Raw genomic sequence first — 49,567 nt, 5'->3', positions numbered from 1 at the left:
TGCTGGAGCCGGGGCATCCGGACGAGGGCTACCGGCTGGACGTCGGCGCGGACCGGGTCGAGCTGCCGCCACCCGGCCGGCCGGGCTGTTCGCCGGGGTGCAGACGCTGCGTCAACTGCTGCCGCCGGCCGGCTCGCGGTGGGTCCTTCCCGGCGGCACGATCAGGGACTTCCCTCGGTACGCCTACCGGGGCGCGATGCTCGACCTGGCCCGGCACTTCCACGATCCGGCCGACGTGCGCGCCTACGTCGACCAGATCAGCCGCTTCAAGATCAATCACCTGCATCTGCACCTCAGCGACGACCAGGGCTGGCGTATCCGGATCGACTCGTGGCCCCGGCTGACCGAGATCGGTGGCGCGCCCGGTACCGGGGTGGGCGGCGCCGGTGGCGGCTTCCTGTCCAAGGACGACTACCGCGCCCTGGTGCGGTACGCCGCCGACCGGTTCGTCACGATCGTGCCGGAGATCGACATGCCCGGTCACGTGAACGCCGCCCAGGTCGCCTATCCCGAGTTGACCTGCGACGGGATCGCGCCACGACCGCGGACCGACATGCGGGTCGGCTACAGCTCGCTCTGTGCGGACAACGACGTCACGTACCGGTTCGCCGACGACGTGATCCGGGAGCTGGCCGAGATGACACCCGGGCCGTACCTGCACATCGGCGGCGACGAGGCGATGTCGACACCGCACGGGGCGTACCTGCGGTTCCAGCGCCGGATGCTGCCGCTGGTCCGGAAACACGGCAAGATCCCGTTCGGCTGGCACGAGATCGCCCAGTCCCCGGCGGCGGCCGAGAACGGCGCGGTGATCCAGTTCTGGGGCCGGGAGCGCAGCAGCCCGGCGGTGGCGGTCTCGGGCGCGGACGTGATCCTCTCCCCGGCGAACCGCACCTATCTGGACATGGAGTACGACCCGATGACCCCGGGCGGGCTGGACTGGGCCGGGGCCATCGAGGTGCGGGACGCGTACGACTGGGATCCGGCACGGCTGCTGACCGGCGTACCGGCGGAACGGGTCCTAGGGGTCGAGGCACCGCTCTGGTCGGAGACCCTGCGCGATCGCGCCGACCTGGAGTTCCTGGCCTTTCCGCGCCTGGTGGCGATCGCCGAGCTGGGCTGGTCACCGCGGGTGACGCACGACTGGGAGTCGTTCCGGGAGCGCCTCGGCGGCTACGGCCCGCGCTGGTCCGCCGAGGGGGTCCGGTTCTATCGATCACCCCAGATCCGGTGGTACTGAAAAGTCTGTACGACAGGACGACACCGCCACGTTGCGCCGTCCACCTAGGATCTCCAACGTCTGATGAACATCATCTATACGGGGGTTGATGCTGTGATTTCGGGAACGTGGCTGACCAGAGCGGGCATCGCTCTGGTCGGCACCACCGCGGCGGTCGGCATGTTCGCCGCACCGGCACAGGCCGCGGGCCGCAACACCGTCTCGGTCCTCGGCGACAGCCTCATCTACTGGGCGAACAAGGGCCAGGTCAACCGGGTCTGGATCGGGCAGTCCGGCGGCAAGGTCGTCCTGGACGACCGGGTCGCGCTGACCGCCGGCGAGGGCTGCACGCTGGTCGAGGGCGACCGGACCAGGGTCGTCTGCACGGGCGTCACCCAGGTGCACATCAACCTGCGGGACAGGGACGACGTCTTCGTCAACCGCACCGGGCTGACCACGAATGTCGCCGGGGCGAACGGCAACGACACCCTGATCGGCGGCACCGGGCGCGACTATCTGTCCGGCGGCCGGGGCGACGACGTGCTCAAGGGTGGTGCCGGGGACGACCTGCTGACCGGTGGCGCGGGCCGAGACCTGATCCACGGCAACTCCGGCAGCGATTCCCTCTACGACGGCGCCGGGGTCGACCGGGCCTACGGCGGGACCGGGGACGACCTGTTCTGGGACGGCCGCGGTGCCGACCGTCTCCACGGCGGCGCCGGCAACGACCGCATCCTGACCGGGAAATACGTCGACGCCGACCGCTACTACGGCGGCGTCGGCATCGACCGGGTCGACTACCGGCAGCGCACCGGGCCGGTCACCGCCGACGCCGACGGCCGGGCCGACGACGGCCAGACCGGCGAGAAGGACCGGATCGCCCCCGACGTCGAGAACCTCACCGGCGGCAAGGGCGACGACACGCTCATCGGCAACCGCTACGCCAACGTCCTGGACGGCCGCGAGCACGTCAAGGGCGACACCTGCGTGGCCGGTGGCGGCGACACCACGCGGAACTGCGAGATCGTCAAGTGAACATCTACCTCGGGGGTAACTGATGACGTCGAAGACCTGGCTGACCAGAGTCGGTGTGGCGCTGCTCGGCGGCACCGCGGCGATCGGCGTCCTGGCCGCGCCCGCGCAGGCCGCGTCGGCCGGCACCGCTTCGGTGATCAACGGCAAGCTGACCTTCACGGCCACGAGCGGCAAGACCAACAAGGTCTGGATCGGCCAGGCGTCCAACGGCTCGGTCGAGCTGAACGACCGGGTCGCGGTCAAGGCCGGTAAGGGCTGCACGCCGCTCAAGGGTGTGCGGACGCACGTCAACTGCGTCGGCGTGACCTCGGTGAAGATCAGCCTGGGCAGCGGCAACGACACGTTCCGCAACGAGTCCCGGCTGACCACTGTGGTCTACGGCGGCGCCGGGAACGACACGCTGAACGGCGGCGACGGCCGCGACTACCTGCACGGTGGCGCCGGCAACGACAAGATCAACGGCTACGGCGGCCACGACTACCTGTACGGCGACAGCGGCAACGACACCCTGATCGGCAACGCCGGCAACGACCGGATCTACGACGGCTCCGGCAACGACGTGGTCTACGGCAGCGGCGGGGACGACATCATCCACGACGGCGCCGGGAAGGACCGCTTCCACGGCAACGCCGGCAACGACATCTTCTTCGCCGGCACCACCACCCAGGCCGACCGGTTCTCCGGGGGCGCGGGTGTCGACCTGGTCAGCTACCAGGGCCGGAAGAAGGCGGTCACCGCCGACGCCGACGGGAAGGCCGACGACGGCGCCAAGGGCGAGAAGGACAACATCGCCACCGACGTCGAGAACCTCGAGGGCGGTTCCGGCAACGACCGGCTCACCGGCACCAACGGCGCCAACGTCCTGACCGGCGGCGCGGGCAACGACGTCCTCAACGGTCTCGGCGGCAACGACACGCTGACCGGCGAGTGGGGTAAGGACCAGCTCAACGGCGGCGCGGGCAACGACCTGCTGATCGGCGACCGTGGCGTGGGCCCGGACACCGACGTCCTCCACGCCGACGTGCTGCTCGGCGGTTCGGGCATCGACACCGTCGACTACCACGGCTACTCGGTGCCGGTCACCGTCGACCTCAACGGTTCGAAGGGCAACGACGGCGCCAAGGGCGAGAAGGACACCGTCGGCGCCGACGTGGAGAACGTCCGCGGCGGCCGGAGCGACGACGTCATCACCGGCAACAACGCGAACAACGTCCTGGACGGCGGCGACGAGGGCGCCGACGTGCTGCGCGGTCTCGGCGGCGACGACACCCTGATCAGCAACACCCTGGGCAACGGCATCTCCGACGAGCAGGTCGACATCCTCGACGGCGGCGCCCACATCAAGGGCGACAGGTACTCCGCCGACCGCGAGGACAGCGTGGTCAACTGCGAGATCGCCCTGTGAGCCGGATCGCGTTCCGGACCCGGGCCGGGATCGCCCTGCTCGGTGGCATCGCCGTCATCGGCGGCCTCGCCACCCCCGCCCAGGCCGCGTCCGGCGGGCGAGCGTCGGTCGACTTCGGCATCGAGGGCCCGCGGGTCCTCCTCGTCGCCGGATCCGGCCTGATCAACAACGTGGTGGTCACCAGGTCCGGCAACACGATCACCCTCGACGACCGGGTGACCATCACGGCCGGGCCCGGCTGCACGGCGGTCCCCGGCGACGTCACCAAGGTCACCTGCACCGACGTCAAGCCGATCGGACTGATCCAGCTCGAACTCGGCTCCGGCAACGACTCCGCCACCAACCGGACCTCGGTGCAGTCGCTGATGGACGGCGGCACCGGCGACGACACGCTCCGGGGCGGTTCGGGTCACGACACCCTCTACGGCGGCAGCGGTGCCGACCGGCTCTGGGGCAACGGCGGTCCCGACGGCCTGGTCGGCGAGAGCGGCAACGACACGCTGTACGGCGGCGCCGGATCCGACTTCCTGGAAGGCGGCAAGGGCAACGACAAGGAGTACGGCGGCTCCGGCAAGGACCGCTTCTCCCAGTTCGATCAGGGGAAGGCCGCCGACGCCGACCTGATGTCCGGTGGCTCCGGCTTCGACACCGTCAGCTACTACGGCACCCGGGCCATCACGGCCGGCTCCGACCGTGGCAAGCGCAACGACGGCCGCAAGGGCGAGCACGACACCCTGCTCGGCATCGAGGGCATCAACGGCGCGGGCGGTGACGACAAGATCTACGGCACCGGCAAGGCCGACGTGCTGCGCGGCTTCGGTGGCAACGATCTGCTGGTCGGCAACGGTGGCAACGACCGGCTCGAAGGCGGCGCGGGCAAGGACCGGCTGATCGGTGGCCCGGGCAAGGACGTCCTGATTCAGTGATTGAAGAACGAGAGGCCGCTTTCCGCGTACGGGGAAAGCGGCCTCTCGTTCTTTTGATCGTCAGATCCCCGGACCGCCGGGCGTCTCCAGAGCCGTCTCCAGGGCGCCGTGTGCGTCCTTGGAGCCGGCGCCGTCCGCGATGACCTCGGCCTTCACCGTGTGCGGCCGGATCTCCCCGGACTCGATCTGCTCGACGAAGTGGCAGGCCACCCGATGTGCGCCGGTCCCGACGACGCGCAGTTCGGGCCGCTCGGTGCCGCAGCGGGTCGGCTGCGCCCACGGGCACCGGGTGTGGAACCGGCAGCCGGACGGCGGGTTCGCCGGCGACGGCAGGTCACCGGCGAGCAGGATGCGCTCGCGCCGGTCCTCGACCTCCGGGTCCGGCACCGGCACCGCGGACATCAGCGCCCGGGTGTACGGGTGCAGCGGAGTCCGGTAGATGTCGTCGCTGGGCGCCTCCTCGACGAGCGCGCCCAGGTACATCACGCCGACCGTGTCGGAGATGTGCCGGACCACCGCGAGGTCGTGCGCGATCACCAGATAGGTGAGCCCCAGTTCCTCCTGCAGCTCCTCCAGCAGGTTGATCACCTGCGCCTGGATGGAGACGTCCAGGGCGGAGACCGGCTCGTCGGCGACGATCAGGTCCGGGTTGAGCACCACGGCCCGGGCGATGCCGATGCGCTGCCGCTGACCGCCGGAGAACTCGTGCGGGTAGCGGGACAGTGCCCACTGCGGCAGGCCGACCGCGTCCAGGGCCTTCGCGATGATCTTCCGGCGTTCGGTCCGGTCGCCGCCCAGCCCGTGCGCCTGCAGGCCCTCGGTCAGGATCGACTCGACGTTCTGCCGCGGGTCCAGACTGGACATCGGGTCCTGGAAGATCATCTGCATGCGCCGGCGCATCGACCGCAGCTGCTTGGCGGGCAGTGTGGTCAGCTCGGTGCCGTCGAAGTTCACCCTGCCACCGGTCGGCGGGGTGAGCTGCAACAACGCCCGGCCCAGCGTGGACTTGCCACAACCCGATTCACCGACCAGGCCGTACGTCTGGCCCTTCGCGATCCGGAGATCGACTCCGTCGACCGCCTTGACGTGCCCGACCACCCGGTCCAGGAACACACCACGCTTGATCGGGAAATGCACTTTGAGGTCGTCGACCTCGACCAGCGTTTCGGTCACGACGGCACCTCCGCGGTCCGCGACTCGGGATTGACACAGCGGTAGGCGTGCCGGTGGATGTCCTCGACCAGCGCCGGGGGCTCCCCGACACAGGCCTCGACCCGCTGGTCGCACCGCGGGGCGAAGGCGCACCCGTCCGGCCAGGGCAGGACGTCCCGCACCGAACCACGGATCGCGTGCAGCCGCTCGCCCTTGCCGGAGTCCAGACGGGGCACCGAACCGAGCAGCCCGTTGGTGTACGGGTGCCGGGGGTCGGCGAACAGCGGCTTGCGGCGGGCCGACTCGATGACCCGGCCGGCGTACAGCACGTTGACCTTGTCGCACATGCCGGCGACCACACCCAGGTCGTGCGTGATCATGATGAGCGCGGTCCCCGACTCGCGGACCAGCTCACGCAGCAACTCCAGGATCTGCGCCTGGATCGTCACGTCCAGCGCGGTGGTCGGCTCGTCGGCGATCAGCAGCTTCGGGGCACAGGCGACCGCCATCGCGATCAGCGCCCGCTGCCGCATACCGCCGGAGAGCTGGTGCGGGTACTCCTTGAGCCGCCGCGACGGGTCCGGGATACCGACCCGGTTCAGCAGCTCGACGGCCTCCTTGCGGGCCGCCTCCCCGGTCAGCCCGCGGTGCCGGGTGAGCACCTCGGTCACCTGGATACCGATCGGGACGACCGGGTTCAGCGAGGACAGCGGATCCTGGAAGATCATCGCGACGTCCCGGCCGCGGATGTCCCGCATCGACCGCTCGTCGGTCTGGAGCAGGTCGGTGTCGCCGAACATCGCCGAACCGCCGATGGTCACGCCCTTCTGCTTCGGCAGCAGCCCCATCAGGGCCAGCGACGTGACGCTCTTGCCGCAGCCGGACTCGCCGACCAGGCCGACGACCTCACCGGCCTCGACCGCGAACGACACCCCGTCGACCGCCCGCACGGTGCGCTGACCGCGCCGGGAGAAGGTGACGGACAGATCCTTGACGTCTAGCAGTGGCATCGCGGCCTCACTTCCGCAGTTTCGGGTCGAGGGCCTCACGCATCGCCTCACCGAGCAGGGTGAAACCGAGCGCGGTGATGATGATGCCCAGTGCCGGGAAGATCGCCAGGCCGGGCCGGACGTCCAGGTACTGCTGCGCGTCGGCGAGCATCAGACCCCACTCCGGGGTCGCCGAGTCCGGGTTGCCCAGGCCGAGGAACGACAGGGCCGCCGCCTCGATGATCGCGGTGGCCAGCGTCAGGGTCGCCTGCACGATCACCGGGGCCAACGAGTTCGGCAGAATGTGCGAGACCGCGATCTTCGTACGCTTGACCCCCAGCGAGGTCGAGGCCAGCACGTAGTCGCTGCCGGCCTGCACCACCATGGCGCCGCGCAGCAGCCGCGCGAAGACCGGCACCGAGACCACGCCGACCGCGATCATCACGGTGGTCAGGCTCGCGCCGAGCAGAGCCGCGATGCTGACCGCCAGCAGCAGGCTGGGCAGGGCCAGCAGCATGTCGACGATGCGCATCAGCACCGAGTCGACGGCCCGGCCGATCCGCCCGCCGAGACCGGCGGCGGCACCGGCGATGCCACCGACCAGCGCGCCGAGGGTGAGACCGATCAGCGTGGAGACGATGCCGACCAGCAGGGTCTGACGGGCGCCGACGATCAGGCGGCTGAACTGGTCCCGGCCGTTGTGGTCGTAGCCGAGCCAGTGTTCGGCCGACGGGCCCGGGATCACGCCGGGGCGGACCTCGTTGATGCCCATCAACTCGGACGGCGAGTACGGGACCAGCCACGGCCCGACGATCGCCACCAGGACGAAGATCACCAGGATCCCGACGCCGACGAGGGCGCTCGGGGTCCGGCGCACCCGCCGGAGCGCCTCGGTCCACAGGCTGACGCCGTGCTCGTCCTCTTTCGCCGCGGAGAGCTCGCTCAAGCGGTCGATCTTGTCGGTCTTCGTGCTCATCGGACCCTCACTCTCGGGTCGATCAAGCTGTACGAGAAGTCGACCAGCAGATTCACCAGGACGTAGAAGATCGCAATGATCATGATGAAGCCCATCAGAACCGGATAGTCCCGATTACTGATTGCTTCGTAGAGGAACGCCCCGATGCCGCTGAACGCGAACACCGTCTCGGTCAGCACCGCCCCCGAGAGCAGACCACCGGTGAGCAGGCCGATCACCGTGACGATCGGCAGCATCGCGTTCCGCAGGATGTGCCGGCTACGGATCGTCCGCTCGGTCAGGCCCTTCGACTGGGCGGTCCGCACGTAGTCCTCGCTGAGCACCTCCAGCACGCTGGCCCGGGTGATCCGGACGATGATCGCCAGCGGGATGCTGGCCAGCGCGATACCCGGCAGGATCAGGTGCCAGAGCGCATCGAGCGCGGCATCCCACTCCCGGGTCATCAGCCCGTCCAGCACGAAGAAGTTCGTGATCCGGGTGGCGCCGATCGTCGGATCCTGCCGTCCACTCGACGGGAACAGGTGCAGGTTCTCCGAGAAGACCGCCTTCAGCACGTACGCCAGGAAGAACACCGGCACACAGATGCCGATCAGCGAGCCACCCACCGACAGGCTGTCCAGCAGACTGCCGCGCTTGCGGGCCGCCAGATAACCCAGCGGGATGCCGACACCGATCGCGATGATCATCGCGGTGACGGTGAGTTCGACGGTGCCCGGGAAACGCTCCAGGAACTCCGTCGTGACCTCGCGCTTCGTCGAGATCGAGGTGCCCAGGTCGAGCTTGAGCATGCGCTGCATGAACCGGCCGTACTGCACCAGGATCGGCTCGTCCAGGCCCAGGTTCGCCCGGATCTGTGCACGCATCTCCGCGGTACCGCGCTCGCCGAGGATCGCGGTCTCAGGGCCGCCGGGCAGGCGGCGCAACCAGATGAAAAGAAGGATCGACAGACCGAACAGCGTCGGGATCAGCTGCAGCAGTCGTCGCACGATGAACCGAATCAAGGCCGCCTCGTGAGGTGAGAGGTCGACAGCGGGCGGGCGTCAGGATAAGACGCCCGCCCGCTGGTGAAGCAATAGGAGAGAGGTGCCGGATTGCGGCTACTGGAAGGTGGCCCCGACGAACCTCTCGTCAGTCAGCGGGCTCGGCGTGATGCCGGTCAGGCCCTTGCCGAACACGATCGCCGGCGGCGAGTGCGAGATCGGCACACCCGGAGCGAACTCCGCGATGGTGGCGTTCAGAGCCTTGTACTTCTCCACCCGGGCCGCCTGGTCGGCGGTGCTGTCGGCGTCCTTGAACTGGGCGAACAGCTCCGGGTTGTTGAAGCCCCACTCGTCCTTCTGGCGGTCGAACATGGTGCCGATGAAGTTGTACGCGTCGCCGTAGTCACCGGTCCAGCCGAGGAAGTGCAGGTCGTGCGCGCTACCCGAGGTGGTGGCGTTCAGGTAGTCCGGGCTCCACTTCAGCGGAATGGCCTCGATCTCGATGCCCACCGCCTTCAGGTCGGCCGAGATCAGCTCGAACAGGTCCTTCGGGTTCGGCATGTACGGCCGGGTGACCTCGGTCGGGTAGTGGAAGCGCAACTTCAGGTTGCTGGCGCCGGCCGAGGCCAGCAGCTTCTTGGCTTCCTCGACGTTGTACGTGTACTTCTTGACGTCCGGGTTGTAACCCTCGACGGTGTCCGGCAGGAACTCGATCGCGGCCTTGGCGCCCGGCGGCAGCTTCGAGCTGACCAGGGCGTCCTTGTTGATCGCCATGTTGATCGCCTGACGCACCTCGGGCTTGGCCAGCGCCGGGTTGCCCTTCTGGTTGATCGCCAGGTAGAGGATGTTGAACGCCGGACGGGTCAGGACGTTGAAGCCCTCACCCTTCAGCGGCTCTACGTCGGCCGGGCCGACCAGGTCGTAACCCTGGATGTCGCCGGAGCGCAGCGCCTGCTTACGGGCGTTCTCGTCGGAGATCGTCCGGAAGATGACCGTCTTCAGCTTGGCCTTGTCGGCGTAGTAGTCGTCGTTGCGCTCCAGCGTCAGCGACTTGTTCGGCAGGTCCCAGGCCTTGAACTTGAACGGGCCGGTGCCGACCGGGTGCGCCGTCGCGTACTCCGGGTACTTGATGTCGTCCGCGGAACCGGTCACGTTCGACGCGTCGTACTGCTTGAGGGCAGCCGGGCTGTGGATCGCGAACGACGGCAGCATCAGCGCCGACGGGATCTTGCTGGAGACCCGGGTGAACGCCAGATCGACAGTGGCGGCGTCCTTCGCGGTGCAGGACTTGAACAGGCTCTCCGGCAGCTCCGCGCTCTCGTTCTTCGCGAAACCACCCATGACGTCCTGCCAGTACGGCGTGACGTCCGGGCTCTGCATCAGGCCCTTGGCGTTGTACCAGCGGTTGAAGTTCTCGCAGACGGCCTCGGCGTTGAAGTCGGTGCCGTCGTGGAACTTCACCCCCGTCTTCAGCTTGAACGTCCAGGTAGTACCGGCCGCGTCCGGAGTCCAGCTCTCGGCCAGACCGGGCGACGCCTTGGTGCCACCCTCCTCCGGGCGCACCAGGGTCTCGAAGATCTGCCGCGCGACCCGCAGCGACTCGCCGTCACTGGCGAAGCTCGGGTCGAGCACCTTCGGGTCACCGGCGACACCGAACACCAGGGTGTCCTTGACGGCCTTGTCACCGGAACCGTCCCGGCTGCTCTCGGCACAGCCGGCGGCTGCCAGGACCGCGACCGCGGTAACCGCGATCGCGGCTCTCCGCCTCGATGGACGCATGCTTCACCTCTGCCTTGTGGGGTGGTCAACGCGGTGGAGTGTGCCACCGATGCGACGGACATTAACGGCCGTAGAACTTTCCGGGCAGCCGTTGAAATCCAATCGTGTTGTTACGAGGTTGCTTCGCAGCGCAACCACCCCAGGCTTTTGGTTCAGACCGCCCGTCTTCCTTCGAAAGCGCGACCCAGAGTGATCTCGTCCGCGTACTCCAGATCGCCGCCCACCGGCAGGCCACTGGCCAGACGGGTCACCGTCAGCCCCATCGGCTTGATCAACAAGGCTAGATAGGTAGCGGTCGCCTCACCCTCGGTGTTCGGATCGGTCGCCAGGATCAGCTCCTTGACCTCACCCGTTCCCACCCGGTGCAACAACTCACGAATCTTCAAGTTGTCCGGGCCGATGCCCTCCAACGGATTGATCGCGCCGCCGAGCACGTGATAGCGCCCCCGGAACTCGCCGGTGCGCTCGATCGCCACGATGTCCTTCGGCTCCTCCACCACACACAACACCTCGTTGGTGCGGCGGGTGTCCCGGCAGACCCGGCACTGATCCGACTCGGCCACGTTGAAACACGTCTGACAGAACCGCACCAGGTCCTTGACCTTGCGCAGCGCCCCCGCCAGCCGGTTCACGTCCGCCGGGTCCGCCGACAGCACGTGAAACGCGATGCGCTGGGCCGACTTCGGGCCCACGCCCGGAAGACGGCCCAGCTCATCGATCAAATCCTGGATGGCACCCTCGTACACGGGATCAGAACCCCGGCAGGTTGAAGCCGCCGGTCGCCGGGCCCATCTTCTGCTCGGCCAGCTCCCGCTGCGCCTCCGCCGCGTTGTGGATCGCCGCGAGCACCAGGTCCTCCAGCGTCTCGATGTCGTCCGCGTCGACCACCTTCGGGTCGATCTTCACCGACTTGAACTCACCCAGCCCGGTGATCACCGCCGTCACCAGCCCGCCACCGGCCGTCCCGGTCAGCTCGGCCTCAGCCAGCTCGGCCTGCGCCTGCGCGACCTGCTGCTGCATCTTCTGCGCCTGCTTCATGATCTGCTGCATGTTCGGCTGTCCACCGGGGCGCATGGCACCGCTCCTCAACTAATCGGTCTCGCTGTCCACCATCGATACTTCGGCACGGCACAGCGGGCGAAAATTACCGCCGCCAGCGTAACCGTCCCCCACCTCATGCCCGCCGAGACGCCACCGGACACCCACCCACCACCACGATCCACACATCCGCCCGGGTACGCCCGGCTTCCGGCCCGCCCCACCCGTCTTCCGCCGCGCGGCCCGCCTGGCGGACTCACCCACATGCCCGCGGTCGGCCGACGGCGCGTGAGGCTCCCGATCAGCCCTCGCCGCGCTTGTGCGGTCAGATCTCGGCGATCTTCTCCGCGCCGAACGCCTCGCGGAGCAGTTGCATGGCCTGTTCCTCGCTGCTGGCCCGAGCGGTCTTCTCGTCCAGGACCTCGTCCAACGGTTCGTCACCCGGGTCGAAGCCTTCGAGAGCGGCCCCACCGGACGGCGGCCCGTCATACTCCGGGTCGTAAGGGGCCTCCCCGATCGGCGACCCGTCGGCCCACGTCGAACTCGCCGATCCACCACCGGCCGCCGCAGCCCGAGCCTGAGCGACAGCCCCACCCGAGGCTTTCCCCGGAGCGCCGGCACGAGCGTTACCCGAGGTGGCCGCCGCAGCCGCGGCAGCAGCCCCTTCCCTTTCGGCAGTACGGCTGGCAGCCCCCAGCCCCAGCCGAGCCGCGGCCCGAGCAGCTTCCATCGCGGCAGACCGAGCCGGGGCAGCCTTCCCTCCACTCGCCGGAGCAGCCTTCTCCCCACTAGCCGGAGCAGCCCGCTCCCCACTCGCCGGAGCAGCTCTCTCCCCGCTCGCCGGAGCGGCCTTTCCCCCGCTCGCCGGAGCAGCCGAAACCGCGGCCCCACCAAACGCCGACCCACCACCGACAGGGCCCACCCCACCGCCGATGCCGGCACCGTAACCGGCGACACCGGCGCCCAGGTCACCGTGCTGTCCGGCACCGCCACTGCTGCTGCTTCCACCGTCACCGGCAATGGCGTGCCCGGAGTGCGAACCGGCACTGGCGGCAGTCGGCCAGCCAGCATCGCCGGATGCCGCGACCGGGCCTCCGTCACCGAAACCGGATCCGGTGCCAATGGCAGCGGAACCCGCAGCGCCGGCACCGAATCCATCACCGGCCGCGCCCGCATCGACGTCATCGAATCCGGACCCGGCGGAGGCACCTCCCGACCCACCGTGGACAGCGCCAGTGGCACCCGGCCCGGCGGCCCCTTGCGACAAGCCTGTCGACCCGCTGTTCCCACCGGTCCCGGGTGCCTGACCAGGGGCCGTCCCACTTCCGGGACGGGCAGGTTCCGGCCACGCCGCATCGGCATCGGACGCGGACGAACCCGCCGAGGCCATGCCGCTGCCGGGCTTGACCGGTTCCGGCCATCCGTCGTCAGAACCCGATCCGGTTACCCCGGGCCGGGCCGGTTCAGGCCAGCCGGAGTCGTCCCGAGACGATTCCGCATGTCCGGGCCTGTCACCCCGGGAAGATCCCGCATGCCCAGACCCGTCACCCCGGGAAGACCTGGTCTGCCCGAAGCCGTCGGCCTGCGCGGATCCATCCCGCCCGGAACCATCAGCCTGGCCGGACCTGATCTGCCCGGCACCGTCGGTCCGCGCGGAATCCGCTCGGCCGGAACCGTCGACTCGGCCGTGGTTCGCCTGGCCGGAACTGTCGGCCCGGTCGTGGTTCGCCTGGCCGGAACTGTCGGCCCGGTCGTGGTTCGCCTGGCCGGAACCGTCGGTGGGCCTAAGGCCGCCGACGCCTGCGGTTGAGGGGGTGCTGTTGTCTGTCGGAGGCGTGGGGCGGGCCGGCCACTCGTCGTCGGCGTCAGCTGACGGGGCCCGCTGAGGGCGGGACGGGCGAGACTCCGTGCGGCCGGTGTTCCGTTCGGGCGCGCCGGAAGCCGAAGCCGTCCGGCCCGGACCCGCGGCGTTTGCCGGATGGGCCACCGACTGGTCACGGCGGTCGTTGGGACCGCCGGAACCACCAGAACCGCCGGGGGCACCGGTGCTGCCGACCTCGCATCGGATTCGCCAGTCGCCGCCGGGGGACTTGCGGAACTCGGCGGCTATGGCGTCCTTCCAGTTCAGGAAGCGGTCCATCAGCGCCTGGGTCGGGGCGGCGAACACGATCATGTCGCCGTCGACCTCGCGAACGCCGATGCCGTAGTCCTGCATCGCCTTGACCTTGGACTGGTGCTGCCCGAGTGCCTGCCAGGCCGCCCGAACCCGCTCCAGCCTGCCATCACTCCGAAGCACGGGAGCGTCGTCCACGACCTGACCCGGCCCCCCGGAAGCATGTCCCACGGGGATGTCGTCCGCGCTCTGGCCCGGCCCCCCGGAAGCATGTCCCGCCGCGGCGTTATCGGAGTCACCCGAACCGCCGGAACCGGCAGAACCACCGGAAACGGCCGGTCCGGCGATGTCCTGGTCCGAGGACGATCCGGGCTCGACCGAATCGGATCGGGCCGGCGGGCGCGCACCGGCAGGAGCCCGGCGAACGGGCTCGTCCGGCTCCGGCGGCTCCTCGTCCCACGGCGGCGGTTCGTCGTCGTAGTACCCGGGGTCAGCCGGACCCGAATGCTGCCCGGAGTCGGCCTGCGATTGCTGACCGGCGGAAGGCTGACCCACGGCGGTTTGGCCGGCCGCGACCTGGTTCCAATCCGGCTCGGCCTCAGCCGGACCGGAATCCGCGGGACCGGAGGCCACGGCGGTGGGAGCCGAGGCGGCGGGTGCGGAGGAAACCGGGGCGGGTGAGACCGGGGCGGCGGGCGCCGGGGAGACCGGGCGAACGGAGGCTCCAGACTGGCGGTTGGATGCGGCGCGGGCAGCGGCCATCGCGGCAGCCTTCCCACCACCGCCGGGAGCGCCGCCGCCGGACATGCCGCCCGCGCCGTGGGCAGCGCCGTCGTCGCTGGGTGAACCGGCCGGGCCGTAAGAGCTGCCGGCCGGGTCGCCGGCAGAGGGCTGGGCACCGTCGACCGGCGGGTTGCCGGAAGCGGGGCGCTCCCCTCGTACAACAAAGCCCTGCTCCAAGCGCTCCAACCGCTGCAACAGAGCCGACGTCGAAGCGTCCGCCCCGGGCAGCAGCATGCGGGCGGTGACCAGCTCCAGCAGCAGGCGCGGGGCGGTGGTGCCGCGCATCTCGATCAGGCCGTTGTGCAGGATGTCGGCGCAGCGGGACAGGGTGGCGGCGCCCAACGCCGCGGCCTGCCGGGACATCGCCTCCAGCTGGTCGGCGGGGCCGTCGATCAGGCCTTTCGCCACGGCGTCCGGGACCTGCTGCAGCACGATCAGGTCGCGGAAACGCTCCAGCAGGTCGGAGGCGAAGCGGCGGGGCTCGTGGCCGGCGTCGGCGACCCGGTCGATGGTGGCGTAGGCGGCGGCGCCCTGGCCGGTGGCGATCGCGTCGCACATCTCGTCGATCAGGGCCGAGTCGGTGACGCCGAGCAGGGCGACCGCGCCCGCGTAGTCGACGCCGCCGGGGCCGGAGCCGGCGATCAGCTGGTCCAGGATCGACAGGCTGTCCCGGGCGCTGCCGCCACCGGCCCGCACGATCAGCGGGAACACCGACGGCTCGACGGCGACACCCTCGGCCTCGGTGAGCTTCTGCAGGTACGGCCGAAGGACGGCGGGCGGGATCAGCCGGAACGGGTAGTGGTGGGTGCGGGAGCGGATGGTGCCGAGCACCTTGTCCGGCTCGGTGGTGGCGAAGATGAACTTCACATAGTCCGGCGGCTCCTCGACGAGCTTGAGCAGCGCGTTGAAGCCGGCCGACGAGACCATGTGCGCCTCGTCGATGACGTAGATCTTGTAACGGCTGTTGGCGGGTGCGAAGAACGCCTTCTCGCGCAGCTCACGGGCGTCGTCGACACCACCGTGGCTGGCCGCGTCGATCTCGATGACGTCGATCGAGCCGGCGCCGTCGTTGGCCAGCGACGTGCAGGACAGGCACTCACCGCACGGATCGGGGGTGGGGCCTTGCTCACAGTTGAGCGATCGGGCCAGGATGCGGGCGCTGGAGGTCTTGCCGCAGCCACGTGGGCCGGAGAAGAGGTACGCATGGTTGAGCCGCCCGCTGCGCAGCGCCTGCGACAGCGGATCGGTCACGTGCTCCTGGCCGATGACCTCGGCGAAGGTGCGCGGCCGGTACTTGCGATAGAGGGCGAGAGCCACTCCTGCCACCTCCTGAACGACCGCGCCATTCTCCGTCGAGGGTCTGACAAGAACAAACGACGTGCCCCGACAGTGCGAGTCCGGAGGAGAAACCAAGGACCCCTCGTGCACCCGCCAGAGCCCGCTTATCCTTGCTGCCTTCCGGCCCTGGGGAGGTTCACAGGATGACGCCGCACGAGGGGCTACCTGAGAGACTACCTAATGACATGCGACCGCATGCGGACCCCCTCCCCGCGAGCGAGCCGCGTCAGAGCGTCTGTATTCTGGCTCACGGAGGATTCGCCTAGTGGCCTAGGGCGCACGCTTGGAAAGCGTGTTGGGGGAAACCCCTCACGAGTTCGAATCTCGTATCCTCCGCACCCAAGATGAGGGGCAGGACTCAACGGTCCTGCCCCTCACTGGTTTCTCCGAAGACAAAGCCTTTCTTCGGAGACAAAGCCGCCGAGGCCGCCGAAGACAAGGCCGGGCGAAGCAGAGATCAAAGAAAAGATCATCAGCCACTCGTCGTACGCCTACCGTAGCCCTGAGCAGTGGGTATGCCGATATGGCCATCGACTCTTGACGAACGTCGCGCGCTGTCGCACTCTCGGCGTCATGGCCCCCTCGCCAACCCGGCTGGACCCCGATCGCAGCCGTCGCCGCCTGCAACTGCTGGCGGCCCTCGCGCAGATGAAATCGACACGTGAACCGATGCCGTCGCCCCGGTTACGAGGGCTCCGGCTCCGCGAGCTGATCGCCGCACGCCGCCGCGCCGACTGATTCAGGGCGTGGTGTGATGCGTCCGCCGTCGCACCGGCTACCGTCAGGCGCTGAGTGTTTAGGAACGTGTTGGGGGAATCGTGTCGATTTTCGCTGCCGCCGTGGCCCGGGGCAAGAACGGCTGGTCGGCGTCGGAGCTGGATCTCTCCGGCTTGGCCGACATCGACGAGGTGGTGGACTCGCTGAGGGACGCCGAGCCGGACGCCGAGTTGGCGCTGCTCTTCGTGGAGAGCGACGACGAGTACCTGGCGGTCCTGCGGCTGGACGAGGGCGAGGATCTGCGGGTCTTCGCGTCGGATTCGGCGTTCGCCGAGGAGTCGCGGATCGGATCGGTGCTGCTCGGCGAGGTGGAGACCCCGGCCCTGGAGCTGGACGACGAACTGGCCGAACCGGACGGTGACGAGGACGACACCCCGCCCGAGCCGGACGCCGACCCGATCGGGGACGCCGATCTGCTCGGGGATCTGGGGATCAGTGCCAAACGGCTGCTCGCCCTCTGCGCCATGGAGGGAAAGCTGCCGGCCGACGTCACCGCCGAGATCTGCCAGAAGATCGGCTGCGGTGACGAGATGGAGGAGCTGCGCGAGGCGTGATCCGGCGCCGGCAGCACGAGGAGTGGATGCGGCGGGCGCTCGCCGTCGCGTCCAGTTCGCCCGAGGACGTCCCGGTCGGGGCGGTCGTCCTCGGGCCGGACGGGGCCGAGCTGGCCGCCGCCGGTAACGAGCGGGAACTCACCGGCGATCCCACCGGGCACGCCGAGATCCTGGCGATCCGGCGGGCCGCCGCCCGGGTGGGCGAGTGGCGGCTGGAGGGCTGCACCCTGGTGGTCACCCTGGAGCCGTGCACGATGTGTGCCGGGGCGCTGGTCCTGGCCCGGATCTCGACCGTGGTCTTCGGCGCCTGGGAGCCCAAGACGGGTGCGGTCGGCTCACTGTGGGACGTCGTCCGGGACCCGAGGATCAACCACCGGCCGGAGGTGTACGGCGGGGTCCTGGAACCCGAGTGTGCCGCCCTCCTCCGGGACTTCTTCCGATAGCCGGAACGAACAAGGCCCACCCGCGATCGTGAGCCGCCCGCGGCGTGGGCCGGCGCACCGAGATCCGCGGCGGGTCCGAGCGGGCCGCCCGCGGCGTGGGCCGGCGTGCGGAGATCCGCGGCGGGTCCGAGCGGGCCGCCCGCGAACGAGTTCGCGTGGCCCGGCCCGGACCGCCTCGGGCACCGCATCCGCAGCCTCGGGCACCGCATCCGTTGCCCCGGGCACCGCATCCGCCCGGCGGTCGCGGGGTGGCGGTGAGCCGCCGCCTGCCTCGCGTGTCGCCACGGGAGGGGTAGCCCGGCGAAGAGCCACCTATTCGTAGCGGCAAAGTTTGGTCTTAGGCGATCGCGGTGTCCAGACCGATCTTGACCATGTTGGTGAAGCCCTTCTCCCGCTGCGCCGAGTCCATCGCCTCGCCGCGCTTGATGTGGTCGCTGACCGTCAGGATGGTCAGCGCCTTGGCGCCGTAGCGGGCGGCGATCGTGTAGATCGCGGCGGACTCCATCTCGACCGCGAGCACCCCGTAGTCGGCGAGCGAGTCGTAGAGGTCGGGGCGGTCGGTGTAGAACGCGTCGGCGGCCAGGATCGGGCCGACCCGGATCGGGGTGCCCTGCGCCTCGGCGACCTCGACAGCCTTCCGCAGCAGACCGAAATCGGCCACCGGCGCGTAGTCGACCAGGCCGTCGAAGCGGGTCCGGTTCATGTTGGAGTCGGTGGCCGAGCCGATCGCGGCGATCACGTCACCGAGGTTCAGGTCCATCGCGAGGGCGCCGCACGATCCGATCCGGATCACGGACTTCACGTTGTACTCGTTGATCAGTTCGTGGGTGTAGATGGACGCCGACGGCATGCCCATGCCGGAGCCCTGCACCGAGACTCGCTCGCCCTTCCAGGTGCCGGTGAAGCCCAGCATCCCGCGGACCTCGGTGTAACAGACCGCGTCCTCCAGGAACGTCTCGGCGATCCACTTGGCACGCATCGGGTCGCCGGGCAGCAGCACCCGCTCGGCGATGTCGCCCGGCTTGCCGCCGATGTGCACGCTCATCTCAATCCTCCGCTTTCAGTGGCTAGGTCGTCGATCTTGCCAGGTCAGCGGGCTCACGGTCGGTCATGGGTGACCCGGCAGCGGCGCGCGGCGAGGCGTCCGGTAACGTACGTACCGGTGGCGTGTCCGAGCGGCCTAAGGAGCACGCCTCGAAAGCGTGTGAGGGTTTACGCCCTCCGAGGGTTCAAATCCCTCCGCCACCGCCAGGGGAGAGCCCGGTCCATGTGACCGGGCTCTCTGCTTTTGTGCGGTGTTCGGGTACCCGCGCCGGATTAAATCCCTGTTACGCTCCGTCGCCAACGACAGGGTCAGCCGACCATCCACAGGACGGCTAGTCCGTTCGGGTGTTCTCCATGATCAGATGCATTACGTGTAACGGTGGTGTTTCGTCGCACGTCAGAGCCCGGAAACACGCCCTGTAGTCAGGTGCGAACCGCCCAAATACATAGGGTGTTGCGCAAGTCACGCAGACCAAAACTACCGGATCAGACAATGTGGTTCCGACCGGGCGGCGAGTAAGTTTCACAGAATCGCCCTACGCAGGTTCGTCGATGTCTGTCCTAGATTTGTCATGTGAGAGTTGAGCATCACTGGTGGAATGGCGACGTCCGGCTCCAGCGCCGGGACGTCTACGTCCGCACCGACGGCGCGCTCTGGGAGGTCGAGGCCCAGATGGGCGGCCCCGAGGGCAAGTCGAAGGTGCAGCAGTGTCCCGGCAAGGCATCAGCAATGATCCTGGCCGACGCGTGGCGTGGACCACGCTGGCGGTGGCGCGAGCTGCAATAGCAGCGCCAGGAGCCCCCCACTGGCTGCGTCCGCACATGCTTGACCGGTTACAGCCAGCCTCCGAAACGGGTCGGACCCCAGGGTCCGGCCCGTTTTCTGACGCACGCGGTGTCCGATGTGTCGTGATGATTGCGATCTAGGCTGAATATCCAGCCAGTACGGGGGTAGGGAAGCCGATCATCATGCAAGCAGCAGTCACCGACCATCGTGCCGACGTGGCGGTGCTCCACCTCCGGGGTGAGCTGGACGCGGACACCGCGGCCCAGTTGCAGGCCGCGCTCACCGAACTGCTGGAGCGTCCGGTGCCCAGAATCGTGGTCGACCTGTCCGGCCTGAAGTTCTGCGACTCGGTCGGTCTCAGCGCCTTCATCACCAGCAAAGAGGTGATCTCGGCACGCGGCGGCTGGCTGAGTTTCGCCGGCGCCAACCTGTTCCTCACCCAGCTGATGGAGAACGTCGGCCTGGGCCGGTACTTCGCCATCTTCCCGGAAGTCGACGACGCGATAGCGGCCGCCCAGATCTAGAAGACGACGCGATGGCCGCCGTCCAGATTCAGATCAGAAAAAGGCGTGGGCCGGGGATCACTCCCCGGCCCACGCCCGCACTGTTTTCACGCCCGAGAATAGACCCGTCGCCGACGGCGGCTCACCACAGGGGCCAGTCCAGCGTCGTGGTCCAGCGGTAAGCCACGAACGCCATCGCCAGCGACAGGCCGAGCCCACTCGCCACCGCCACCCCGACGGCCACGCCACGGTCGCCGAGCAGCGCCAACAGGGCGGAGACGGCCCAGGCGACGAGCGCCGCCCCGATCGTCCACCAGGCGTACGAACCCAGGTCGCCACCGAGGCTGCCGAAGAGCACGAACCAGGCGGCGGTGGCGGCCATCCCGGCCAGCACCGGACCGGCCGTGATCGGGTGCGGCTCCCGGTAGACCGGGCGGGGCGGCAGCCCGGAGAACATCATCGGCGAGTGCGGCAGCCCTCGCGGCGGAAGGTAGCCCGGTGGCGACGGCTCGGCCATCGGCCAGGAGACTTGCCGGTCTGTCATCCTCGGTTCCCTCCGTCACACCTGCCCACAGCCTAGCTCTCACCGCTCTGCGCCATTTCCGGTCTTCTGCCAGGATGGCGCGATGCCGATACTCCGCGCCCTCTCCGGTCTGACACTCGCCGCGGTCTGTCTGGCCGGCTGCGGGTCCACCACCGGCGGGTCGGCCTCGCCGGCCAGCACACCCCAGTTCGTGGAGCCGTCCGCGGTTCCTTCCGCAACGGCACCCGCGGCAGAGATCCCGGCCCCGTCCGCGACGCCGTCGGAAAAGCCCTCGGAAACGCCGTCCAAGCAGGCCGAGAAGAAGACCGTGAAGTACACGTTCCCGGTGAAGGCCTCGAACGTGGACTGGCACGAGACTCACTCGAAGTACAAGGCGACCGACCTCTTCGTCGACTGCGGCAAGCCGTTCCTGGCCACCACCAGCGGCGTGGTGCTGGAGGTGAGCCTGAAGGACGAGTATGTGAAGGGCCGCCCGGACGGCCCGCTCAACGGCGGGCTGTCGGTGTCGCTGCTCGGTGACGACGGGGTGCGCTACTACGGCTCGCACCTGAGCAGGGTCCAGTCCGGGATCAAGGCCGGCACCCGGGTCGAGTCCGGGCAGCAGCTGGGGATCACCGGCAAGACCGGCAACGCGAACAACGTGTGCCACGTGCACTACGGCATCTCCCCGGCGTGCGCGAAGACCGGTGACTGGGAGGTGCGGCGCGGCGTGGTCTGGCCGTACAGCTATCTCGCGTCGTGGCGCAAGGGTGGCCAGAAGAGCCCGGTCGCCGAGGTCGCGTCGTGGAAGAAGAAGACCGACTGCAAGGCGTAGGGCCTGTGTGGCAGACCCCGCGGGAGCGAGGCGAAGTCCAGGTGATGGCTGGCGGCAGCCGGACAACGGTCGCATACCGGTGTTGTATGTGGCCGTTGTCCGGATGCCGTCAGGCGTCGCCTGGACCACGCCGTAGCCCCACGGGGTCTGCCACACAGGACCTAGTCTCTACGGGTGCGTATCGCGGTTGTCGGACTGGGACTGATCGGTGGCTCGCTGCTGCGGGCACTCGCCGCCGCCGGGCACGAGGTGGCCGGATTCGACGCCGATCCGGGCACCCGGGAGCAGGCGCGGGCCGCCGGGTTCCGGATTGCCGGCTCGGTGCCGGAAGCGGTCGCGGGTAGCCAGGTGACCGTGCTGGCCGTACCGCTGCCGGTGTTGCCGCGGGTGATCGCCGGCCTGAACGGCTACGACGGCCTGGTGACCGATGTGACGTCGGTGAAGGGCCCGGTCCGCGAGCTGCTGACGGGCCGCCGGTTCGTCGGCGGGCATCCGATGGCCGGCCGGGAGACGTCCGGGTTCGCGGCGTCCGACCCGGGCCTGTTCGACGGGTGCGCGTGGGTGCTGTGCCTGGAGCCGGACGAGACGGCGCTGGACGACTGGCTGCTGCTGGCCCGGCTGTTCACCGGGATGGGCGCGCGGGTGGTGCCGGTGACCGCGGCCGAGCACGACACCGCGGTGGCCCGGATCAGTCACGTGCCGCACCTGTTCGCCGCGGTCCTGGCGGCCCAGGTCGGCACGGATCCGCTGGCGGGGGCCCTGGCTGCCGGGTCGTTCCGGGACGGCACCCGGGTGGCGGCCACACGGGCCGAGTTGACCGCGGCGATGTGCGGCGGCAATCGGGACGCGGTCCGGACGGAGTTGCGCCGGCTGATCGGCGAGTTGGAGACGCTTGACGGGGCGCTGGACGACGCTCCGTCGCTGATCTCCCACCTGCGGCCGGGCGAGACGGCGCGACGCGCGTGGCCACCCGCCGCCACCACCGGCAGATCCGAGATGTCGGAGATTCCAACTTTGCTGGCCCTCGGACGATCCGGCGGATGGGTGACCTCGGTACGGGATCGGGAAGTTGTCACCATGCGGCCGAAAAGTGACCGCAATGGCTCCTAACGTGAGGTGACGACACCCGCCACGTTAGGAGCCGAGAAATGCCAGGACAGGTTCGCCCGGTGACCGACGAGCAGGACGGTCTGCTCGCCTACCTGACCCAGATGCGGTACGTGCTGAGGCTGACCGCCCACGGCCTGACCCCCGAGCAGTTACGGGCGACCCCGAGCGCCAGCGCCCTCAGCGTCGCCGGCCTGATCAAGCACTGCGCCACCACCGAGGAGGGCTGGCTCGCCACCGTCCGGGGCGAGCAGCAGCCGATCGACTACGGGGCCTATGAGCGCAACTTCTCGATGGCCGAGGACGAGACCATCGAAGACATCCTTGCCATGTACGACCGGGTCGCCGAGTCCACCGAGAAGACCGTCCACGGGATCGCCGACCTGAACCATCAGGTGCCGATCGACCACTCGGTGCCGTGGAACCCGAAGGATCAGGACTTCTGGACGCTGCGCTGGGTGCTGCTGCACCTGATCCAGGAGACCGCGCGGCACACCGGTCACGCGGACGTGATCCGGGAGACCGTCGACGGGGCCACCGCGTACCCGCTGATGGCCGCCGCCGAGGGCTGGCCGGAGACCGACTGGATGAAGCCCTGGAAGCCCGCCGCCTAGGGTTTCTCGCCCCGGTCGACCCGGATCACCCGGCGGTCCGTGACGATCGCGGTGACCAGGTCGTACGGGGTGACGTCGAACGCCGGGTTGACCGCCTCGCCCCACGCGGTGACCTCCGCCGAACCGCGGTCCTCGATCTCCACGTCGGCGCCGGTGGCGGTGGACGTGTCGACCGTCGACTCGGGCGCGACCACCAGGAACGGGATCCCGGCCCGCCGCGCACCGAGCGCGTGCGAGTAGGTGCCGATCTTGTTGATCACGTCGCCGTTGGCGCAGATCCGGTCGGCGCCGAGGATCACCGCGTCCACCTCGCCGCGGGCCATCAGGAACGGCCCGGCCGAGTCGACCGCGACCCGGTGCTCGATGCCCCAGCGGGTCAGCTCCCACGAGGTGAGCCGGGCGCCCTGCAGCAGCGGCCGGGTCTCGCTGGCGATCACTCCGGCGAGCCGGCCGCGGCGGTGCAGTTCGCCGACCACGCCGAGGGCGGTGCCGACGGTGACCGCGGCCAGCGCGCCGGTGTTGCAGTGGGTGAGCAGCCGGGGCCGGGCCCCGCACAGCTCGGCGACCAGGTCGGCGCCGAGCCGGGCCATCGACTCGGAGGCGGCGATCTCCTCGTCCCGGACGGCGCAGGCCTCGGCCAGCACCGCTTCCGGGCCGTGCGGGAGCAGGGCGGCGGCCCGGCGGGCGCCGCGGGCCAGGTTGACCGCGGTCGGCCGGGCCGTCTCGATCCGCTGGACGGCGAGGTCGAGCGCGGCCGGGTCGTCCAGGTGGATCCGGGCGGCCAGGGCCACCCCGAACGCGCCCGCCACGCCCAGCGCGGGCGCCCCGCGGACGGCGAGCGACTGGATCGCCGCGATCAGTTCGCCCACCGTGTGCAGGCGCAGCACCCGCTCCTCACCCGGCAGGGCCGTCTGGTCGATGATCTCGACGGCCTCGTTGACCCAGTCGATCGTCCGCACTGTCGTTACTCCGTCCGTTCTTGGATCTGCTTCAGCACCGCTTCGACAGTGTCCCGGCTGTCGCCGATCTCCTCACCGGTCCACCGGGCCTTGACCGCGACCGTGGCCCCGTCGTGCAGGTCCAGCTCGAAACTGATCGGCACCGCCTTGAGCATCCGGGCGCCGGTGATCTCCTCGTACGGCACGAACCGGTAGAGATTGGCCAGCGTCGCCGGGTCGTTCCGGGAGAGCATCTCCTTGAGCCGCTTCTCGCCCTCGCTGCTGCCCTTGGGCGCGGGCACGAAGACAAAACCGCGGTTCAGCAGGATGAGGTCGGCGTCCTGGTCGTCGACCTTGACGTTGGCCATCGCGCCGACCACGTCGGCGCCGCTCGCGTTGGCCCTGGCCTCGACGACCCGGGCCGCGTCGACGTGGATCCCGATCGCGGCGAGCCGCTGCCGGGCCTCCTCGACGGTCTCCGGGGCGACCGCCAACTTGGCGATCTCGGCGTAGTCGGCGGGTTCGCCGTTGGTGTCCACCAGCCGGGCCGGCGCCGACCAGGAGTGCTGGAAGGTGGCCACCCCGGACCGCACCGCGGCCAGGGTGATCAGGTCGTCCATCGGGTCGGCGAACGCGACGGCCGCCTCCTTGCGGGTGGCGTCCGGGAAGAACTCGGCGGCCAGTTCGCCCAGCTTGCCGGTGGCGACGATGTCGAAGATCTCGGCGAGACCGGCCTCCTGGACACCGAGCCGGCGGGCGGCCGAGCGGAAGATCCGGTCGGCACGGCGCTGCTGGATCGCGGTGATCGACGCGGCGGTGAACTCGGCCCAGGGCAGGAGCGTCCGGTCGCCGAACGCGAAGACCGCGGCCTGCAGGGCGAGCCCGGTGCCGTCGAGCTGGGGCAGCAGCACCGCGGCGGGCCGGCGGTCGGGGGTGTGCTGCCCGGCCGGCAGCGCCCGCATCGCCTCGATCCGCACGCCGGGCGCCGGGTGGGTGTCCCAGCGCGACGTCTCGGTGTCCGGCTCCTGGTCACGCAGACGGGCGAGTTCCTCGGTACGGGCGGCGTAGAGCTGCCCGAAGCCACCGAAGATGTCGTCGGGTGCGAAGCCGAGCTCCCACCCGTGGGCGACGTACCGTCCGAAGTAGAAGTCCCAGGCGGCGTCGACGACGGGCATCTCCCGCATCGCGCCGACCGCCGCGTCCAGGCCGGCGACCCGCACCGACACCTGGTCGGCCTCGAGCTCCTGCTGCCGGGTCACCGCGTTGCTGACCAGCAGGTACAGGCGGCCGTAGCCCTTGAACACCCAGCCGAACACGTTCCATTTGCCGACCCGGCTGAGCGTCTCGTACATGGCGACCCGGCCGCGGTAGGCGACCGCGGCGAGCCGGGTGTGCGAGCCGGAGTAGTGGCCGAGCTCGTGCGCGAGGACCGAGCGGAGCTGGTCGACGGTGAACGTCTGCAGCAGCGGCATGCCCAGGTAGAGCCGCCGGGTGCCGCCGAGCAGGCCGAGCAGCCTGGTGTCCTCGCTGACCGCGGCGTTCACCTCGGGCACCAGGCGGATCTCGTCCGGGGCGCGGGTGCCGGCCTCGGACGCCATCTCGCGAACCGTCTGCCACAGGACCGGCGCCTGTTCGGGGCCGATCAGCAGGCCCTCGGGCTCGCTCGGCCGGGAGCGGATCGCCTTCCAGAGGCCGGCCACGACGGCACCGACCGCGGCGAGCAGCACCCAGCTCAGTTTCCCGGCGGCCAGGCCGCTCAGGTGGGTCCAGATCTCGTAGAGCAGAAAACCGACAACGGCCAGCTGGAGCAGGCCCAATACATAAAATCCGACGAGCATCGCCACCGAGACGGCGGCGCGCAGCGCTGTGGACATGATTCCTCCCCGTGGAAACAGCCGTCGGAAGATACCGATGTGGATATCCGCCCGGCAAGATTCTTTTGAGGTTCTACGCTCGGGGTATGACATCGCGGGATCCGGTGGCGGATCTGAGGCGGATCGCCTTCCTGCTGGAGCGGGCCAACGAGGCGACCTATCGGGTGCGCGCGTTCCGGTCGGCCGCGGCGACGATCGCGAAGACTCCGGCCGACGAGCTGGCCGAGCGGGCCGGGGCCGGCACGCTGGCGAAACTGGCCGGCGTGGGTGAGGTGACCGCCCGGTGCGTGACCGAGTCGCTGGCCGGGGAGGAGCCGGTCTACCTGCGGCGGCTGGCCGGCACCGAGGGCACCGATCTGCCGGCTGCGGCCGCCGCGCTGCGGGCCGCTCTGCGCGGTGACTGTCACGTCCACTCCGACTGGTCCGACGGCGGCTCGCCGATCGAGGAGATGGCGCTGGCCGCGGCGGACCTGGGACACGAGTGGTTCGTGCTGACCGACCACTCGCCGAAGCTGACGGTGGCCCGGGGGCTGACCGCGGACCGGCTGCGCCGGCAGCTCGACCACGTGGCCCGGCTCAACGAGGCGCTGCCGGCCGGGTTCCGGATCCTGACCGGCATCGAGGTGGACATCCTGGCGGACGGCCGCCTCGATCAGGAGGACGAGCTGCTGGCCCGGCTGGACCTGGTGGTCGGCTCGGTGCACAGCGGACTGCGCGACGACGCGGCCCGGATGACCCGGCGGATGGTGACCGCGATCGCGAATCCGCACCTGGACGTCCTCGGGCACATGACCGGCCGGAAGGTGACCGCGGCCGGGGCCGGCGACGCCGCGCACTCGAAGACCCGGACCCGGCCGCCCAGCGACTTCGATCTGGCGAAGGTGCTGGCCGCCTGCGTGGAACACGACAAGGCCGTGGAGATCAACTCGCGCCCGGACCGGCTGGACCCGCCGAAGCGGATGCTGACGGTCGCGGTCGAGGCCGGCTGTCTGTTCAGTGTCGACACCGACGCGCACGCCCCCGGCCAGCTCGACTGGCTCGACTTCGGCTGTGAGCGGGCCGCGCTGTGCGGTGTCCCCACCGAGCGAGTGATCAACACCTGGACGGCGGAGCGCCTCCTGAAGTGGACTGCGTCGCACTCCTGAGTTCCGTAGGGTCGGCGGAGTGGGACGAATCGACGAAATCGCGAATCGCTACGTCGACGAGTGGGCCGTGCTCAACCCAACGGGCGCGACCGCTGTCGGCATCACCGGCTACGACGACAAACTGGACGACCTCTCTCCGGAGGGTTATGCGGCCCGGACCGAGCTGACCCGGCGGACCATCAACGAACTGGACGTGACCGACCCGGAGCACGAGTCCGAGGACGTCGCCAAGGACGCGATGATGGAACGCCTCGGCCTGCAGCTGGCCCAGCAGGACGCGGGGTACGCGGCCACCGACGTCAACGTGATCACCAGCGGCCTGCACGAGCTGCGGATGGTCTTCGACGTGATGCCGATCGACGGCGAGGAGGCGGTGGCCAACATCGCCACCCGGCTGAACGCCTTCCCGGCCGCGCTGGAGCAGTACCGGCGCACCCTGCTGGAGGGCGCCGGCAGCGACCGGGTCAGCGCCCGGGCCCAGCTCATCGCGGTGGCCGAGCAGTGCGCGACGTGGACCGACCCGGCCCGGGACGACTTCTTCCACGGTCTGGCCCGGCGACTGCCGGCCTCCGGCCCGCTCGCCGCCGAGCTGGAGCGGGGCGCGGCGGCGGCGACCGCGGCCACCGCGGCTTTCGGCGTCTTCCTGCGGGAGGAGCTGGCACCGCGGGGCCGGGAGAAGGAGGCGGCCGGCGAGGAGCGGTACGCGCTGTCGTCCCAGTACTTCCTGGGCGCGAAAATCGACCAGGTCGAGACGTACCACTGGGGTTTCGCCGAGCTGGACCGCCTGGAGCGGGAGATGCGCGCGGTGTCCGCGGAGATCGCCGGCTCCGGCGCCTCGGTGGACGACGCGGTCAAGCTGCTGGACGCCGACCCGGCCCGCAACATCAAGGGCAAGGAGAAGTTCCGGGACTGGATGCAGGAGCTGTCCGACCGGGCGATCACCGAGCTGAACGGCACCCATTTCGACATCGAGGAGCCGGCCCGGACGCTGGAGTGCTGTCTCACCCCGACCAGTGACGGCAGCATCTACTACACCGGGCCGAGCGAGGACTTCTCCCGGCCGGGGCGGATGTGGTGGGCGGTGCCGGCCGAGCAGAAGATGTTCTCCACCTGGCGGGAGGTGACCACGGTCTACCACGAGGGTGTTCCCGGTCACCACCTCCAGGTCAGCCAGGCGCTGCTCCGGGCGGACACTCTGAACCGCTGGCAGCGGCTGCTCTGCTGGTGCTCCGGGCACGGCGAGGGCTGGGCGCTGTACGCCGAGCGGCTGATGGAGGAGCTCGGCTACCTGTCCGACCCGGGTGACCGGCTGGGCATGCTGGACAGCCAGGCGCTGCGGGCGTCCCGGGTGATCGTGGACATCGGGATGCACCTGGAGCTGGAGATCCCGAAGGACAATCCGTTCGGTTTCCACCCCGGCGAGCGGTGGACGCCCGAGCTGGGCTGGGAGTTCCTGCGGGCACACACCCGGGTTCAGGAGGATGTGCTCCGATTCGAGTGGAAACGTTACCTGGGCTGGCCGGGGCAGGCGCCGTCCTACAAGGTGGGCGAGCGAATCTGGCTTCAGGCCCGGGACGAGGCGAAGCTTCGTAAAGGAAGTGATTTCGACCTCAAGAGCTTTCATCGGGACGCTTTGAACCTCGGGTCGCTCGGACTCGACCCGCTGCGCAAGGCACTGGCCAGGATTTGAGTCATTCGGGTCTCTCCTTACCGAAATCGGGACGGAGAGGCCCGTTTTTGCGTAACCGGTCCATTACACAGGGTTACTTTTCACCTCATTGCAATGGATCAAACACTTTCCGTAAATGCGGTGCCGCCAAGACGTAACAAATCCGAAGTAGAACTCATATTCACGTCTCCAGGACCGTGTGGATACGATCTCCGGCGGCGCTCCCACTTGGCATTCCTCAGGCCCGGATCCCCCGCGAGGAGGGTCCGTACCGCCAGGTTCGCAGTGCCGCGTATCCCCCGATCAGCCGAGCGAACTCTGACCCTTGGAAAGGGGTTTTCTGAGGATTTCTCGGATAGATTGACCCGGATCGGTGCGCCCGCATGGCTACTATCCGTAGCCTCCCAATGGCCCATCGCGTGTGCATGGCGGAGGACTAAAGCAATGTCAGTCTCGGTGAACAGCCGGCGAGCCCGTTTACGCTCCGCTCTCGCGGTGGCGCTCACGGTCCTCGTCGCGCTGCCGACCGCAGCCCTGTTCCTGCGTGTCCGGAGTGACGTCTCGGCCGACCGAGCGGACACGGAGCTCAAGCAGCAGGGCGTGACGTACCTCGTCGCGCTGGCCCCGCTGATCAGCGCGCTCGCCGACTCGCAGTCGCAGGCGCTGCAGGGCGTCACCGCCGAGCCCGCGTCGCTGACCTCCGCGGTCGCCCGCGTGCAGGAGGCCGACGGCAATCTGGGCGCGACTCTCGGCACCACCAACCGGTGGAACGGCATCAAGGAGAAGATCACCAACCTCCCCGCCGTCACCGGCAACTCGCAGCAGATCTTCCAGGCCCACGTCGAGGTCGGTGACCTCGCGCTGGCGCTCTACACCGAGGTCCGCAAGAACTCGAAGCTCAACATGGACCCGCAGCAAGACATCTGGTACCTGCAGGAGACCATCACGGTGAACATGCCGCGGACGGTCACCGCGGTGAGCCGGATGAGCGACCTGGCGAACATGCACGAGGCCGCCGCGCGCGCCCAGAAGCCGGCCCTGCAGGTCCAGCTCGGTGTCGAGCTCGACGAGGTCCAGAGCGGCGTCGCCGAGCTGACCGAGAACCTCCAGGCCGCCGCCGACGTGACCGACAGCGCCTCCCTCGCCGGCAACACCCTCAACAACCTGGACTCGTTCCGCCGTGGTGTCGAGGCCGCCGTCCGTGGCGCCAACTTCAACGGCTCCCCCGACGTGTCCACCCTGGTGACCGCCCAGAGCACCCTGAGCACCGCGCTGAACGCGCTGACCACCGTGCTCCTCAAGGAGATCCAGGCCCTGCTCGACACCCGGTCGGACGACCTGTCCTACCGCCAGATCGAGTCCTGGGTGCTGATCACCGTCGCCGTCCTGCTGATCCTGCTCGCGGCCTTCTGGACCCGCAGCGGCACCGCCCCGGCCGGACAGCCGGGCGACGGCGCGGCCGGTCGCGACATCTCGGTGCACAACGACGGCCCGCCCGGTACCCCCGGTCCGGGCACCTACGGCGGCTCGAGCAGCCCGTACGACCAGGTCCCCGGTTACGGCGAGGCCCCCAACTACGGCGGCGGCGCGGCCGGGCGGGAGCGTTCCGGTGCTCTTCGGTAAGTTCCGCATCCTGGGCAAACTGGCCCTGCTGATCCTGGTACCGCTGCTCGGCGTCGTCGGCCTGAGCATCCCGGTCATCTACGAGCGCATCGATGCGGCCCGTACCGCCGGGGAGATCTCGGACACCGTCCAGCGGGCCACCCAGGTCAGTTCGGCGCTGATCGAGCTCCAGGAGGAGCGGCTGCTCTCGGTGGGCTACCTGCTGGGGCTGGTCGAGCGCCCGGACCTGGTGCTGCAGAGCGCCCAGGCCGCCAACACGGTCGCGGCGCTGTCCTCGGACAGCGGCGCCCCGGCCGACCTGCGCCGCGCCATCACCGGCGCCGCCCGTCTGGACAGCACCCGGCAGAACGTGCTGAACGAGGCGATCGAGCCGCAGGACGTCATCGAGGACTTCACCGGCGCGATCGACCCGCTGATCGACGGTCTGGGTCTGGCCACCGGCGCCGACCTGACCACCGGCGTCGGCCGTCAGGTGTACGCGCTGGAACGCGCCATGCGCTCCGACGACCTGATCAACCAGGCCTCCGCCTGGCTCGCCGCGGCGGTGGTCACCCGCCCGCGCAGCGCCGTGCAGGCCAACCAGATGCTGAGTGAGTTCACCTCGGACTTCGCCCAGATCGAGTCGTTGATCTCCACGTCCCGGGTGTACTTCACCGACGCCCAGTACAAGCTCTACATCAGTACCCAGCAGGCGTTCTCCTTCCGGGTCGGCAGCAAGTTCAGCACCGCCCTGGAGCAGAACCCGACGCAGGCGCTGCAGACGCTGCAGATCAAGACGCTGTTCCCGGCGCTCCAGTCGGTGACCGTCCTCGGTAGCTTCGTCGAGAAGCGGGTGGCGCAGGACGTGGGCACCACGGTGGCCCTCAACCGGGAGAGCGCGCTCCGCCAGTCCGCCCTTCTGGTCAGCGGCACCATCCTGATCCTCATCCTGGTCATCACGCTCTCGATCTTCATGGCCCGCGCGGTCGCCCGGCCGCTGCGGCGTCTGACCGTCTCCGCCGACCGCATCGCCCGCGCCGCGGAGTCCGAGCTGGAGAGTGTGGCCGACGACGAGGCCGAGGCCCAGGTCCGCCCGATCCGCCTGGACCCGGTCGACGTCGAGGCCCAGGACGAGATCGGTGACCTGGCCCGCGCGTTCGACCGGGTGCAGACCACCGCCGCCCGGCTGGTGGAGCGTCAGGTGCTGGGCCGCCGTAACGTCGCCCAGATGTTCGGCCACGTCGGCCGGCGTACCCAGAACCTGGTCGGCCGTCAGTTGTCGCTGATCGACGGTCTGGAGCGCAAGGAGACCGACAGCGACCGGCTCCGCGAGCTGTACCGCCTGGACCACATGTCCAGCCGTCTGCGCCGGAACGCGTCCGCGCTGGTCGTGCTCTCCGGTGGCGCCGGCGCGAACGAGCACATGGCCCCGCTGGCCCTCTCCGACGTCGTCCGTCTCGCCCTCGGTGAGATCGAGGACTACACCCGTGTCGCGGTGGACATCCCCGAGGAGATCGTCGTGGTCCCGGCCATCCTGGCCGACCTGACCCTGCTCCTGGCCGAGCTGCTGGAGAACGCCACCACGTTCTCCCCGCCGCACACCAACGTCACGGTCAGCGCCGACGAGCTGCGCGGCGGCGCCCGCCTCGCGATCATCGACCACGGCCTGGGCCTGGCGCCCGAGCGGCTGGCCGAGGAGAACGCGCGACTGACCCGCCGTGAGCGCCTCGACCTGGCGCCCACCGAGGTTCTGGGTCTCTTCGTGGTCGGCCGGCTCGCCCGCCGGCACGGCATCGAGGTGACCCTGACCGACACCCCCGACGGCGGTCTGACCGCCTGGATCGACCTGAACCCTTCGCACATGGTGGCCCGGATCGAGAACCTCAGCCCGCTGGCCCCGGCCGGTTTCCCGGCGAACAGCGCGCCGACGATCCCGGCCCCGCCCGCGGCCCCGCAGATCCAGGCTCCCGAGCAGCCCCCGGCCTACGCCGGCGCGCTGCGCGGCAACACCACCGAGGTCGCGATCGCCAGTGCCGGCGTCCGCTCGGTGCCGGGCAGCCAGCAGCCGTTCGACCCGGTGGTGCTGAACCGCGCCACCCACATCGTCGAGTCGGGCAACTCCTGGAACGCCTTCGGGTCGGCGGCGCCGGTCCGCAGCGACATCCCGGCCGACCCGTACGCGGGCCAGCCGGTCTACGACGCCGAGCCGGTGTACTCGCCGGGCCGCGCGTACCAGGAGCCGTCCTTCCCGACGGCCGGCAGCTTCCCGGACCCGGCACAGCAGTTCGACATGGGCACCCCGATCGCCGGCCGGGTTCCGGCCGCGCTGCCGGAGCTGCCCCCGGGCCAGCCGACGTGGAACATCCCGTCGCAGGCGGTCGTGCCGGTCTCGCCGGCGGTTCCGGTGATCCCGGCGCCGCCGGTCAGCCGGGAGCCGGAGCCGGAGCGCAACGGCTCCCCCCGCCCGCTGAGCCGCCGGGTTCCCGGCAGCCAGCTCCCGGCCGAGAGCGGACCGCACCAGCTCGCCGCCACCCAGTCGCAGGACGACGCGCTCGCCGCCCGGGCCGCGTTCGACGCCTTCGAAGCCGGTGTCAGCAAGGCCCAGTGGGACGCCGGTGACACCAGCACCTCGATGCCCGCCCCGGACCTCACCCAGTCGTCCTGGGCCAACGCGCCGATGCCGAACTTCAACGACATGCCGGCGCCGGTGTGGAACGAGCCGGTCGCCCCGGCCGCGCCGCCGGCACCCCCGGCCCCGCCGACCTCCAACGGTTCGGCGCCGCTGACCCGTCGTGTGCCGGGTGCGAGCCTGCCGAGCCCGGAGATGAACCCCCCGATCCAGCCGCCGGCCCCGACGACGCTGGACCCGGAGGCCGCACGAGCTCTGATGGATCAGTTCGAGTACGGAGTCGCACTCGCGCTGAATGAAAGTCAGCCACAACACGAGGGACAACCGCGATGACATCCCCTTACTCCGCCGCGCCTAGTCAGCTCAGCGCTGAAGCCAAAACCTTCAACTGGCTGCTGGACTCGTTCACCTCCGGCACCGCGGGAGTGATCGAAGCCATCGCCGTCTCCTCGGACGGCCTGCTGATGGCCATGTCAGCGATCAAGGACCGGCCCAACGCCGAGCGTCTCGCGGCCGTGGTCTCCGGTCTGACCAGCCTCTCCGGCGGTGCCGCCAGCTGGTACCGGCTGGGTGCCCTGAACCGGGTCATCATCGATATGGCCGACGGGTACCTGCTGGTCACCGCGATCAGCGCCGGCTCGGTGCTGGGTGTCATCGCGGACCGGTCGGCGAACCTCGGCACCCTGGCGTACGAGATGACGCTCTTCGCCACCCGCGCGGGCGGGGCTCTGAGCCCGCGCCTGATCGCCGAGCTGAAGAACGCCGTTCAGCAATGACGTACCCGGACCCCGACGACCCGGTAGCTCCGGCGCGCCCAGGAGTCCGGCCCTTCCTGCAATCCGGTCCTCAGCAGTCGACCGGTGGCTACACCCCTACCGGGGAACAGCCGCCGGTCGGCGCCTCGACCAACACGCTGCGCCCGTTCGTCATCACGGCCGGGCGAACCGATGGAGGCGACCCCGACATCGGTATGGAGACTCAGGTGACGCTGGTGCCAGGTGCGCCGGCGTCCCGGCTCACTCCGGAAACCAGGGCGATCGTGGCGATCTGTGAAGAGAGCCCGATCTCGGTAGCCGAGATCTCCGCGCGCCTCCGCCTGCACCTGGGCGTGACGCGAATCCTGGTCGGCGACCTGCGGGCGTCCGGTCAGCTCGACGTCCACGTGCTGGAAAACGACACACCAGACCCCGAGACCATCATGCGAGTGATCCGTGGACTTCGATCCATCAGCTAACCGCGTCGTCGGTACCGCCCGCATACCCGGGGGCGCCGCGCCGAAGAAGGCACCCGTCCCGGTAAAGATCATCGTGGCCGGCGGCTTCGGGGTCGGCAAGACGACCACCGTCGGCGCCATCTCCGAGATCTCGCCGCTCACCACCGAGGCCGAGATGACCTCGGAGTCCGTCGGTATCGACAACCCCGGTCAGGCCACCATGAAGACCGGCACGACCGTGGCGATGGACTTCGGCGTCCTGACCATCGATCAGACGCTCAAGCTCTACATCTTCGGCACGCCGGGCCAGACCCGGTTCGCCTTCATGTGGGACGACCTCGTCAAGGGTGCCCTCGGCGCCCTGGTTGTGGTAGATACCAACCGAATAGACGACTGTTACCCGGCGGTCGACTACTTCGAGCGTGCCGGCCTCCCCTTCGTGGTCGGCATCAACACCTTCAACGGGCAGATGAGCTACACGGTGGAGGAGGTGCGGTGGGCCCTCGCGGTCCGGGAGGACATCCCGGTCATATCCTTCGATGCGCGCTTCCGTTCCTCCGTACGGGACGCTCTGCTCGTCGTTCTGGACCAGGCTCTCGACAAGGCGATCCGCATGAAGTCGTAGGGTTTGGACCGGTCGCCCGGTGAGGGTTTCCCACCGGAGGCGGAACAGGGCGGTTCCCAAACCGGCCCGCGGAGGGGCAGAGTTGGGATACCGGGCGACCGTGCAGGAAAGAGGACAGTGACGTGCGAGGCGGATTGGACGACGCACTCGACAAGCTCGCCCGACGGGACGAGCTGAGGCGCCGTGCCTCCGGTGAGAGTGGAGGCACTCCACCGGCGGTGACGGAGCTGGTCGAGGCGATCGCCGGTGTGGTGTCCCGCAATCCCCAGATGAGCGTCACGGTGGGTGTCGAGGGCACCGGCGATCCGGTGCTGCTCCACTTCGCCATGGCCGACGGTGTGGTCCAGGTGACCGCCGACAACACGGTGGCGAACCGGGCCGCCGAGGGCCCGCGGCACGTCGACTTCGAGATAGACGTCGAGGAGCCGGCCGAGGATCCCGCGCCGGCCCCGCCACCGCCGCCCCCAGCCGAGATGCCCCGGGCCAGTCACGACGATCAGGACCGGTTCGGCCCCACCGACTTCGACTACGCCGAGCCGACGACTGCCGAGCAGCCGTTCGTGCAGCCGCGGGCGCACGAGACCCCGTTCGGGTACGAGACCGGTGGTTACGCCGAGCAGGGCAACATCACGCCGCACCCGTTCGCGCCGACGCCGCCCCCGCAGGTCCCACCCCAGACCCCACCCCAGCAGCATTCGTACGCGGCACAGCAGGCCCCGCATCCGTACGCCGAGTACGCGGAGTACTCCCAGCAGACCCAGCAGCAGCAACAGCCGGCCGCCGATCCCGAGCCGCCGATCCTGGAGCCGTTGCCGGAGCCGATCCCGCTGCAGGTGGAGCGCCCGGAGGAGACCGAGCAGGCGGCCCGTCGCCTGGCGGCCCTGCTGCGCAGCGATCCGAGCCTCCTGGACGGCCCTCAGTAATCAGCTGACTACTCAAAGTCACAAAACCTTTGCGTCCGTACGCATAACTCAGGGTAGTCACGTCGTTTCTGCGTGCCACAACGGCACTTTGCCGGAATTGCCCACCACTGCGCCCTGTTTCGCCAGCGAATACCCGGTCTGAGATGTCTGGGTTAGACCGTTTGGCCGGACTCTGACTCCGTTCCGCTCGCCGCTATTGAGTCACGCTCGGTAGCTACCTAATGTCCTATTACGTCCAAGAGCGCGACCCACTTCGCTCAACGGATCACACGGACAGTGAGCGAAACGGGGAGGTTCCGATGGGCGCGTCGGAGAGCTGGCAGATTGCCGTCGCCGGCTACGCGGTGCTGCTCGCCTGGCCGATCACCACGGTGGTCCTGGTCTGGTTCGCCCTCCGCTACCACGGCACGCACCGGGCGAAGACCGTCAACCGGTCGCTGGCCGGTGGCAACGGCCGCCCTCAGCACTTCTGGGTGATCGTCCCGGCCCTGAACGAGGAGGCCGTGGTCGCGAACACCGTCGGCGCGGCGCTCAAGCTGCGCGGCCCGGCCGGCACCCTGTCCCGGGTGCTGGTGGTGGACGACGGCTCGGACGACCGTACGCCCGAGGTGCTGGCCGCCATCGACCATCCGCGACTGCACGTGATGCGCCGCGACCTGCCGGAGGCTCGGCAGGGCAAGGGCGAGGCCCTGAACGCCGCCTACCGGCACATCTCGAAGTTGACCGAGGAAGCCGGCATGGCACCGGAGAAGGTGGTCGTCGGGATCATCGACGGCGACGGCCAGGGCAGCGAGAACATCCTGGTCGAGGTCTCCCGGCTGATGCGCGACGAGCGGGTCGGCGCGGCCCAGGTGCAGGTTCGGATCCGCAACCGCAACCGGCTCCTCGGCGCCGTGCAGGACCTGGAGTTCGGCGCGATCGTCGACGCCTGCCAGAACATGCGCGACGCGCTGGACACCGTCGGTCTCGGCGGCAACGGCCAGTTCAGCAGGCTCTCCACCCTCCAGAAGCTGGGTGCCGCTCCCTGGTCCAGCTGCCTGGTCGAGGACATGGAGCTGGGGCTGCGGATGCACCTGAACGGTGACGGCATCCGCTACACCTCCCGGGCCTCGGTCACCCAGCAGGCGGTCGTCGACGTCCGCCGCCTCACCCGGCAGCGCACCCGCTGGGCGCAGGGCAACATGCAGTGCGCCCGCTACCTCGGCCGGCTCTTCTCGTCACCGCGGGTGGCCCGGATCGCGCTCGCCGAGATGCTGCACTACCTGCTCTCCCCCTGGGCCAACGCGATGGTCACGGTGGCGCTGATCGGCACCGGGATCGCCGGGCTGGCCGGCCTGCTGATCGGTCACCCACTGGTCTTCATCCCGACCTGGACCGCCCTGGTCGTGAGCTTCGGCGTCTGGCTGGGTGTGACCACCTTCCCCGGCCTGCTGTGGGCCGCTGTCCACCAGCGCAAACACGGCGACGAGGGCGTGTGGCGGATGCTGGCCGCCGCCCTGGCCTACCCCGCCTTCCTGATCCTCGGCCTGGCCGCCACCTACCGCGCCCTGGGCCGGCAGGCCAGCGGACGCCAGGCCTGGGCCAAGACCGAACGTCTCGTCGAAGAACCCCTGGCTCTCCCCGCCTGAGAACACCCCGAGAAAAGGCTCCCCCATGTCTCGTGAAGTACACCTGGTCGGCGGCACCCGTCCCGAAGCCGTCAAACTCGCTCCCGTCGCGATCGCCATGCGCGAAGCAGGCATCCTCGAACCGGTCCTGCTCGCCAGCGGCCAGCACCCCGCGATGGTCACCCAGGCACTCGCCGCGTTCGGTCTCGAGCCGGACATCACGCTGCAGGTCGAGCGGACCACCGGCGGGCAGGCCGAGCTGCTCACCGCGATGATCCGCGAACTGGACGAACTCTGGTCGGTACGCACCCCGGCCGCCGTGATCGTGCAGGGCGACACCACCACCAGCCTGGCCGGCGCGCTCGCCGCGTTCTGGCGGCGGATCCCGGTGGTGCACCTGGAGGCCGGTCTGCGCTCCGGTGACCTGGAGTCGCCGTTCCCGGAGGAGGGCAACCGCCGCCTGGTCGCCCAGGTCGCCGCCCTGCACCTGGCGCCGACGCCGCTGGCCGCGATGAACCTGCTGGACGAGAAGATCCCGGCGAGCGACGTGCTGATCACCGGCAACACCGTGGTCGACGCGACCCTGGCGGTGGCCGGCCGGAAGCTGCCGTTCGAGAACCAGGCGGTCGCCGCCGCCCGGGCGACGAGCACGAACCGCCTGGTCCTGGTCACCGCGCACCGCCGCGAGTCGTGGGGCGAGCCGCTGGACCGGATCCTGGCCGCGGTCCGGGAGCTGATCGCCCGCTACGACGACATCGACGTGATCCTGCCGAGCCACCCGAACCCGGCGGTGCGCGAGCAGGTGGAGGCCGCACTGGCCGGCGTCGAGCGGGTGACCGTCACCGACCCGCTGCCCTACCCGGACCTGGCCCGGCTGCTCTCCGAGGCGTACCTGGTGCTCACCGACTCGGGCGGCATCCAGGAGGAGGCCCCGTCGTTCGGGGTGCCGGCGCTGGTGCTGCGGGACGTCACCGAGCGGGTCGAGTCGCTGCACGCGGGCTGCGCCAAGCTGGTCGGCTCGGACACCGCGCTGATCGTGTCGGAGGCGTCGCTGCTGCTGGACAGCCGGGAACGCCGGGACGCGATGACGGCCGGCGGCAACCCGTACGGCGACGGTCTCGCCGCCCAGCGCACCGCCCGGGCCACCGCCGCCCTCCTGGGTCTCGCCTCCCCGCCCGAGGCCATGCCCGTCACCCCGTCCGCCGCCACCACCGGAGCCATTGCCTGATGCGTACCTCGATCGTCTCCCGCCGCAGTGTCCTCGCCGCCGGTGCGGCCGTAGCCGCGGTCGCCGCGGTGGGCTTCAACGCCGTGGAGGCCGACGCCGCCGCCGTCGCGGTCGCCGCCACGAAGACCGGAAAGGCCGCCCCCGGCGGTGGTACGGCGAAGGCTCTCGTCCTCTACGACACCACCGGCGACTACGGCTGGCTGGGCGAGGTCTACGCCACCCAGACCGCGAACCTCGCCTCGCACTTCGGCGCGTGGACTGCCGCTCCGGTGGCCGGGTACAAGGCCGGTGACCTGAACAACTACACCGCGGTGATCTACCTGGGCTCGACCTACGACGAGCCGCTGCCGGCCGCGTTCCTGGCCGACGTGGTGGCCACCACCAAGCCGGTGATCTGGGTCCGGGACAACGTCTGGCAGCTCTCCAAGGTGGACGGCTTCGCCGCCAGGTTCGGCTTCACCAGCGGGCTGTTCGACTTCGCCGACATCACCGGGGTCACCTACAAGGGCCGCGGCCTGACCCGCGACGAGAACAACAAGTCCGGCCTGATGAACCTGTCGGTCACCGACCCGGCCAAGGTCACCACGCTGGCCGCCGCGACCCGCGCCGACGGCAGCAGCCTGCCCTGGGCGGTCCGCTCCGGGAACCTGACCTACGTCAGCGAGATCCCGTTCTCGTACGTCACCCACGACGACCGTTACCTGATCTTCAGCGACCTGCTCTTCGACGCGCTGGGCCCGAACACGGCCGAGCGGCACCGGGCCCTGATCCGGATCGAGGACGTCGGCCCGGACGCCGACCCGGCCGACCTGCGGGCGATCGCCGACTACCTGTCGTCGATGAAGGTGCCGTTCAGCGTCGCCGTCTACCCCCGGTACCGGGATCCGAAGGGGGTCAACAACGACGGCAAGGCCGAGGACTACACGCTGCTGAACCGGCCGAAGGTGGTCTCCGCCCTGAAGTACATGCAGGCCAAGGGCGGCACGCTGCTGATGCACGGCTACACCCACCAGTACGGCGCGGTGAACAACCCGTACGACGGCACCAGCGGCAACGACTTCGAGTTCTACACCGCGCACGTCGACGACGCCGACCGGGTGATCTACGACGGCCCGGTGAAGGAGGACTCGGTCGCCTGGGCCACCTCCCGCATGCTCACCTCGGGCGCGCTGTTCGCGCTGGCCGGACTGGGCTCGCCGAAGATCTTCGAGTTCCCGCACTACGCCGCCAGCCCGGCCGACTACCAGGCGGTGCACAACCTGTTCGGCAAGCGGTACGAGCGGGGCCTGTACTTCCCGGGTGTGCTGACCGGGGCCAAGTACGACTACACCCGTCAGTTCGGCCAGTTCTTCCCGTACACGGTCCGCGACGTGTACGGCTCGGCGGTCGTCCCGGAGAACATCGGCAACGTCGAGCCGACCGCCTACAACACGCACCCGGTGCGGCTGCCGTCCGACCTGATCGCCAGCGCCGAGCGCAACCTGGTCGTCCGCGACGGTGTGGCCAGCTGCTTCTACCACCACTACCTGGGTACCGACCACCTGAAGGAACTGGTTCCGGGCATCATCAAGGCCGGCTACTCCTTCGTGAGCGCCGACTCGATGCTGAACGGCTGATGGGGAACCGCATGGACGTGGTCGACTTCTGGGTCAGGTCGTGGACCAACGACGACCTGCCCGGAGCTCGCAGGCTGCTCAGGCCGGACGTGGAGACCGAGTGGAATCTCGACGCCCCGGTCGACGACGAGGAGCTTCTCCAGGTCCTGCACCGGATCGCCGCGTTCGCCGACACCGTCACGGTGGTGGCCCGGACGGACGCGGTGGACGGGTCCGCTCTGATCTACGACCTGGTGGGCCCGTTCGGCACAGCCCGCCTGGTCGAGTTCCTCGGGGTCGAGGACCAGGAGATCAACGAGATCCGGCACGTGTACGACGTGACGGCGATCGACAGGTACTTCCCGGGGCTCTACGCCAATTAGGCCGGAAGCTGTCCGGAATCGTGGGTAGCGTGCGGTTCATGGCTTACGACTTCCAGGTCACCGTGGACTGCACCGACCCGCACACGCTCGCCGACTGGTGGGCGGAGACCCTGGGCTGGGACGTGGAGCCCCAGGACGAGGCGTTCATCCGGGACATGGTCGCCAAGGGGTTCGCCACCGACGACCAGACCACCCACCACCGGGGGAAACTGGTGTGGAAGACCGGTGGCGCGATCGTGCACCCGGACAACGGCCGGCGGATGCTCTTCCAGTTCGACGAGGCCGCCAAGACGGTGAAGAACCGGATGCACGTCGACATCCGGGCCGGCGACGCGAACCGGGACGCCGAGCGCGACAAACTGGTCGCGCGCGGCGCCACCTTCCTCTGGGACGGTCAGCAGGGCCCCTTCACCTGGGTCACGCTGGCCGACCCGGAGGGCAACGAGTTCTGCGTCAGCTGAGCGCCCGGCCGAACAGCGGGATCAGCACCTCCCAGTGCCGTTTCTCGCCGGCTTCGTGGTACATCGACGTGTCGGTCATCGTGAATCCGTGCGGGGCGCCCTCGTACAGCTCCGAGGTGTACTTCACGCCGGCTTCGGCGAGGGTCACCTCCAGGGCCGCGATGTTCTCCGGCGTCATCGACTCGTCGTTGTCGGCGTGTCCGAGATAGACCTCGGCGGTGATCGCCGGCAGGCCCAGGTGCGGGCTGTCCGGCTTGTCGGTGACCACCCCGCCGGCGTGGAAACTGGCGGCCGCGGCGAACCGGTTCGGCAGCTCCGACGCCGCCACCAGCGCGTTCCGGCCGCCCATGCAGTAGCCGACGATCCCGGCCGGCACCTCGGCGACCTCGTCCCGCCCGGTCAGGTAGTCCAGATAGGCGGCGGCGTCCGCACTGATCCGGGCGGCGGTCAGCTCCTGGATCATCGGCACGATCCGCCCGAAGGCCGCGCCGCGCTTCTCCTCGTCGGCCAGCTCACCGGGGCTGATGATCGGGCCCTGCGCGCTGCGGTAGAACAGGTTCGGGACCAGCACCGCGTACCCGTGCCCGGCGATCCGCTCGGCCATCTCCCGCAGCCGGGGCCGCAGGCCGAACGCGTCCATGAACAGCAGCACAGGCGGGAACGGCCCCGGGCCCTCCGGCGTGACGAGAACCGCCTCGGCCACACCGTCCGCGGCCGGCACCTCTACTTCGATCTGCGGCATTACCGCACCTCCTGCACCATTTCAGCGACGTCCCGCGGACCGTAGCATTCGATCTCTGTGATTCCGCGGGAACGTCGTATCCTGTGGCGCATGGCCACCCGGCTGCGAGCGGACGCCCGCCGCAATCGCGCGGCCCTGCTCAGCGCGGCCCGACAGGTCTTCGCCGAGCAGGGTCTGGACGCCAGCCTGGACGAGATCGCCCGCCGGGCCGGCGTCGGCAACGCCACCCTCTACCGCCGTTTCCCCGGCCGTCGCCATTTGATCGCCGAAGTTTTCGCCGGGCACATGACCGCCGCGGTACGCCTCGCCGAGCAGGCCCTGGAGCACCCCGACCCGTGGGCCGCGTTCGTCGGCTACCTCACCCGGGTCTGTGAACTCCAGGCCACCGACCGTGGCCTCGCCGAGTTGCTGGTGACCAGCGCCTTCGACGACGACGAGCGGCTGGCCGCGCTGCGTGCCGTCGCCCAGCAGCGGGGTGTGGACGTCTGCACCCGGGCGCAGCGGGCCGGCCGGCTGCGCCCCGACTTCACCCGCCACGACATCACGCTGCTGATGATGGCCAACGCCGGGGTCGCGCAGCACTCCGCCGACCCGCAGGCCTGGCGCCGCCAGCTGACCCTGGTGATCAGCGGCCTGGGAGCCAAAACCCTTTAAAACCGGTTTGCGGTACGCCGGGAGCGTCACGTCGCTCCGGCCGGCCGATCCATCAGCGCAGCCCGCCGAGGCCCCGTCCGGTCTCGTCCAGGGCGTCACTGGCCAGGTCCCAGAACCGGATCTCGGACGGGTGCTCCAGCCACACCGTGAGCGACGTCCGGAGAACGGCCAGGAAGGTGGCGGCGAGCAGCTTCGCCCGTACACCAAGCGGGTCTTGATCTTTGAGCCTTGCCGCGACCTCGGCACTCAGGTCGTGCTCGGTGGCCGCGAAGGTCTGCACGTGGGCCGCGGCCAGCGCCGGATGGCGGCGGATCAGGCGGCCCCTGGTGATCCACTCCGGATCGAGCTCGCCCCGCTGCGCGTAGAACTCCCGGGCCGCCTCGGTCAGCGCGGTCCACGGCGACTCGTCGGCCGGACGGCTCCGCAGCAGGTCAGCGATCATCCGCATCCGCAGCCGGTCGCCGTAGAAGAACGCCTCCTCCTTGTTGGTGAAGTAGTTGGAGAAGGTCCGCCGGGAGACCCCGGCCTCGTCCGCGACGGCCTCGACGGTGACGTGCTCCGGGCCGAGCTCCAGTGCCAGCCGGAGCGCCGCCTCGTGCAGGGCCTGGCGGGTCGCCGCCTTCTTCCGCTCGCGCAGGCCCTGCTCCTGTTCGGTCACCGCAGTCATGGGTCGAGCGTACCGACGTGTGATCCAGTTCCCAATGAGCAAACTTGCACAACGAGCAAGTTCAGGAAGATAGTTGTATGCACCAAGCATTCCGAGGAGGTGGGGCATGAACCTGCTGGAGGCGTTCCACGACGCCATCAAGGCGGTCCGCGTCCTCAAGCAGCGTCATCCGGTGCAGGCGCCGCTCGGCGTGCTGCTGGCGATCCGCCGTCGTGAGTCGGCCGGCTGCCACATGAAGGAGCTGGCCAGCGAGCACGCGCTCGACCCGTCGACGATCAGCCGGTCGGTCGCCGCCCTGACCCGCGCCGGGCTGGTGGAGCGCACCGCCGACCCGCTCGACGGCCGGGCCAGCACCCTGCACGTGACCGAGTCCGGTCACGCCCTCCTCGACCAGACACAGACCTTCTACGAGGCCCGGATCAGTGCGGCACTGCACGACTGGACACCCGAGGAGATCGATGCCCTCACCACATCCCTGAGCCGATTGGCCCACGACTTGATCACCCAGGAAGAAGAGGTCGCTTCATGAGCGAGCTTGCGAGCGAATCATTGGACACAGGCTCTAAGACCATCGCGACACCGGAGCGGAGCGGCGGTGGCGCGATGACCCACCGCGAGATTCTGGAGGCCCTGTCCGGCCTTCTGCTCGTGCTCTTCGTGGCGATGGCCAGCTCCACCATCGTCTCCACCGCACTGCCGAAGATCATCGGCGACCTGGGCGGCACCCAGACGCAGTACACCTGGGTGGTCACCGCGACCCTGCTCACGGCCACCGCGTCCACCCCGATCTGGGGCAAGCTCTCCGACCTCTACAGCAAGAAGCTGCTGGTCCAGGTCTCGATCATCATCTTCATCCTGGGTTCGCTGATCGCCGGCTTCACCCAGAACACCGAGCAGCTCATCGCGGCCCGCGCGTTCCAGGGTCTCGGCATGGGTGGCGTGCAGGCGCTGGTGCAGGTCGCCATCGCCGCGATGATCCCGCCGCGCGAGCGCGGTCGTTACAACGGCTACCTCGGCGGCGTGATGGCCCTGGCCACGGTCGGCGGCCCGCTGCTCGGCGGCCTGATCGTCGACACCGACGCGCTCGGCTGGCGCTGGTGCTTCTTCATCGGCGCACCGTTCGCGGTGATCGCCCTGTTCGTCCTGCAGAAGACCCTGCACCTGCCGGTGCTGCGCCGGGACGACGTGAAGATCGACTACCTGGGCGCCTCCCTGATCGCGGCCGGCGTCAGCATCATCCTGATCTGGGTGTCCTTCGTCGACGACGCGTTCGGCTGGTTCTCCTGGCAGACGGCCGCCATGGTCGGCGGTGGCCTGGTGCTGCTCGCCCTGGCCGTCTGGGTCGAGTCCCGGGTCGCCGAGCCGGTCGTCCCGCTGCCCATCGTCCGGGAGCGCACCACCGCCCTGGCGATCATCGGCAGCCTCGCGGTCGGCATGGCGATGTTCGGCGGCTCGGTCTTCCTCGGGCAGTACTTCCAGATCGGCCGGGGTTACAGCCCGACCGAGGCCGGCCTGCTGATGATCCCGATGATGGGTGGCGTCCTGGTCTCCTCGACGCTGGCCGGGCGGGCGATCACCAAGAGCGGCAGGATCAAGCCCTACGTGGTGGCCGGCACGATCACCCTGGTCGCCGGGTTCGCCGGGCTCTCGTTCCTCGACCACGACACCTCGCTGTGGTACATCGGGACCAGCATGGCCGTCGTCGGCGTCGGTGTCGGCATGTCGATGCAGAACCTGGTGCTCGCCGTGCAGAACACCGTCTCGCTGCGGGACATCGGCGCGGCCAGCGCCACGGTCGCCTTCTTCCGCTCGCTGGGCGGCACGATCGGCGTCTCGGTCCTCGGCGCGGTCCTCGCCCGGCACGTGGCCACCTCGACGACCGAGCAGCTCACCGCGATGGGTGTGCCCGCCGACACCGCCGCCGGCGGCTCCGGCACCCTGGACATCGCCAGTCTGCCGGAGGCGTTCCAGCACGTGGTCCGGATCGCGTACGGCGACGCCACCGGGCACATCTTCCTGATCTCGGCCGGGGTGGCGGTGATCGGTGTGATCGCCGCGATCGCGATGAAGCCGACCATGCTGCGCTCGACGGTCGACATCAAGCCTTCACCCGAGAAGGTTTCGGCCGAGTAGGTCGTACGTCACTCCGCACTCCCTGGGGTCGAGCCCTCACGCAGAGCTAACCTCGGGGAGTCCGGGTGCGGTTTCCCTCAACATCGGCGCCGGCATGCCGATGACTCCCTGCGGGAAAGCACGTACTCGCACGGGGGAGGCGGTTGATGGAGTTGCCGGTGGATGCCGACATGCTCTCGGCTGCCCTGCTCGACATCGAGGACAAACGCTCGTGGGACGCCCGCGCCGAGTTGGCCCGGGCGATCCTGCTCGAGCAGGCCGCCCAAGAGCTGGGCGACCCGCTGCTGATCGCTCGGGCCCGGCTCTGCCAGGCCAACATGCGGATGCGCGACGGTGACATCACCGGCGCCACCGAGCAGATCTGGCAGGTCCACGAGTGGGCGGTGGCCAACGACGCCCGGGTCCTGCTGGCCCGGATGCACGTCCTCTGGTCCTACATCCACCAGCACCTCGGCGACGCCGAGCAGGGCCTGGAGCACGCGCTGCTCTCGGTCGAGCTGCTCGACGACGAGGCCACCGATCACATGCACATCTGGCACCGGGTCAAGCTCGCCGACGCGTTCTGGGCGGCCGGCTCGATGGACGCCGCCCGGGTGCGGTACGCGCAGGCGGAAGACCTCGCCGTGCGCTCCGGCTCGCTGGCGCTGCTCTGCCTGCTCAACAACCAGGCCTTCGCCGAGTTCGACTCCGGTGAGACGCAGCGCGCCGAGCAGGTGGCCGGGCGGCTCCAGCACCTGGCCGTCGAATGGGACGTCCGGCTGGAACCGGATTATCTCGACACCATCGGCTCGATCCAGGTCGGCAACGGCAGCTTCGCCGAGGCCGAGGCCACCATGCGGCTCTGCATCGAGCGGCACGGCGAGGGGCAGCACGACCGGGCCGACGCCTTGGCCGGTTACCTGCTCACGCTCGCCCAGGCCCAGCGCGGCCGGGGCGCCTTCGACCTCGCCCAGCAGAATCTGGACGAGTGCCGGGACCTGTGCGTCGACCGCCACCTGCTGGACATGCTGGTCCGCCTGCACCAGGAGCAGGCCGAGCTGCACGCCGCCCGGGGCGAGTTCGCCGAGGCCTTCGCCATGCACAAGACCTTCTTCACGGCGTACCAGAATCTGCACTCCCTGCAGCGTGAGGCCCGGACCAGGACCAGGCAGGCGATGTTCGAGACGGTGGAGGCCCGGCAGGAGGCCGAGCGGTTCCGCGAGCAAGCCCGCCGCGACCCGCTCACCGGCCTGCACAACAGGCGTTTCGTCGACGAGAGCCTGCCCACCCTGATCGAGACCGATCCGGCGCTGACCATCGCCCTGGTCGACCTGGACCACTTCAAGCAGATCAACGACCGGCTCTCGCACAACGTCGGCGACCAGGTGCTGATCCGGGTCGCCGCGATGCTCGCCGAGGGTGTGGCCGGCGCCTGCCCGGAGGGGTTCGCCGCCCGGATGGGCGGGGAGGAGTTCCTGATCGTGCTGCCCGGCACCACACCGGGGCGGGCCACCGCTCTGCTGGACGGCATTCGCCGTACTGTCCGTGACCACGACTGGCGGGACATCACTCGCGGACTGCCCGTCACTGTCAGTATCGGGGTCGCCGCCATCGCCGACGACCCGGACGCCACGCAGCCAACCCTACTGTCCACTGCGGACAGTCACCTGTACGCTGCCAAGCACGCCGGACGCGATCGGGTCGTCTCGGCGGCGTCCAGGGGCTACGCCTCGGCGGCCTGACCATCTTCCGACTGGCATTCACTCTCCGGGGGTGAAATCGGTCGATCGTTACGGCTAACCTGGACCGGGTCGTTGGCTGTGGGGTCGAACACGAGGAGACGGTCGTGGCAGAGAGTAGTTCCACACCCACCGAGATCGCTCCACCCGGGGTCAACATCAACGTGCCGCACTCGGCCCGCATCTACGACTACTGGCTCGGCGGCAAGGACAACTTCGCCGTCGACCGGGCCGTCGGCGAGGCCATCATCAAGGCGATCCCCGGGATGCGGTTCATGGCCACGGAGAACCGGCGGTTCGTCCACCGGATCGCCCGGGACCTGGTGCTCAAGGAGGGCATCCGCCAGTTCGTCGACGTCGGCACCGGCATCCCCACCCGGCCCAACCTGCACGAGATCGCCCAGCTGCACGAGCCGTCCACCCGGGTGGTCTATGTGGACAATGATCCGATCGTGCTGGTGCACGCCCGCGCGCTGATGATCAGCAATCCGCTCGGCCGCAGTGAGTACATCGCCGCCGACCTGCGCCGGCCCCGGAGCATCCTGACCGATCCGGCCCTGATGGACACCCTCGACCTGACCAAGCCGGTCGGTCTCAGCCTGATCGCCATCCTGATGCTGATCGCCGACGCCGACGACCCGTGGTCGCTGGTGGCCGAACTCCGGGACGCCCTGCCGTCCGGCAGCTGCCTGGCCATCACCCACCCGACCGCCGACTTCGATCCCGCCGCGGTGGCCGCGGCCGTCAAGTCCGCCACCGGCGCCGGGATGACGCTGGTGGCCCGCACCCGCGAGGCGGTGGCCCGCTTCTTCGGCGACTGGGAGTTCCTGGAGCCGGGCCTCACCCCGGTGTCCGCCTGGCGCCCCGACATCCGGGTCGACGATCCGAAGGTGGCCTACTACTGGGCAGGCGTGGCCCGCAAACCCTGATCACAGCTTCCCGCGCCACACGCCGGGTCGACGCGGGCTGGCGCCGTCTTCGGAGTCCGGCGCTTCTTGCGCCACGGGCCAAGACTTCTTGCGCCGCGCGCCATGCGCCGGGTTGACGCCGGCTGGCGCCGACTTCGGAGACCGGCGCTTCTTGCGCCGCGGGCCAAAACTTCTTGCGCCGTCGGATCGATGCCGGTTTCGGAGACCTGGCTTCTCCTTACCGCGCCCCGGGTAGACGCCGGGTTTCGGAGACCCAGCCTTTTCCTACCGCGTGCCGAGTAGACGCCGGGTTTCGGAGACCCTGTCTCATCCCTGCCGCGTGGCCGGGTCGACGCTGGGTTTCGGGGGGCCGGGTGGGCGGCTCAGCACGGGGGACTGTGCCGCCCACCCGGTGTCTCACACGGGCGTGCTGCGCAGCGCCCTCATCCGGGGACGGCGGATGGCGGGGGGAAGTGGAATGCAGGAGGCGCGGACCAGCATCTCCCGGACGGCCCCGTCGCGGCCGGCGGCGTCGATGACCACGCCACGGACGGCCAGCCAGGTGTCACCCTCGTGGGGGATCGGCTGCGACCAGTTCACCCACTCCAGGCGGAGCCGGATCGGGCCGACGCCGTAGCAGTAGTCGGCCTCGCCGAACTCGTACACCGGCCAGGCCGGGCTGCTCTGACGCAGTCGACCGTCGCGCCGGAACGGGGCCCGGGGGCGGGGGGATCGGGCATTGAACCGCCCTCGGTGGCAACTGACCAGCTCAGTCACGCGCGTCGGACTCATCCTCCTCGGCAGGCGGCTTCCGGGCGGTCGTCCCGCCGGGCCGGCTCAACGCATACCTGACCCCGCCGAATCGGTGGCTCACCGTGGTCGCCCTGGTGGAAGCGGCGAACACCTCGTCGGGTTCGTCTCGGTAGACCAACGAGTTTCCCCAGCGCGGACTCTCCACCGCGCCGGAGCCACCCGTTTCGGGTCGTTCGGGGCCAAAGTTCGGAACCGACACACTCGTCACCTCTCGCTAAGGACGCCCCCGCCAGGGGCCTCGCGCCGAGGTCGCAGCTTGTCGCTCCGCGACCGACCCATCACCTAAAGATGTCACCCTCAGTGACCCCCAAAGTGAGTAGTACGTGCGTTATCATGCTCAGAATCACGTGACTACGCAAGGCCAGATGCACGTGCATTTGCATCACCGCTTCATTTAGGCACGTGAGATCACCACCAATCCCGGACCGATGGGCGATCCGGGGCAAATCTAGGGAGCTTGGAATGGCCTACGTGGTCAACGGCATGCCTGCCGGCGAACTGCAGGGAGTGACCTGGCAGAAGAGCCGCCGGAGCAACCCGAGCGGCAACTGCGTCGAGTGCGCCGTCCTGCCCAGCGGTGACGTCGCTGTGCGTAACTCCCGGGATCCCGAGGGTGCGGCACTGATCTACAACCGGGCTGAGATCGAGGCTTTCCTCGGTGGCGTCCGCGACGGCGACTTCGACAACCTGATCGCCTGACCCTCAGGCACCAACCGGTCCGGCCGTGCGGCCTTTCGCGCACGGTCACCCCGTCCCGGCGAGGCATTGGCGGCGGTACGGGGACGAGTCCCGTGACCCGCGAAGCACAAGCACCGACCCGCGGCCGGACCTCCTTCATCGGACCTCACCGGGTCGCCGGCGCTGCTCCCCCACAGCGGCTCGGCACCCACGGCCCCCGATGGCCACCGGCGGTTCTGAACAACCACCGGTGGCCACGGGACCGCCGTTCGACCACAGTGAGCGCTGCTGGGCCACGGGCCCGCCGCTCGATCACCGCGACTGTTCGGCCTCCGGCCCGCCGCTCGATCACGGCGACCGTTCGACCTCTGGACCGCTGTTCGGCCACGGCGACCGTTCGACCTCTGGACCGCTGTTCGGCCACGGCGACCGCTCGACCTCT

General features: G+C 69.7%; 46 protein-coding genes, 2 tRNA genes, 1 other RNA gene and 1 pseudogene. 34 read left to right on the top strand and 16 right to left on the bottom strand.

Annotated elements, in window-relative coordinates; all coding sequences use genetic code 11:
- The 4 genes from Aco03nite_RS33390 to Aco03nite_RS33375 all read left to right on the top strand — a co-directional run.
- On the top strand, positions 1 to 1,240 hold a 1,240-nt coding region (locus Aco03nite_RS33390), incomplete at its 5' end, for a beta-N-acetylhexosaminidase (protein ID WP_203802263.1).
- Positions 1,241 to 1,333: 93 nt separating this feature from the next.
- Entirely contained in the window at positions 1,334 to 2,254 is a 921-nt protein-coding gene (locus Aco03nite_RS33385) for a calcium-binding protein (RefSeq protein WP_203802257.1), read from the top strand.
- Between the two features lie 22 nt (positions 2,255 to 2,276).
- A complete protein-coding gene (locus Aco03nite_RS33380) occupies positions 2,277 to 3,659 on the top strand; it encodes a calcium-binding protein (RefSeq protein WP_203802255.1) in 1,383 nt (460 codons plus the stop codon).
- Positions 3,656 to 4,585 carry a calcium-binding protein gene (locus tag Aco03nite_RS33375; RefSeq protein ID WP_203802252.1) on the top strand — a complete coding sequence of 310 codons (930 nt, stop codon included), beginning with the start codon at positions 3,656 to 3,658 and terminating at the stop codon, positions 4,583 to 4,585. Before Aco03nite_RS33380 ends, Aco03nite_RS33375 begins: the two co-directional genes overlap by 4 nt.
- Positions 4,586 to 4,645: 60 nt before the next feature.
- Here Aco03nite_RS33375 and Aco03nite_RS33370 read toward each other — a convergent pair whose 3' ends face one another.
- From Aco03nite_RS33370 to ffs, 9 genes and pseudogenes are all read right to left on the bottom strand, one after another.
- Entirely contained in the window at positions 4,646 to 5,758 is a 1,113-nt protein-coding gene (locus Aco03nite_RS33370) for an ABC transporter ATP-binding protein (protein WP_203802250.1), read from the bottom strand.
- Entirely contained in the window at positions 5,755 to 6,747 is a 993-nt protein-coding gene (locus Aco03nite_RS33365; protein ID WP_203802238.1) for an ABC transporter ATP-binding protein, read from the bottom strand. Before Aco03nite_RS33365 ends, Aco03nite_RS33370 begins: the two co-directional genes overlap by 4 nt.
- 7 nt (positions 6,748 to 6,754) lie before the next feature.
- Positions 6,755 to 7,702: an ABC transporter permease gene (locus tag Aco03nite_RS33360; RefSeq protein WP_203802234.1), complete on the bottom strand. Its 948-nt coding sequence runs from the start codon at positions 7,700 to 7,702 to the stop codon at positions 6,755 to 6,757.
- On the bottom strand, positions 7,699 to 8,703 hold the full coding sequence (locus Aco03nite_RS33355; protein WP_203802233.1) for an ABC transporter permease: 1,005 nt from the start codon (positions 8,701 to 8,703) through the stop codon (positions 7,699 to 7,701). Before Aco03nite_RS33355 ends, Aco03nite_RS33360 begins: the two co-directional genes overlap by 4 nt.
- Before the next feature lie 96 nt (positions 8,704 to 8,799).
- Positions 8,800 to 10,461, bottom strand: a complete 1,662-nt coding sequence (locus Aco03nite_RS33350) for an ABC transporter substrate-binding protein (RefSeq protein WP_203802231.1) — start codon at positions 10,459 to 10,461, stop codon at positions 8,800 to 8,802.
- Positions 10,462 to 10,613: 152 nt separating this feature from the next.
- Positions 10,614 to 11,207: a recombination mediator RecR gene (gene recR, locus Aco03nite_RS33345; protein WP_203802229.1), complete on the bottom strand. Its 594-nt coding sequence runs from the start codon at positions 11,205 to 11,207 to the stop codon at positions 10,614 to 10,616.
- Between the two features lie 4 nt (positions 11,208 to 11,211).
- Positions 11,212 to 11,511, bottom strand: a complete 300-nt coding sequence (locus tag Aco03nite_RS33340; RefSeq protein ID WP_239145655.1) for a YbaB/EbfC family nucleoid-associated protein — start codon at positions 11,509 to 11,511, stop codon at positions 11,212 to 11,214.
- A 2,638-nt stretch (positions 11,512 to 14,149) separates the two neighbouring features.
- Positions 14,150 to 15,712: pseudogene (locus tag Aco03nite_RS55065) on the bottom strand (DNA polymerase III subunit gamma and tau); the annotation flags it as partial.
- 91 nt (positions 15,713 to 15,803) lie between these two features.
- Positions 15,804 to 15,899: signal recognition particle sRNA small type (ffs, locus tag Aco03nite_RS33330), an RNA gene on the bottom strand.
- An 85-nt stretch (positions 15,900 to 15,984) separates the two neighbouring features.
- On the opposite strand from ffs, the gene Aco03nite_RS33325 reads away from it, so the two are divergent.
- The 4 genes from Aco03nite_RS33325 to Aco03nite_RS33310 all read left to right on the top strand — a co-directional run bounded on the left by Aco03nite_RS33325 (position 15,985) and on the right by Aco03nite_RS33310 (position 17,507).
- Positions 15,985 to 16,069 (top strand) — tRNA-Ser (locus Aco03nite_RS33325).
- A 237-nt stretch (positions 16,070 to 16,306) separates the two neighbouring features.
- Positions 16,307 to 16,471 carry a hypothetical protein gene (locus tag Aco03nite_RS33320; protein ID WP_203802225.1) on the top strand — a complete coding sequence of 55 codons (165 nt, stop codon included), beginning with the start codon at positions 16,307 to 16,309 and terminating at the stop codon, positions 16,469 to 16,471.
- Positions 16,472 to 16,551: 80 nt separating this feature from the next.
- Positions 16,552 to 17,064, top strand: a complete 513-nt coding sequence (locus tag Aco03nite_RS33315; RefSeq protein WP_203802224.1) for a tRNA adenosine deaminase-associated protein — start codon at positions 16,552 to 16,554, stop codon at positions 17,062 to 17,064.
- A 26-nt stretch (positions 17,065 to 17,090) separates the two neighbouring features.
- Entirely contained in the window at positions 17,091 to 17,507 is a 417-nt protein-coding gene (locus Aco03nite_RS33310) for a nucleoside deaminase (protein ID WP_239145654.1), read from the top strand.
- A 337-nt stretch (positions 17,508 to 17,844) separates the two neighbouring features.
- Here Aco03nite_RS33310 and deoD read toward each other — a convergent pair whose 3' ends face one another.
- A complete protein-coding gene (gene deoD / locus Aco03nite_RS33305) occupies positions 17,845 to 18,552 on the bottom strand; it encodes a purine-nucleoside phosphorylase (protein ID WP_203802205.1) in 708 nt (235 codons plus the stop codon).
- Between the two features lie 116 nt (positions 18,553 to 18,668).
- Here deoD and Aco03nite_RS33300 point away from each other — a divergent pair.
- The 3 genes from Aco03nite_RS33300 to Aco03nite_RS33290 all read left to right on the top strand — a co-directional run bounded on the left by Aco03nite_RS33300 (position 18,669) and on the right by Aco03nite_RS33290 (position 19,862).
- Positions 18,669 to 18,758 (top strand) — tRNA-Ser (locus tag Aco03nite_RS33300).
- A gap of 367 nt (positions 18,759 to 19,125) precedes the next feature.
- Positions 19,126 to 19,338: a hypothetical protein gene (locus Aco03nite_RS33295; protein WP_203802202.1), complete on the top strand. Its 213-nt coding sequence runs from the start codon at positions 19,126 to 19,128 to the stop codon at positions 19,336 to 19,338.
- Between the two features lie 182 nt (positions 19,339 to 19,520).
- Positions 19,521 to 19,862 (top strand): STAS domain-containing protein, encoded by a 342-nt coding sequence (locus Aco03nite_RS33290; RefSeq protein ID WP_203802199.1) that lies wholly within the window; start codon positions 19,521 to 19,523, stop codon positions 19,860 to 19,862.
- A gap of 121 nt (positions 19,863 to 19,983) precedes the next feature.
- On the opposite strand, the gene Aco03nite_RS33285 is transcribed toward Aco03nite_RS33290, so the two are convergent.
- Positions 19,984 to 20,358 (bottom strand): hypothetical protein, encoded by a 375-nt coding sequence (locus Aco03nite_RS33285; RefSeq protein ID WP_373872650.1) that lies wholly within the window; start codon positions 20,356 to 20,358, stop codon positions 19,984 to 19,986.
- Positions 20,359 to 20,467: 109 nt separating this feature from the next.
- Here Aco03nite_RS33285 and Aco03nite_RS33280 point away from each other — a divergent pair, with 109 nt between their 5' ends.
- The 3 genes from Aco03nite_RS33280 to Aco03nite_RS33270 all read left to right on the top strand — a co-directional run bounded on the left by Aco03nite_RS33280 (position 20,468) and on the right by Aco03nite_RS33270 (position 22,920).
- The gene (locus Aco03nite_RS33280; protein ID WP_203802196.1) at positions 20,468 to 21,199 is read left to right on the top strand and encodes a M23 family metallopeptidase; all 732 of its coding nucleotides are present in this window, start codon (positions 20,468 to 20,470) and stop codon (positions 21,197 to 21,199) included.
- A gap of 174 nt (positions 21,200 to 21,373) precedes the next feature.
- Positions 21,374 to 22,309: a prephenate dehydrogenase gene (locus Aco03nite_RS33275; RefSeq protein ID WP_203802193.1), complete on the top strand. Its 936-nt coding sequence runs from the start codon at positions 21,374 to 21,376 to the stop codon at positions 22,307 to 22,309.
- A gap of 38 nt (positions 22,310 to 22,347) precedes the next feature.
- A complete protein-coding gene (locus Aco03nite_RS33270) occupies positions 22,348 to 22,920 on the top strand; it encodes a DinB family protein (RefSeq protein WP_203802190.1) in 573 nt (190 codons plus the stop codon).
- Here Aco03nite_RS33270 and mtnA read toward each other — a convergent pair.
- Together mtnA and Aco03nite_RS33260 are read right to left on the bottom strand one after the other, a co-directional pair.
- A complete protein-coding gene (gene mtnA, locus Aco03nite_RS33265) occupies positions 22,917 to 23,879 on the bottom strand; it encodes an S-methyl-5-thioribose-1-phosphate isomerase (protein ID WP_203802188.1) in 963 nt (320 codons plus the stop codon). The two genes, Aco03nite_RS33270 and mtnA, sit on opposite strands and share 4 nt — an antisense overlap.
- Before the next feature lie 5 nt (positions 23,880 to 23,884).
- Positions 23,885 to 25,732 (bottom strand): M48 family metallopeptidase, encoded by a 1,848-nt coding sequence (locus Aco03nite_RS33260; RefSeq protein ID WP_203802183.1) that lies wholly within the window; start codon positions 25,730 to 25,732, stop codon positions 23,885 to 23,887.
- An 86-nt stretch (positions 25,733 to 25,818) separates the two neighbouring features.
- Here Aco03nite_RS33260 and Aco03nite_RS33255 point away from each other — a divergent pair, with 86 nt between their 5' ends.
- From Aco03nite_RS33255 to Aco03nite_RS33195, 13 genes are all read left to right on the top strand, one after another.
- Positions 25,819 to 26,877 (top strand): PHP domain-containing protein, encoded by a 1,059-nt coding sequence (locus Aco03nite_RS33255; RefSeq protein ID WP_203802171.1) that lies wholly within the window; start codon positions 25,819 to 25,821, stop codon positions 26,875 to 26,877.
- 19 nt (positions 26,878 to 26,896) lie between these two features.
- Positions 26,897 to 28,567 carry a DUF885 domain-containing protein gene (locus tag Aco03nite_RS33250; protein WP_203802167.1) on the top strand — a complete coding sequence of 557 codons (1,671 nt, stop codon included), beginning with the start codon at positions 26,897 to 26,899 and terminating at the stop codon, positions 28,565 to 28,567.
- Between the two features lie 474 nt (positions 28,568 to 29,041).
- Positions 29,042 to 30,169 (top strand): hypothetical protein, encoded by a 1,128-nt coding sequence (locus Aco03nite_RS33245; RefSeq protein ID WP_239145652.1) that lies wholly within the window; start codon positions 29,042 to 29,044, stop codon positions 30,167 to 30,169.
- The gene (locus tag Aco03nite_RS33240) at positions 30,156 to 33,110 is read left to right on the top strand and encodes a sensor histidine kinase (RefSeq protein ID WP_203802161.1); all 2,955 of its coding nucleotides are present in this window, start codon (positions 30,156 to 30,158) and stop codon (positions 33,108 to 33,110) included. Before Aco03nite_RS33245 ends, Aco03nite_RS33240 begins: the two co-directional genes overlap by 14 nt.
- Positions 33,107 to 33,553 carry a roadblock/LC7 domain-containing protein gene (locus tag Aco03nite_RS33235; protein WP_203802159.1) on the top strand — a complete coding sequence of 149 codons (447 nt, stop codon included), beginning with the start codon at positions 33,107 to 33,109 and terminating at the stop codon, positions 33,551 to 33,553. The genes Aco03nite_RS33240 and Aco03nite_RS33235 overlap by 4 nt, the downstream gene beginning before the upstream one ends.
- Entirely contained in the window at positions 33,550 to 34,011 is a 462-nt protein-coding gene (locus tag Aco03nite_RS33230) for a DUF742 domain-containing protein (protein ID WP_203802146.1), read from the top strand. Before Aco03nite_RS33235 ends, Aco03nite_RS33230 begins: the two co-directional genes overlap by 4 nt.
- Positions 33,989 to 34,615 carry a GTP-binding protein gene (locus Aco03nite_RS33225; RefSeq protein ID WP_203802144.1) on the top strand — a complete coding sequence of 209 codons (627 nt, stop codon included), beginning with the start codon at positions 33,989 to 33,991 and terminating at the stop codon, positions 34,613 to 34,615. Before Aco03nite_RS33230 ends, Aco03nite_RS33225 begins: the two co-directional genes overlap by 23 nt.
- A 122-nt stretch (positions 34,616 to 34,737) precedes the next feature.
- Positions 34,738 to 35,538 carry a hypothetical protein gene (locus Aco03nite_RS33220; RefSeq protein ID WP_203802141.1) on the top strand — a complete coding sequence of 267 codons (801 nt, stop codon included), beginning with the start codon at positions 34,738 to 34,740 and terminating at the stop codon, positions 35,536 to 35,538.
- A 299-nt stretch (positions 35,539 to 35,837) separates the two neighbouring features.
- A complete protein-coding gene (locus tag Aco03nite_RS33215) occupies positions 35,838 to 37,166 on the top strand; it encodes a glycosyltransferase (RefSeq protein ID WP_203802138.1) in 1,329 nt (442 codons plus the stop codon).
- 25 nt (positions 37,167 to 37,191) lie between these two features.
- Positions 37,192 to 38,373, top strand: a complete 1,182-nt coding sequence (gene wecB / locus Aco03nite_RS33210; protein WP_203802129.1) for a non-hydrolyzing UDP-N-acetylglucosamine 2-epimerase — start codon at positions 37,192 to 37,194, stop codon at positions 38,371 to 38,373.
- Positions 38,373 to 39,989, top strand: coding sequence for a DUF2334 domain-containing protein (locus Aco03nite_RS33205; protein ID WP_203802128.1), 1,617 nt, complete (start codon positions 38,373 to 38,375; stop codon positions 39,987 to 39,989). The genes wecB and Aco03nite_RS33205 overlap by 1 nt, the downstream gene beginning before the upstream one ends.
- Positions 39,989 to 40,351, top strand: a complete 363-nt coding sequence (locus Aco03nite_RS33200) for a hypothetical protein (protein WP_239145651.1) — start codon at positions 39,989 to 39,991, stop codon at positions 40,349 to 40,351. Before Aco03nite_RS33205 ends, Aco03nite_RS33200 begins: the two co-directional genes overlap by 1 nt.
- A gap of 38 nt (positions 40,352 to 40,389) precedes the next feature.
- A complete protein-coding gene (locus Aco03nite_RS33195) occupies positions 40,390 to 40,812 on the top strand; it encodes a VOC family protein (protein WP_203802127.1) in 423 nt (140 codons plus the stop codon).
- On the opposite strand, the gene Aco03nite_RS33190 is transcribed toward Aco03nite_RS33195, so the two are convergent.
- The gene (locus Aco03nite_RS33190; RefSeq protein ID WP_203802126.1) at positions 40,805 to 41,554 is read right to left on the bottom strand and encodes a dienelactone hydrolase family protein; all 750 of its coding nucleotides are present in this window, start codon (positions 41,552 to 41,554) and stop codon (positions 40,805 to 40,807) included. The two genes, Aco03nite_RS33195 and Aco03nite_RS33190, sit on opposite strands and share 8 nt — an antisense overlap.
- A gap of 90 nt (positions 41,555 to 41,644) precedes the next feature.
- Here Aco03nite_RS33190 and Aco03nite_RS33185 point away from each other — a divergent pair, with 90 nt between their 5' ends.
- On the top strand, positions 41,645 to 42,208 hold the full coding sequence (locus Aco03nite_RS33185) for a TetR/AcrR family transcriptional regulator (RefSeq protein ID WP_203802125.1): 564 nt from the start codon (positions 41,645 to 41,647) through the stop codon (positions 42,206 to 42,208).
- Positions 42,209 to 42,260: 52 nt separating this feature from the next.
- Here the strand turns inward: Aco03nite_RS33185 and Aco03nite_RS33180 are convergent, their stop codons facing one another.
- Positions 42,261 to 42,875 (bottom strand): TetR/AcrR family transcriptional regulator, encoded by a 615-nt coding sequence (locus Aco03nite_RS33180; protein WP_203802123.1) that lies wholly within the window; start codon positions 42,873 to 42,875, stop codon positions 42,261 to 42,263.
- A 106-nt stretch (positions 42,876 to 42,981) separates the two neighbouring features.
- Between Aco03nite_RS33180 and Aco03nite_RS33175 the strand changes: the two genes are divergently transcribed.
- The 4 genes from Aco03nite_RS33175 to Aco03nite_RS33160 all read left to right on the top strand — a co-directional run bounded on the left by Aco03nite_RS33175 (position 42,982) and on the right by Aco03nite_RS33160 (position 47,655).
- Complete coding sequence (locus tag Aco03nite_RS33175; RefSeq protein ID WP_203802119.1) at positions 42,982 to 43,404, top strand: MarR family winged helix-turn-helix transcriptional regulator; 423 nt, start codon at positions 42,982 to 42,984, stop codon at positions 43,402 to 43,404.
- 74 nt (positions 43,405 to 43,478) lie between these two features.
- Positions 43,479 to 45,008 carry an MDR family MFS transporter gene (locus tag Aco03nite_RS33170; RefSeq protein ID WP_203802099.1) on the top strand — a complete coding sequence of 510 codons (1,530 nt, stop codon included), beginning with the start codon at positions 43,479 to 43,481 and terminating at the stop codon, positions 45,006 to 45,008.
- 146 nt (positions 45,009 to 45,154) lie between these two features.
- A complete protein-coding gene (locus Aco03nite_RS33165) occupies positions 45,155 to 46,729 on the top strand; it encodes a GGDEF domain-containing protein (protein ID WP_203802096.1) in 1,575 nt (524 codons plus the stop codon).
- A 104-nt stretch (positions 46,730 to 46,833) separates the two neighbouring features.
- Positions 46,834 to 47,655, top strand: coding sequence for an SAM-dependent methyltransferase (locus Aco03nite_RS33160; protein WP_203802093.1), 822 nt, complete (start codon positions 46,834 to 46,836; stop codon positions 47,653 to 47,655).
- A gap of 396 nt (positions 47,656 to 48,051) precedes the next feature.
- On the opposite strand, the gene Aco03nite_RS33155 is transcribed toward Aco03nite_RS33160, so the two are convergent.
- A complete protein-coding gene (locus Aco03nite_RS33155) occupies positions 48,052 to 48,411 on the bottom strand; it encodes a hypothetical protein (RefSeq protein WP_239145650.1) in 360 nt (119 codons plus the stop codon).
- A gap of 498 nt (positions 48,412 to 48,909) precedes the next feature.
- Between Aco03nite_RS33155 and Aco03nite_RS33150 the strand changes: the two genes are divergently transcribed.
- Both Aco03nite_RS33150 and Aco03nite_RS33145 read left to right on the top strand, forming a co-directional pair.
- Positions 48,910 to 49,146: a DUF397 domain-containing protein gene (locus Aco03nite_RS33150; RefSeq protein WP_203802084.1), complete on the top strand. Its 237-nt coding sequence runs from the start codon at positions 48,910 to 48,912 to the stop codon at positions 49,144 to 49,146.
- 229 nt (positions 49,147 to 49,375) lie between these two features.
- A partial coding sequence (locus tag Aco03nite_RS33145) for a hypothetical protein (protein ID WP_203802082.1) occupies positions 49,376 to 49,567 on the top strand: 192 nt, incomplete at its 3' end.

Source organism: Actinoplanes couchii, assembly GCF_016862075.1.
Classification (GTDB): Bacteria; Actinomycetota; Actinomycetes; order Mycobacteriales; family Micromonosporaceae; genus Actinoplanes; species Actinoplanes couchii.
Note: the sequence above shows the minus strand (reverse complement) of the source record. Positions and strands in the feature narration are given on the sequence as shown.

Coding starts and splice junctions, on each gene's coding strand:
- Aco03nite_RS33270 (WP_203802190.1), top strand. CDS start 22,348: ATGCCAGGACAGGTTCGCCCGGTGACCGACGAGCAGGACGGTCTGCTC.
- Aco03nite_RS33350 (WP_203802231.1), bottom strand. CDS start 10,461: ATGCGTCCATCGAGGCGGAGAGCCGCGATCGCGGTTACCGCGGTCGCG.
- Aco03nite_RS33205 (WP_203802128.1), top strand. CDS start 38,373: ATGCGTACCTCGATCGTCTCCCGCCGCAGTGTCCTCGCCGCCGGTGCG.
- Aco03nite_RS33360 (WP_203802234.1), bottom strand. CDS start 7,702: ATGAGCACGAAGACCGACAAGATCGACCGCTTGAGCGAGCTCTCCGCG.
- Aco03nite_RS33150 (WP_203802084.1), top strand. CDS start 48,910: ATGGCCTACGTGGTCAACGGCATGCCTGCCGGCGAACTGCAGGGAGTG.
- wecB (WP_203802129.1), top strand. CDS start 37,192: ATGTCTCGTGAAGTACACCTGGTCGGCGGCACCCGTCCCGAAGCCGTC.
- Aco03nite_RS33260 (WP_203802183.1), bottom strand. CDS start 25,732: ATGTCCACAGCGCTGCGCGCCGCCGTCTCGGTGGCGATGCTCGTCGGA.
- Aco03nite_RS33255 (WP_203802171.1), top strand. CDS start 25,819: ATGACATCGCGGGATCCGGTGGCGGATCTGAGGCGGATCGCCTTCCTG.
- Aco03nite_RS33175 (WP_203802119.1), top strand. CDS start 42,982: ATGAACCTGCTGGAGGCGTTCCACGACGCCATCAAGGCGGTCCGCGTC.
- Aco03nite_RS33365 (WP_203802238.1), bottom strand. CDS start 6,747: ATGCCACTGCTAGACGTCAAGGATCTGTCCGTCACCTTCTCCCGGCGC.
- Aco03nite_RS33170 (WP_203802099.1), top strand. CDS start 43,479: ATGACCCACCGCGAGATTCTGGAGGCCCTGTCCGGCCTTCTGCTCGTG.
- Aco03nite_RS33380 (WP_203802255.1), top strand. CDS start 2,277: ATGACGTCGAAGACCTGGCTGACCAGAGTCGGTGTGGCGCTGCTCGGC.
- Aco03nite_RS33190 (WP_203802126.1), bottom strand. CDS start 41,554: ATGCCGCAGATCGAAGTAGAGGTGCCGGCCGCGGACGGTGTGGCCGAG.
- Aco03nite_RS33215 (WP_203802138.1), top strand. CDS start 35,838: ATGGGCGCGTCGGAGAGCTGGCAGATTGCCGTCGCCGGCTACGCGGTG.
- Aco03nite_RS33165 (WP_203802096.1), top strand. CDS start 45,155: ATGGAGTTGCCGGTGGATGCCGACATGCTCTCGGCTGCCCTGCTCGAC.
- Aco03nite_RS33180 (WP_203802123.1), bottom strand. CDS start 42,875: ATGACTGCGGTGACCGAACAGGAGCAGGGCCTGCGCGAGCGGAAGAAG.
- Aco03nite_RS33290 (WP_203802199.1), top strand. CDS start 19,521: ATGCAAGCAGCAGTCACCGACCATCGTGCCGACGTGGCGGTGCTCCAC.
- Aco03nite_RS33195 (WP_203802127.1), top strand. CDS start 40,390: ATGGCTTACGACTTCCAGGTCACCGTGGACTGCACCGACCCGCACACG.
- Aco03nite_RS33310 (WP_239145654.1), top strand. CDS start 17,091: ATGCGGCGGGCGCTCGCCGTCGCGTCCAGTTCGCCCGAGGACGTCCCG.
- Aco03nite_RS33280 (WP_203802196.1), top strand. CDS start 20,468: ATGCCGATACTCCGCGCCCTCTCCGGTCTGACACTCGCCGCGGTCTGT.
- Aco03nite_RS33200 (WP_239145651.1), top strand. CDS start 39,989: ATGGGGAACCGCATGGACGTGGTCGACTTCTGGGTCAGGTCGTGGACC.
- deoD (WP_203802205.1), bottom strand. CDS start 18,552: ATGAGCGTGCACATCGGCGGCAAGCCGGGCGACATCGCCGAGCGGGTG.
- Aco03nite_RS33285 (WP_373872650.1), bottom strand. CDS start 20,358: ATGGCCGAGCCGTCGCCACCGGGCTACCTTCCGCCGCGAGGGCTGCCG.
- Aco03nite_RS33340 (WP_239145655.1), bottom strand. CDS start 11,511: ATGCAGCAGATCATGAAGCAGGCGCAGAAGATGCAGCAGCAGGTCGCG.
- Aco03nite_RS33235 (WP_203802159.1), top strand. CDS start 33,107: ATGACATCCCCTTACTCCGCCGCGCCTAGTCAGCTCAGCGCTGAAGCC.
- Aco03nite_RS33185 (WP_203802125.1), top strand. CDS start 41,645: ATGGCCACCCGGCTGCGAGCGGACGCCCGCCGCAATCGCGCGGCCCTG.
- Aco03nite_RS33230 (WP_203802146.1), top strand. CDS start 33,550: ATGACGTACCCGGACCCCGACGACCCGGTAGCTCCGGCGCGCCCAGGA.
- Aco03nite_RS33320 (WP_203802225.1), top strand. CDS start 16,307: ATGGCCCCCTCGCCAACCCGGCTGGACCCCGATCGCAGCCGTCGCCGC.